Origin of the sequence: Pseudomonas mucoides, assembly GCF_015461845.1 — a bacterium.
GTDB lineage: Bacteria > Pseudomonadota > Gammaproteobacteria > Pseudomonadales > Pseudomonadaceae > Aquipseudomonas > Aquipseudomonas mucoides.
The window spans coordinates 1,428,229-1,484,861 of record NZ_JACOPW010000001.1 but is presented as its reverse complement, the minus strand read 5'-3'; the positions used below and the strand labels follow the sequence as shown (position 1 = coordinate 1,484,861).

At 58.2% G+C, this 56,633-nt stretch carries 50 protein-coding genes, 2 tRNA genes, 1 pseudogene and 1 riboswitch (1 of these 54 running past the window's edge); of the genes and pseudogenes, 27 read left to right on the top strand and 26 right to left on the bottom strand.

What is annotated here, in order from left to right:
- Positions 1–105: 105 nt before the first annotated feature.
- From H8F22_RS06990 to H8F22_RS06935, 12 genes are all read right to left on the bottom strand, one after another.
- A tRNA-Gly gene (locus H8F22_RS06990) sits at positions 106–179 on the bottom strand.
- Positions 180–360: 181 nt separating this feature from the next.
- Positions 361–1,245, bottom strand: coding sequence for an alpha/beta fold hydrolase (locus tag H8F22_RS06985; RefSeq protein WP_027925565.1), 885 nt, complete (start codon positions 1,243–1,245; stop codon positions 361–363).
- Positions 1,246–1,556: 311 nt separating this feature from the next.
- Complete coding sequence (locus tag H8F22_RS06980; RefSeq protein ID WP_027925564.1) at positions 1,557–2,249, bottom strand: pseudouridine synthase; 693 nt, start codon at positions 2,247–2,249, stop codon at positions 1,557–1,559.
- 57 nt (positions 2,250–2,306) lie between these two features.
- Entirely contained in the window at positions 2,307–2,501 is a 195-nt protein-coding gene (locus H8F22_RS06975) for a cysteine-rich CWC family protein (protein WP_027925563.1), read from the bottom strand.
- A gap of 3 nt (positions 2,502–2,504) precedes the next feature.
- The gene (locus tag H8F22_RS06970; protein WP_027925562.1) at positions 2,505–3,992 is read right to left on the bottom strand and encodes a sensor domain-containing diguanylate cyclase; all 1,488 of its coding nucleotides are present in this window, start codon (positions 3,990–3,992) and stop codon (positions 2,505–2,507) included.
- Positions 3,993–4,181: 189 nt separating this feature from the next.
- Complete coding sequence (atzF, locus tag H8F22_RS06965; RefSeq protein WP_194939877.1) at positions 4,182–5,960, bottom strand: allophanate hydrolase; 1,779 nt, start codon at positions 5,958–5,960, stop codon at positions 4,182–4,184.
- A 25-nt stretch (positions 5,961–5,985) separates the two neighbouring features.
- Positions 5,986–9,615 (bottom strand): urea carboxylase, encoded by a 3,630-nt coding sequence (uca, locus tag H8F22_RS06960; RefSeq protein WP_194939876.1) that lies wholly within the window; start codon positions 9,613–9,615, stop codon positions 5,986–5,988.
- Positions 9,616–9,918: 303 nt separating this feature from the next.
- Positions 9,919–10,560 carry an urea amidolyase associated protein UAAP2 gene (locus tag H8F22_RS06955; protein ID WP_027925559.1) on the bottom strand — a complete coding sequence of 214 codons (642 nt, stop codon included), beginning with the start codon at positions 10,558–10,560 and terminating at the stop codon, positions 9,919–9,921.
- An 11-nt stretch (positions 10,561–10,571) separates the two neighbouring features.
- Positions 10,572–11,297, bottom strand: a complete 726-nt coding sequence (locus tag H8F22_RS06950) for an urea amidolyase associated protein UAAP1 (protein ID WP_027925558.1) — start codon at positions 11,295–11,297, stop codon at positions 10,572–10,574.
- Between the two features lie 12 nt (positions 11,298–11,309).
- Positions 11,310–12,098, bottom strand: a complete 789-nt coding sequence (locus H8F22_RS06945; protein ID WP_027925557.1) for an ABC transporter ATP-binding protein — start codon at positions 12,096–12,098, stop codon at positions 11,310–11,312.
- Positions 12,095–12,910: an ABC transporter permease gene (locus H8F22_RS06940; protein WP_027925556.1), complete on the bottom strand. Its 816-nt coding sequence runs from the start codon at positions 12,908–12,910 to the stop codon at positions 12,095–12,097. Before H8F22_RS06940 ends, H8F22_RS06945 begins: the two co-directional genes overlap by 4 nt.
- A gap of 16 nt (positions 12,911–12,926) precedes the next feature.
- Positions 12,927–13,994 (bottom strand): putative urea ABC transporter substrate-binding protein, encoded by a 1,068-nt coding sequence (locus H8F22_RS06935; RefSeq protein ID WP_027925555.1) that lies wholly within the window; start codon positions 13,992–13,994, stop codon positions 12,927–12,929.
- A 61-nt stretch (positions 13,995–14,055) separates the two neighbouring features.
- Positions 14,056–14,156, bottom strand: a riboswitch (guanidine-I (ykkC/yxkD leader).
- A gap of 283 nt (positions 14,157–14,439) precedes the next feature.
- Here H8F22_RS06935 and H8F22_RS06930 point away from each other — a divergent pair.
- The 5 genes from H8F22_RS06930 (at position 14,440) to H8F22_RS32950 (ending at position 23,234) form a co-directional block, all read left to right on the top strand.
- Positions 14,440–14,673 (top strand): hypothetical protein, encoded by a 234-nt coding sequence (locus tag H8F22_RS06930; protein ID WP_059181471.1) that lies wholly within the window; start codon positions 14,440–14,442, stop codon positions 14,671–14,673.
- 167 nt (positions 14,674–14,840) lie between these two features.
- A complete protein-coding gene (locus H8F22_RS06925) occupies positions 14,841–15,293 on the top strand; it encodes a hypothetical protein (protein WP_081744009.1) in 453 nt (150 codons plus the stop codon).
- 253 nt (positions 15,294–15,546) lie between these two features.
- The gene (locus H8F22_RS06920; protein ID WP_194939875.1) at positions 15,547–16,752 is read left to right on the top strand and encodes a glycosyltransferase family 4 protein; all 1,206 of its coding nucleotides are present in this window, start codon (positions 15,547–15,549) and stop codon (positions 16,750–16,752) included.
- A gap of 30 nt (positions 16,753–16,782) precedes the next feature.
- Positions 16,783–17,640, top strand: coding sequence for a hypothetical protein (locus tag H8F22_RS06915; protein ID WP_027925551.1), 858 nt, complete (start codon positions 16,783–16,785; stop codon positions 17,638–17,640).
- Between the two features lie 2 nt (positions 17,641–17,642).
- On the top strand, positions 17,643–23,234 hold the full coding sequence (locus tag H8F22_RS32950; protein WP_194939874.1) for a calcium-binding protein: 5,592 nt from the start codon (positions 17,643–17,645) through the stop codon (positions 23,232–23,234).
- Between the two features lie 123 nt (positions 23,235–23,357).
- Here H8F22_RS32950 and H8F22_RS06905 read toward each other — a convergent pair whose 3' ends face one another.
- Positions 23,358–24,470: an enoyl-CoA hydratase/isomerase family protein gene (locus H8F22_RS06905; protein WP_027925549.1), complete on the bottom strand. Its 1,113-nt coding sequence runs from the start codon at positions 24,468–24,470 to the stop codon at positions 23,358–23,360.
- Positions 24,471–24,602: 132 nt separating this feature from the next.
- On the opposite strand from H8F22_RS06905, the gene ung reads away from it, so the two are divergent.
- Entirely contained in the window at positions 24,603–25,295 is a 693-nt protein-coding gene (gene ung, locus H8F22_RS06900) for a uracil-DNA glycosylase (protein WP_027925548.1), read from the top strand.
- A 94-nt stretch (positions 25,296–25,389) separates the two neighbouring features.
- Here ung and H8F22_RS06895 read toward each other — a convergent pair whose 3' ends face one another.
- From H8F22_RS06895 to H8F22_RS06880, 4 genes are read right to left on the bottom strand one after another with little or no spacing between them, the layout of a single operon-like run.
- Entirely contained in the window at positions 25,390–26,430 is a 1,041-nt protein-coding gene (locus H8F22_RS06895; RefSeq protein ID WP_027925547.1) for an AbrB family transcriptional regulator, read from the bottom strand.
- Positions 26,423–27,937 (bottom strand): tripartite tricarboxylate transporter permease, encoded by a 1,515-nt coding sequence (locus tag H8F22_RS06890; protein ID WP_027925546.1) that lies wholly within the window; start codon positions 27,935–27,937, stop codon positions 26,423–26,425. The genes H8F22_RS06895 and H8F22_RS06890 overlap by 8 nt, the downstream gene beginning before the upstream one ends.
- A 1-nt stretch (position 27,938) precedes the next feature.
- Complete coding sequence (locus H8F22_RS06885) at positions 27,939–28,397, bottom strand: tripartite tricarboxylate transporter TctB family protein (protein ID WP_027925545.1); 459 nt, start codon at positions 28,395–28,397, stop codon at positions 27,939–27,941.
- A 58-nt stretch (positions 28,398–28,455) separates the two neighbouring features.
- Positions 28,456–29,433 (bottom strand): Bug family tripartite tricarboxylate transporter substrate binding protein, encoded by a 978-nt coding sequence (locus H8F22_RS06880; protein WP_027925544.1) that lies wholly within the window; start codon positions 29,431–29,433, stop codon positions 28,456–28,458.
- A 394-nt stretch (positions 29,434–29,827) separates the two neighbouring features.
- Between H8F22_RS06880 and H8F22_RS06875 the strand changes: the two genes are divergently transcribed.
- Complete coding sequence (locus H8F22_RS06875; protein ID WP_007944085.1) at positions 29,828–30,499, top strand: response regulator; 672 nt, start codon at positions 29,828–29,830, stop codon at positions 30,497–30,499.
- Entirely contained in the window at positions 30,492–31,880 is a 1,389-nt protein-coding gene (locus H8F22_RS06870) for a sensor histidine kinase (protein ID WP_027925543.1), read from the top strand. The genes H8F22_RS06875 and H8F22_RS06870 overlap by 8 nt, the downstream gene beginning before the upstream one ends.
- Before the next feature lie 115 nt (positions 31,881–31,995).
- On the opposite strand, the gene H8F22_RS06865 is transcribed toward H8F22_RS06870, so the two are convergent.
- Entirely contained in the window at positions 31,996–32,817 is an 822-nt protein-coding gene (locus tag H8F22_RS06865) for an HDOD domain-containing protein (RefSeq protein ID WP_027925542.1), read from the bottom strand.
- 34 nt (positions 32,818–32,851) lie between these two features.
- The gene (gene ygfZ / locus H8F22_RS06860; protein WP_027925541.1) at positions 32,852–33,793 is read right to left on the bottom strand and encodes a CAF17-like 4Fe-4S cluster assembly/insertion protein YgfZ; all 942 of its coding nucleotides are present in this window, start codon (positions 33,791–33,793) and stop codon (positions 32,852–32,854) included.
- A gap of 149 nt (positions 33,794–33,942) precedes the next feature.
- On the opposite strand from ygfZ, the gene H8F22_RS06855 reads away from it, so the two are divergent.
- Together H8F22_RS06855 and H8F22_RS06850 are read left to right on the top strand one after the other, a co-directional pair.
- The gene (locus H8F22_RS06855) at positions 33,943–34,197 is read left to right on the top strand and encodes an FAD assembly factor SdhE (protein ID WP_007944081.1); all 255 of its coding nucleotides are present in this window, start codon (positions 33,943–33,945) and stop codon (positions 34,195–34,197) included.
- On the top strand, positions 34,181–34,633 hold the full coding sequence (locus H8F22_RS06850; protein ID WP_059181470.1) for a protein YgfX: 453 nt from the start codon (positions 34,181–34,183) through the stop codon (positions 34,631–34,633). Before H8F22_RS06855 ends, H8F22_RS06850 begins: the two co-directional genes overlap by 17 nt.
- On the opposite strand, the gene nadB is transcribed toward H8F22_RS06850, so the two are convergent.
- Positions 34,602–36,218, bottom strand: coding sequence for an L-aspartate oxidase (gene nadB, locus H8F22_RS06845; protein ID WP_059181469.1), 1,617 nt, complete (start codon positions 36,216–36,218; stop codon positions 34,602–34,604). The genes H8F22_RS06850 and nadB overlap by 32 nt on opposite strands.
- A gap of 556 nt (positions 36,219–36,774) precedes the next feature.
- Between nadB and rpoE the strand changes: the two genes are divergently transcribed.
- The 4 genes from rpoE (at position 36,775) to H8F22_RS06825 (ending at position 40,546) form a co-directional block, all read left to right on the top strand.
- Entirely contained in the window at positions 36,775–37,356 is a 582-nt protein-coding gene (rpoE, locus tag H8F22_RS06840) for an RNA polymerase sigma factor RpoE (protein ID WP_007944079.1), read from the top strand.
- A 30-nt stretch (positions 37,357–37,386) separates the two neighbouring features.
- Positions 37,387–37,974, top strand: a complete 588-nt coding sequence (locus H8F22_RS06835) for a sigma-E factor negative regulatory protein (protein ID WP_027925537.1) — start codon at positions 37,387–37,389, stop codon at positions 37,972–37,974.
- Positions 37,975–37,982: 8 nt separating this feature from the next.
- Entirely contained in the window at positions 37,983–38,939 is a 957-nt protein-coding gene (locus H8F22_RS06830) for a MucB/RseB C-terminal domain-containing protein (protein ID WP_027925536.1), read from the top strand.
- A gap of 182 nt (positions 38,940–39,121) precedes the next feature.
- Entirely contained in the window at positions 39,122–40,546 is a 1,425-nt protein-coding gene (locus H8F22_RS06825) for a DegQ family serine endoprotease (RefSeq protein WP_194939873.1), read from the top strand.
- Between the two features lie 73 nt (positions 40,547–40,619).
- On the opposite strand, the gene H8F22_RS06820 is transcribed toward H8F22_RS06825, so the two are convergent.
- Positions 40,620–42,053 carry a M48 family metalloprotease gene (locus tag H8F22_RS06820; RefSeq protein WP_027925534.1) on the bottom strand — a complete coding sequence of 478 codons (1,434 nt, stop codon included), beginning with the start codon at positions 42,051–42,053 and terminating at the stop codon, positions 40,620–40,622.
- A gap of 98 nt (positions 42,054–42,151) precedes the next feature.
- On the opposite strand from H8F22_RS06820, the gene H8F22_RS06815 reads away from it, so the two are divergent.
- Both H8F22_RS06815 and H8F22_RS06810 read left to right on the top strand, forming a co-directional pair.
- Positions 42,152–42,391, top strand: coding sequence for a sulfurtransferase TusA family protein (locus H8F22_RS06815; protein WP_027925533.1), 240 nt, complete (start codon positions 42,152–42,154; stop codon positions 42,389–42,391).
- 31 nt (positions 42,392–42,422) lie between these two features.
- Positions 42,423–43,493 carry an AI-2E family transporter gene (locus H8F22_RS06810; protein WP_027925532.1) on the top strand — a complete coding sequence of 357 codons (1,071 nt, stop codon included), beginning with the start codon at positions 42,423–42,425 and terminating at the stop codon, positions 43,491–43,493.
- Between the two features lie 114 nt (positions 43,494–43,607).
- Here the strand turns inward: H8F22_RS06810 and H8F22_RS06805 are convergent, their stop codons facing one another.
- Positions 43,608–44,081: a peroxiredoxin gene (locus H8F22_RS06805; RefSeq protein ID WP_027925531.1), complete on the bottom strand. Its 474-nt coding sequence runs from the start codon at positions 44,079–44,081 to the stop codon at positions 43,608–43,610.
- A gap of 10 nt (positions 44,082–44,091) precedes the next feature.
- On the bottom strand, positions 44,092–44,652 hold the full coding sequence (locus tag H8F22_RS06800) for a glycine cleavage system protein R (protein WP_027925530.1): 561 nt from the start codon (positions 44,650–44,652) through the stop codon (positions 44,092–44,094).
- A 325-nt stretch (positions 44,653–44,977) separates the two neighbouring features.
- Here H8F22_RS06800 and dapA point away from each other — a divergent pair, with 325 nt between their 5' ends.
- From dapA to H8F22_RS06775, 5 genes are all read left to right on the top strand, one after another.
- Complete coding sequence (gene dapA, locus H8F22_RS06795; RefSeq protein WP_027925529.1) at positions 44,978–45,856, top strand: 4-hydroxy-tetrahydrodipicolinate synthase; 879 nt, start codon at positions 44,978–44,980, stop codon at positions 45,854–45,856.
- Positions 45,857–45,873: 17 nt separating this feature from the next.
- The gene (gene bamC / locus H8F22_RS06790; protein WP_027925528.1) at positions 45,874–46,989 is read left to right on the top strand and encodes an outer membrane protein assembly factor BamC; all 1,116 of its coding nucleotides are present in this window, start codon (positions 45,874–45,876) and stop codon (positions 46,987–46,989) included.
- 4 nt (positions 46,990–46,993) lie between these two features.
- The gene (locus H8F22_RS06785) at positions 46,994–47,752 is read left to right on the top strand and encodes an MBL fold metallo-hydrolase (protein WP_027925527.1); all 759 of its coding nucleotides are present in this window, start codon (positions 46,994–46,996) and stop codon (positions 47,750–47,752) included.
- Between the two features lie 28 nt (positions 47,753–47,780).
- Positions 47,781–48,494, top strand: coding sequence for a phosphoribosylaminoimidazolesuccinocarboxamide synthase (gene purC, locus H8F22_RS06780; RefSeq protein WP_194939872.1), 714 nt, complete (start codon positions 47,781–47,783; stop codon positions 48,492–48,494).
- Between the two features lie 84 nt (positions 48,495–48,578).
- Positions 48,579–48,668 (top strand) — tRNA-Ser (locus H8F22_RS06775).
- A 140-nt stretch (positions 48,669–48,808) separates the two neighbouring features.
- On the opposite strand, the gene H8F22_RS06770 is transcribed toward H8F22_RS06775, so the two are convergent.
- Positions 48,809–49,099 (bottom strand): DUF3077 domain-containing protein, encoded by a 291-nt coding sequence (locus H8F22_RS06770; protein WP_194939871.1) that lies wholly within the window; start codon positions 49,097–49,099, stop codon positions 48,809–48,811.
- A gap of 605 nt (positions 49,100–49,704) precedes the next feature.
- On the opposite strand from H8F22_RS06770, the pseudogene H8F22_RS06765 reads away from it, so the two are divergent.
- Both H8F22_RS06765 and H8F22_RS06760 read left to right on the top strand, forming a co-directional pair.
- Positions 49,705–49,887, top strand: a pseudogene (locus H8F22_RS06765) (toxin-antitoxin system HicB family antitoxin); the annotation flags it as partial.
- Between the two features lie 171 nt (positions 49,888–50,058).
- Positions 50,059–50,391, top strand: coding sequence for a hypothetical protein (locus H8F22_RS06760; protein WP_027925904.1), 333 nt, complete (start codon positions 50,059–50,061; stop codon positions 50,389–50,391).
- Positions 50,392–50,420: 29 nt separating this feature from the next.
- Here H8F22_RS06760 and H8F22_RS06755 read toward each other — a convergent pair whose 3' ends face one another.
- Positions 50,421–51,026 carry a cupin domain-containing protein gene (locus tag H8F22_RS06755; RefSeq protein WP_050590239.1) on the bottom strand — a complete coding sequence of 202 codons (606 nt, stop codon included), beginning with the start codon at positions 51,024–51,026 and terminating at the stop codon, positions 50,421–50,423.
- 65 nt (positions 51,027–51,091) lie between these two features.
- The gene (locus tag H8F22_RS06750; protein WP_194939870.1) at positions 51,092–53,053 is read right to left on the bottom strand and encodes an oxidoreductase; all 1,962 of its coding nucleotides are present in this window, start codon (positions 53,051–53,053) and stop codon (positions 51,092–51,094) included.
- 217 nt (positions 53,054–53,270) lie between these two features.
- On the opposite strand from H8F22_RS06750, the gene H8F22_RS06745 reads away from it, so the two are divergent.
- From H8F22_RS06745 to H8F22_RS06730, 4 genes are all read left to right on the top strand, one after another.
- Complete coding sequence (locus tag H8F22_RS06745; RefSeq protein WP_194939869.1) at positions 53,271–54,320, top strand: ABC transporter substrate-binding protein; 1,050 nt, start codon at positions 53,271–53,273, stop codon at positions 54,318–54,320.
- Between the two features lie 76 nt (positions 54,321–54,396).
- Positions 54,397–55,179 (top strand): class II aldolase/adducin family protein, encoded by a 783-nt coding sequence (locus H8F22_RS06740; protein ID WP_194939868.1) that lies wholly within the window; start codon positions 54,397–54,399, stop codon positions 55,177–55,179.
- 251 nt (positions 55,180–55,430) lie between these two features.
- Entirely contained in the window at positions 55,431–56,078 is a 648-nt protein-coding gene (locus H8F22_RS06735) for a TetR family transcriptional regulator C-terminal domain-containing protein (protein WP_027925899.1), read from the top strand.
- 92 nt (positions 56,079–56,170) lie between these two features.
- Positions 56,171–56,633: the 5' portion of a response regulator gene (locus H8F22_RS06730; protein WP_194939867.1), read on the top strand. 254 nt of this gene lie beyond the right edge of the window; 463 of the gene's 717 nt are visible here — the first part of the coding sequence; its start codon is at positions 56,171–56,173; its stop codon lies off the right edge, out of view.

Here is a 56,633-nt window from a genome sequence, read left to right as displayed (position 1 = left end):
CAAGTCAGCAGCTTCGCCAGGGCATCCTAAAGTCAAAACGGCCCCCAAAACGGCCCCCAACTGATTGCAGTCATGTACATGCACCGCTGGAAGCCTTGAAAACATTGGAGCGGGTGAAGGGAATCGAACCCTCGTTATCAGCTTGGGAAGCTGGAGTAATGCCATTATACGACACCCGCTCAGAGCGGCTGACTTTGTACCAGATGTGCGCGTGGAAATGAAGTTTTTCTTTGCGCTGGACTGCTTTAGCGCAGAGGCAACACGGCACACACCACAAAACGGTCTATCGCGGGCAAGCCTCGCGCCTACAGAAATACGTTCAACGACTGTAGGGCGATGCTTGCTCGCGAGGACGCTGTTTCAGATTGCCAGTGCATGGTGATCCTGGACGTAGTGGTAACGCGTTCGGCTGGCGTGTGGTTCAGGTTTCAGGAATCCCAGCAGTGCATTGCGGCTGTCTCGGCAGGCGGCTTTGTGTTCCATGTCGAGAAAGTGGCCGGTGGCTTCCAGGGTCGTGAAGGTGGCGTGTTGCACATGGTTGGCGAACAAGCGCGCGCCATCGGCGGCGGTGTATTCGTCCCATTCGCCGTTCATGAACAGCACCGGTACGTTGATTTTCTCCGCCGCCTTCAGGAAGCACTGGCGGTCACTGTGCAGCAGGTCGCTGATGTGGAAGTGCATCTGCCCGTATTCATGGTCGGCCAGGCTGCTGACGTGTCGGTAGTTGAAGCGCTTGAACAGAGTCGGCAAGTGTTTACCGATGGTGCTGTTCACCAGGTTGCCGACCCGGTCGCCGTCGCGGCTGCCGAGGTAGTCGACGCCGCGCTCGAGGTAGTCGAGCATGTGCGCGTTGATCTCCGGGGAGAACGAGCTGATCACGGCTTTTTCGATCCGGCGTGGCTGGTGCGCAAGGGCGACCAGGGTCGCGGCGCCGCCCCAGGAAAACGACAGCACGTGTTCGGCGCCGAAATGGTCGATCAGTTCCAGAAGGATCTGCCCTTCGACTTCCTTGGTCAGCAATTTCTCATGCAGGTTATGGGCCTTCGACTTGCCCGCGTAGGGCTGGTCGTAGCAGACCACGTTGAACTGCGGATGAAGGTTTTTCACGGTTTGTGCAAACGACGCAGTCGTGGCCATCGAGCCGTTGACCAAGATAATGGTCTTCTCTGCGGCGTCTGCGCGATAGAACTCCGTGTAAACCCGATACTGACCCTGTATATCCAGCACAGCGATTTCTGGCCTCATGTCATAAGACTCCTGGCAAGCGGGTATGCGCGCAAATGAGATTGCACGAGCTTTGTGACAGGTAGGCATACGCCTGGAATTTGGAGGCCCATGTCGATCCGTACAGCAGGTCGACGGGTATTATTATTGGCGGGCAGTCTGCCGGTCTGAGGCGGAACCTGAGGGTTCTCTAACCGACAAAAAGTTTCTTAGAAGTATGTTGTGACTCGTCAGTCACATTTCGGCTGACGACCTGATTCAAGCAGGGGTGACGTCTTCGCGCAAGTGTCATTGGTAAATTGTTCGACAACTTCTGCTGAGCGGTCGCCTGCTTAGATCAATTGAATCTCTTCGGTGCGCAATGCGCGGTACTCGCCCGGTTTTAGCGCGTTATCGAGCGCCAGCGGGCCCATGCGCTCGCGGTGCAGGCGCAGGACCTTGTTGTCGAAATGACCGAACATGCGCTTCACCTGGTGGTACCGGCCTTCGACAATGCTCAGCCGCGCCGATTTCGGCCCCAGCAGTTCCAGCCCGGCGGGCTGGGTGGTCAGGTCTTCGAAGGCGAAGTACAGCCCTTCAGTGAACTTCAACGCATATTCCGGGCCGATGTCCTGCTCGGTCTCGACGTAGTAGACCTTGGGCAGTTTGGTCTGCGGTTGGGTCAGGCGTCGCGACCAGCTGCCGTCATTGGTGATCAGCATCAGACCGGTGGTGTTGAAGTCGAGGCGGCCGGCGATGTGTAAATCGTCCTTGTCCGGTTCGTGGATCAGGTCCAGGACCGTCGCGTGCTCGGGGTCGCGGGTGGCGCTGACGCAGCCGGGTGGCTTGTGCAGCATGAAGTAGCGCGCAGGTTTGCCGGCTTGCAGGACCTCGTCATCGACTTCGACGCGGCTGAACTCGAGCACCTCGGCATGTGGGTCGCTGACGATACTGCCGTCGATCCGCACGCGCTTTTCCACCAGCAACAGACGCACCTGCTTACGGTTGAAGCGCGGCAGGTTACTGAGGAAACGGTCAACGCGCATGGCAAGGGTTCGGTGGGAAAAGGGCCGCGTATCTTACGTGATCGGCCGGGCGCTTGCTTACAGCTGCGCCTCGACCTGCGCGCAGCGTGGGCACAGGCAGGATTTATCGCGCAGTTCCGGCGGCAGCGCTTCGAGCACGGCCGGGTCGATGCTGACGCCATAGCACCAACAGGCGCGATCAGCGGTTTTCGGATCGGCCAGGGTGCAGTCGTTGGACGCACCGCAGGCCGGGCAGAAGTCAGGCTTGTTCATGGATTATTCATAGCTGGAGTGAGACTTTTCCACGCAGGTGCGATTACGGCCGGATTGCTTGGCCCGGTACATCGCATGATCGGCGCGAGAGAGCAGGGTGTGCAAGGTGTCATCCGGCTGCAAGGTGGTCAAGCCGATACTGACGGTCAGCTGCAAGGCCCGATCGTTGTAGGCATAACGCTGTGTTTCCACATGCTGGCGAATTTTCTCGGCGACTTTCAGACCGGTCTCACCGTCGGTGTCCTTGAGCAAGACGATGAATTCTTCACCGCCCCAGCGGCAGACGATGTCAGCGTGCCGCAGGCAACTCTGCAGATCCCGGGCGAAGCCGATCAGCACCTGATCGCCGGCCAGATGGCCGTAGGTGTCGTTTAATGCCTTGAAGTGGTCCAGGTCCAGCAGCAATGCGGTCAGCGGTTTTGGCTCGCGCTGGGCTTCGTGCATGGCTTGCGCGGCCAGCAGGTCGAAGCCGCGACGGTTCGGTAATTCGGTCAGGCTGTCGAGCGTCGCCTGGGCCTGGATCTTGTTCTGATAACGCTTGATCACCCGGTTCAGCAGGGCTAGCACAATCAGCGTGACGAGCAGGCAAATCAGCAGGTTGAGGTACAGCGACTGACGGATTTCACTGAGGGCACCGTCTTCGCGCTTGTCGACAAACAGATACCAGTTCAGCTCCGGAATGAACCGCACGTTGAGGAAATGTCCCTGGCCCTGCACGGAATATTCGTAGCTGCCGCTGTGGGGTTTGGGCAGTTGGCTGACCAGGGTTTTCATGCTGTCGAGCTCAGCGAGACTCTGCCCGATTTTTGCGCCTTGCGGGCCGCCCTCGGCGCCGGTGAGCACCAGGCGCCCGAAGTTGTCGACGAAATACACGCTGCGCTGATAGCGCTGCTGATACTTGTCGATCAGCTTGATCACTGCATCGACGGTCAGGCCGACACCCGCCGCGCCGATGAAACGGTCGTCGTAGTCGTAGACCTTGTAGTTGATGAAGAAGGTCAGGTTGTCCTTGTTGGCCATGTCCGGGTCGACATTGATTTCGTAAGGCTCGGCCATGTCGCGCACACGGAAGTACCAGGTGTCCCGGGGCTCGCTGGCCTTGATCTGTTTGAGCACGCCTTTGGCGTGGTAGTAGGTCAGGGTGCTGTTGGAGACGAAAAACGCGGTGTAGGCGCCGTAATGGGTCATGACCTCGTTGAGGTAGCGGGTCATTTTTTCCGGCTCGTGCTCGCCGTTGACCACCCAGTCGCGCATGAAGGTGTCGCGGGACATCATCGAGGAAATCAGGATGGGCCTGACCAGGTCTTTCTGGATTTCCGAGTAGACCGTGTCCGATGTCAGTGGCAGTTCGGTGTTGACGATGTTGTCGCGAATCGACGCTCGCGAGGCGTAGTAACTGAGGAAGGACGTGGCGAGGAAGCCTGCGCCCAGCAGCGCAATCAGTGTGAGGACCAACGAACGTTGCGAATACAGCGGCGAGCGAAGCGGCATGACGATTCCGTTGGCAGAGACCCGATGGCAGGCATTCTAATGGCACTGCCGGGAAATAACTGCTCTATGTGCGCAGAACACGGTCCTTGTTGGCGTGAGCCTGCTCGCGATGGCGGTGTGTCAGTCGACATCTATGTCGGATGTTATGACGCTATCGCGAGCAGGCTCACTCCCACAAGGGGACGGTGTTTAGGTCAGGGATTGCAGGTAAGCGCGCCATCCACCGAGGTGGCTGATATCCACTGCGCCTTCCAATCCATACGCCTCGCAGATAAACCCGCTCTCCCAACGCCCATCCGCCAGTTGCACTTTGCCCAGCCCCAGCGGCGCCGGAATCCCGGTCAGGAACGAGCCCAACTCGCTGCTCGGCAATTCCCAAACCTCCACCGCAATCGCCACACCGCCATCCTTCACCCGCACCATCCCCGGACGAAACGGTGGGCCGCCGGCCAAGGCATACAGTTGATAGTCCGGCGAACTGAACGTCGTCTCGACCAACCGCGCCCCACGGCGCTTCAATTGCCAATTCAGCGCCAAGCCGTCCAGGTGCGCGCCACACACCACCAACCGCGCCCGATCGTTACGCGCCGCCGTCGTTGGCGCCGCCGTGGTCAGACCTTGCTGGCGCTGGAAAGCATCCGCCACGCTCAGCAAATACTGATCGGTAAACGCCCGGCCAAACAGTGTCACGCCCCACGGCAGGCCATTGCCCATAAAGCTGCTAGGCACCGCGACGGCGGCGTAGTCGAGCAGGTTCATGAAGTTGGTGTAGTAACCCAGTTCCGAATTGCGCAGCACCGGTTCGGCGTCCAGCTGCGCCCGTGTCACCGGGCGGCCGATGGTCGGCGTGAGCACGCAGTCGAGTTCTTCCAGCGCCTTGTCGCACAACGCTTTCAACGCTTGCAGCCGATACTGCGCGCGGAAAGTTTGTACGCCGGTCACCGCTGGCGCCTTGGCCAGCACCGCACGAATCACTGGCAGCACCGCTTGCGGATTGTGCTCCATCAACTCCCCGGCGACGCTGTAGCGTTCAGCCACCCACGGCCCTTCGTAGAGCAAACGGGCCGCTTCGAGAAACGGCGACATATCCAGTTCGACGGCTTCACCGCCCAACGCCTTGAGCCGGTCGATGGCATCCCCAAACAACAGCGGGCCTTCGGGGCAACCGAAAAATTCCAGGTCCTGCGCGCGCGGCACGCCGAAGCGGAACGGGCGCGGTGTACCGAATGCTGCGCCGTCATTCCACTGCGGATTGCGGCGGCTGTATTCATCACGCGGGTCGAGGTGGGCGGTGAGCGCGAGTAACTGGCTGGCCTCGCGAGCGGTCGCGGTGAAGGTCGTCACGCAATCGAGCGTGCGACAGGCCGGCACCACACCCGCCGTGGAGATCAAGCCTTTGGTGGCTTTCAATCCCACCAGATTGTTCAACCCCGCCGGCACACGCCCCGATCCCGCCGTGTCGGTGCCCAACGAAAAGCTCGCCACGCCGAGCGCTACCGCCAACGAAGACCCGGCGCTGGAGCCGCCTGACGGATACTCCGGCAACACGCTGTTCGGGCATGCCCCATACGGTGAGCGGCTGCCGTTGAGGCCGGTGGCGAATTGATCAAGGTTGGTCTTGCCCAACGGGATCGCCCCCAGCGCCAGCAACTGCTCGACGATGGTCGCCGATTGCTCTGGCACGTAGGCAAAGTCAGGACACGCGGCGGTGGTCGGAATACCGGCCAGGTCTATGTTGTCCTTGATCGCGAACGGCACGCCGTACAACGGCAGGCTGTCGATGTCGCGGCCGTCGAGGGCGGCGAGGTACGGTTCCAGTTCTTCGACACTGAGCAAGTGGATGAACAGGTGATAGTCCGGGTTCAGCGCGGCGGCTTTGTCGCGCAGACCCGACAGCAATTGACGGGGCGTGATGTTGCCAAGGCGATAAGTGCTACGCAGGGCGTCGAGTTGCAGATTGATGTTCATGGCGTTAATCCTTTTCGAAATGGGTTCAGTCGAGTTCCAGCACCACGACGCGCTGTCCGGCGCGTACGGCGGAACCGGGCTGCACACGAATCTCACGCACCACACCAGCCGTCGGCGCGAGCAGCGGAATTTCCATCTTCATCGACTCCAGAATCACCAGCACGTCGCCGGCTTCCACGCGGCTGCCGGTCTCCACCTGAACCTGCCAGAGGTTGCCGGCGATGTGGCTGTCGACGCTCATTTCACCGTTGGCGAGCGCGGCCTCTTCGGTCGCCTCCGGGACCAGTTCTTCGCTGTCGAAATGCGCTTGGCCGCTGGCGATCCAGCGTTCGCGTTCAGCGTTAAAAGCGACTTGTTGCTGATCGCGAAACGCAGCGATGGTCTCGGCTTCTTTCGCCAGGAATGCCTGATAGTCCGCCAGGTTCAACTGGCTGTGCTCAATGTTCAGCTCGAAACGCCCGAGCGGGAAGTCCTTGCGGATGCGCAGCAGTTCATCGGCGCTCACCGGGTAGAAACGGATCTGGTCGAAGAAGCGCAGCAGCCACGGTTTGCCATCGAACGCGGCGACTTCGCGATAGCGGTTCCACATCTGCAAGGTGCGCCCGACAAACTGATAACCGCCGGGACCTTCCATGCCGTAGACGCACATGTAGGCGCCACCGATGCCCACCGAGTTTTCCGCGGTCCAGGTGCGGGCCGGGTTGTATTTGGTGGTCACCAGACGATGACGCGGGTCCAGTGGTGTGGCGACGGGTGCGCCGAGGTAGACGTCGCCCAGGCCCATCACCAGGTAGCTGGCGTCGAACACCGTGCGCTGCACTTCGTCGAGGTTGGGCAGGTCGTTGATGCGACGGATGAACTCCAGATTGCTCGGGCACCACGGCGCGTCCTTGCGCACGGTGGTCATGTATTTCTCGATGGCCAACTGGCAGGCCGGGTCGTCCCAGGACAGCGGTAAATGCACGATGCGCGAGGGCACTTGCAGGTCTTTGGCGGCGCACACGGCGTCCCATTCACCGGCGACGATGCCGAGCAGGTCGGCCAGCGGCAGTTGCTCGGGTTGGTAGTGCACTTGCAGCGAACGGATGCCTGGGGTGAGGTCGATCACGCCATGCAGGTGTTTGCTTTCCAGGGCTTGCATGAGGGCGTGGGCGCGGAAGCGCAAAACAAGATCAAGCTCCGGCGCGCCGATTTCGAGCAGCAGGTGAGTATCCCCGGAAAGGCGTGCAACCAGCCGCGTATCCCCCTGACCGATATCCAATACAACAGGCGACATAATTCCCTGTGGGAGCTGGCTTGCCTGCGATGAAGTCGATGCGGTGTCTGGCCTGGCCCCATCGCAGGCAAGCCAGCTCCCACAGGGGGAGTTCCATTTCAATGCGAGAGTGCGGGCGGTCTGGATATCGACCGGGATGAATTGCACTTTGTCCCCGGCCTTCAATTGACCCAGCTGCCAAAGGTCCGCCTCGATCACCGTCACCGGGCACACAAACCCACCCAGACTCGGGCCGTCCGGCCCCAGAATGACCGGCATATCCCCGGTAAAATCCACCGCCCCGATGGCATACGGATTGTCATGAATGTTCGACGGATGCAGCCCCGCTTCACCGCCGTCGGCCCGCACCCATTCCGGCTTCGGCCCGATCAGGCGCACGCCGGTCCGGCTGGAGTTGAAATGCACTTCCCACTGGGTCGAGAAGAATGTGCCGATATAGTTTTCAGTGAAGTATTCCGGCGCGCCATGCGGGCCGTAGATCACGCGAATTTGTCGTACGGCAGACATCTCAGCGACTTCAGCCAGTTCGGCACCCGCGCTGCGGTCGAGCAAAGCAGGCACATGCAACACATCCCCCGCCCGCAACGCACGACCGCCATGCCCGCCAAACTGACCGAGGGTGAAGGTGCTTTTGCTCCCCAGATAATCCGGCACCTGCAAGCCACCGCGTACGCACAGATAGCTGCGCGCGCCCGCACCGGCCATCGTGCCGAGGCCCAACGTGGCGCCGGCCGGAATCAACAGCGTCGTATTCATCGCGACGGATTCACCGTTCAGCGTCAGTGGAATCACCGCGCCAGTCACCGCCACCACCGCATCACAATTGAAGCGCAGCAACGGTCCGCTCATGGTGATTTCCAGCGCGGCGGCACCTACTTCGTTGCCCAGCAAAAGATTGCCCAGACGCAACGCGCGACTGTCCATCGGACCCGACGGTGGTACACCCACCGCCCAATAACCGAGGCGCCCCGGATAGTCCTGAACGCTGGTTTGCGTGCCGGCGCTGAGCACTTCAAAGGTGTTGGCCTGATACACCAGGCCTTCCAGGCAACGCGTCCACGGCTGGCCGCTGGCGAAAGGCACATCCAGCAAAATCTGCCGCAGATAATCGCGGTTGGTTTCCACGCCATAGAGCAGGCTGTCGCCCAACGCCTGATGCAGATCGGCGCGTGCTTCTTCGCGGGTCGGCGCCCAACTGATGACCTTGGCGATCATCGGGTCGAAGTATGGCGGAATCTCGCAACCGGCCTCGACCCAGGTGTCGATGCGCAGTTGGATGCCGTTGGCGGCCGGGAAATTCACGGCGGTGAGCAAGCCCGGGCTTGGCTGGAAATCACGCCCCGGATCTTCGGCATACAGTCGTGCCTGAATCGCATGCCCTTCGGCTTTCAACCCTTGGCTCAACTCACGCAGCGGCGGCAAATCACCCGCCGCGAGTTCGACCATCCAGCGCACCAGATCGACGCCCCAGACTTGTTCGGTAACGCCGTGTTCCACCTGCAAACGGGTGTTCACTTCAAGGAAGTAGAAGCGCTGGTCTTCGCTGTCGAAGACAAATTCCACGGTGCCGGCGCTGCGGTAGTTCACCGCTTTCGCCAGTTTGATGGCCGCTGCGCACAGGTCGTCGGCCATGCCTTCCGGAAGGTTAGGCGCCGGGGTTTCTTCGAGGACTTTCTGGTTGCGCCGTTGTACCGAGCAGTCGCGCACGCCGAGGGCAATCACCTCGCCGCGACCATCGCCGAACACCTGGACTTCCAGGTGCCGCGCGCGCTGGATGTACTTCTCGATGAACACGCCGGCATCGCTGAAGTTGTTCTGGCCGAGGCGTTTCACCGCCTCGAAGGATTCGCTCAGTTCAGCCGCGCTGCGGCACACACGCATGCCGATACCGCCACCGCCGGCAGTGCTCTTGAGCATCACCGGGTAGCCGACCTGTTCGCCGGCGATCAGGGCGGCGTCGAGGCTGTCGAGCAGTTCGGTGCCTTCGAGCATTGGCACGCCGTGTTGCTTGGCCAGGGCGCGGGCGGTGTGCTTGAGGCCGAACACGCGCAGCTGTTCAGGCGTCGGGCCGATGAAGGCGATGTTGGCAGCTTCGCAGGCTTCGGCGAACGCGGCGTTTTCCGAAAGGAAACCGTAGCCGGGGTGAATCGCCGTGGCGCCGGTGGCTTTGGCGATGGCGAGGATTTTGTCGACCGCCAGATAGGTGCCGGCCGCCGCGCCTTCACCGAGGCTGTGGGCTTCATTGGCTTGCAGGATGTGCAGGCTGGCGGCATCGGCTTCGGAGTACACGGCGACGCCTTTGACCTGCAAATCACGCAGGGTGCGCAGGATGCGGCAGGCAATGGCGCCACGGTTGGCAATCAGGACTTTTTCGAACATGGCATAACCCCCGGAGGCGATTGCGCATCAGCCTCGACCTGGGATGCGGGCCGTCCCGCAGTTTTTCGATAGGCGCCAGGGTCGTCCCCGACGGCAGAATCACTTCTCTTGCGAACAACGCCGAACCTGTGGGAGCGGGCTTGCCCGCGATTGGGCCGGCACATTCAACATTGATGTGGCAGACGTACCGTCATCGCGGGCAAGCCCGCTCCCACAGGGTTTAGTGGTGGTTTTACTTTTTGAGGCACTGGCCGGAGCGGGCCTGGCACAGGGTGAACAACCATTTACGCAACCGCGCGATTTTCAGTTCCATACCAGTAACTCCGCAGGTGTCGGGTTGTAGGCGTTGCACGGGTTATTCAATTGCGGGCAATTGGAGATCAGCACGATCACGTCCATCTCGGCCCGCAGATCGACGTATTTGCCCGGCGCCGAAATGCCGTCTGCAAAGGTCAAGCCGCCGTCCGCCGTGACTGGCACGTTCATGAAGAAGTTGATGTTCGGCCCGATGTCTCCCTTGCCCAGTCGCCCGTCGTGGACGCAGGCGCGCAGGTAGTTGTCGCGACAGCTGTGCATGTAGCGTTTTTCCAGGGCGTAGCGCACGGTGTTGCTCTCTTGTGCGCAGGCGCCGCCGAGGGTGTCGTGACGGCCGCAGGTGTCGGCGACGATGGTCAGCATCGGTTTGCCGAGGTTCGAATACAGGACGCTGCCGGTGCTCAGGTAGACGCTGTTTTGCCGACGCAGCGTGCGTTGCACGTCGTAGCGTTCTTTCGGATTGGCCACGCTGTAGAACAGCGTATCGACGGCTTGATTGCCTTCCAGGTCGAGGATGCGCAAGGTCTGGCCGGCCTTGACTTCCATCAGCCACGGTTCGCCGGCCGGGATGGTTGCGCGGTAGATCGCAGTGTCAGGTTGTTTGTGAGCGGTAGCGATAGCAAGTGACATGGCAGCGATCCTCAGGCGAACAAACGGTCGGTGTTGATGAAGCCGCGCTCGTTTTCCGGGCGCGAAGTGCGGCAGTGTTCGGCGACGCTGGCGTCGGCGTTCATCCAGCTGAGCTTCAGCGGTTTTGGCGCGTAGTCGGGCGAGGGGTCCATCGGGTGTTGCAGTGCGGTGAGCACCACCAGTGTGTCCATCGGCGCGTACAACTCGATGTAATCGCCAGCCCGGGAATTGCCTTCGACGAAGTGGAAGCGCCCGGCTTCGTCGACGTCGACGCGGCTGAACAGGTTGAGGGTCATCAACAAGTCCGACAGGCCCAACCCCCACTTGCCGAGCTCGACCAGCAGGTTGTCGGTGCCGTTGCGGAAGAAGCCGTTGCGCAGTTCCTGATAGCGGCCGGCGCCGTATTTTTCCGCGACTTCTTCAGCGCAGAGCACACCGCCGAGGCTGTCGCTCCAGCCGCAGGTGTCGGCGGTGATCGCGGCCAGTACGCGGCCCATGTCCGAGTACAGGCAATGGCCACGGGTGAGCTTGGCGGTGTGTTGGCATTTGAGGCTGTCGGGCAGGTTCAGGCGTTCGGTTTTTTCGTTGGCATTGAGCAGCGTCAGGCTGACGTTGGCACCGCCGCGCAGGTCGGTCAGGCGCAGCAGTTGGCCGCGCTTCAACACGAACGAACGATGGCCGCCACCGGGCAGTAATTCTTCGGCGAAGGGGGTGAACAGTTGGGTCGAATCAGTCATGTGCAGATTCCTCTAAGCGATACGAAGCGTGCCTGCCATGGGCATCGGCAGGGCGTCGACGGCGGCACGGGTGGTGCGGCGGTCGCTGTTCAAAGGGATGTCGTAGGTGATGCGCGCGCCATAGGCACCGGGGGCGTGCGGGTCGATGCGAACCTTGTCGAACACCAGCAGACGCGTGCCGAGGCTGAAACCTTCGGACAGGTCGTGAGTGACCATGAACACCGTCAGTTGGGTCTCGCGCCACAGCTCCAGCAGCAAGGCGTGCATGTCTTTGCGGATACCCGGATCGAGCGCGCCGAAGGGTTCGTCGAGCAGCAACACCCGAGGTTTCATGATCAGCGCTTGGGCGATGGCCAGCCGTTGCTGCATGCCGCCGGACAGCTGCGCCGGGTATTTGTCCAGCGAGTGGCCGAGGCCGACTTTGTGCAGCAACACCGAAGCCTGTTCGCGCGCATCACGCTTGGCGCTGCCGAACAGGCGTCCGATCAAGGGCGAGCGCGGCAATTCGAGACCGAGGGCGACGTTGTCCAGCACGGTCAAATGCGGAAACACCGAGTAGCGCTGGAACACCACGCCACGGCTCGAATCCGGTTCGCCTGCCAGGGTTTGGCCATCGAGCAGGATCTCGCCGCGACTGGCGCGTTCCTGGCCAAGCAGCAAGCGCAGGAAGGTCGATTTGCCGCAACCGGAAGCGCCGACCAGTGTGCAGAACTCACCCTCGTTGACGTTCAGGTTCAGGCCTTCGAGCACCACCTGATCGCCGTATTGTTGCCAGACGTTTTTTACCGTGATGAAGCTCATGCGCGTGCTCCTTCATACCAAGGGAAAGCACGTTGGGTCAGGCGCTTCAGGCCCCAGTCCATCAGCCAGGCGAGGAGGGTGATCCACACCACGTACGGCAGGATCACGTCCATGGCCAGGTAACGGCGCACCAGGAAGATCCGGTAGCCGAGGCCGTCGGTCGAGGCGATGGCTTCGGCGGCAATCAGGAACAACCATGCCGAGCCGAGCATCAGCCGCAACGAGATCAGCAGACGCGGCAACAGCTGCGGCAGCACCACGCGCAGCATCAGGGTCCAGGTCGAGGCGCCGAGGGTCTGGGCCTTGATCAGCAACTCGACCGGAATTTCCCGTGCGCGCTGTTCCAGATCACGGGCCAGGGCCGGGGTGATGCCGATCACGATCAGCATCACTTTTGACAATTCCCCAAGGCCGAACACGATGAACAGAATCGGCAGGATTGCCAGCGGCGGCACCATCGACAAAACTGTCAACAACGGTGACAGCGGCGCGCCGAACAGCGGCAACGTCCCGGCCGCCATGCCCAGGCACAACCCTGCCAATGCGCTGATACCGAGGCCGATGGCCAAGCGGCGCAGGCTTGAGGCGCTGTCCTGCCAGAGCAGGTATTCGCCGGTACGGGAGTCGGCGACGAAGGCCAGGCGCTTTACCGCGTCGGTCATCTGCACGGCGCTCGGCAGCAGCTTGTCGTTGGGGTTATCCATCAGCCGCTCGGCCGAGCCCATGAAGTAGGCGAACAGCACCAGGGCGAACGGCAGGATCACCAACAGCAGGCGACTCGGGCGATCCGGGTGGCGATTGATCAGGCGCATGGCCAGCTCCTCGTGATTACAGCTGGGCGTCAGCAGCCATCTGCACGTAAGTCGGGTCGAAGCGCAGCTTGAGGTTGGACTTGTCACCGCTGGTCACACCGTTGGCGAATGCCATGCCGACCGCGCTGGTGTCCTTGGCGCCTTCGCCGAGCAAGCCGTGCTGGAACGAGAACTCGGCGACTTTGCGCATGGTTTCCGGCAGTTGCTTGCTGGTGGAGAAGTCCAGCGCCTCTTTAGGCGTGGCGAACAATTTGGTGGTGTCCAGTTGCGCCTGGAAACCCGGCAGGTCGGTGCCGGAGGCCTTGGCCATGTGTTCAAGCGCGGCTTTGCTGGCGGCGTTTTTCGCGTTCATCAACTCGACCACTTCGAACCAGGCGCCGGTCAGCGCTTTGCCCAAGGCCGGGTTGTCTTTGAGAGTGGCGCTGTTGACCACCATCATGTCCATGATCTCGCCGGGGATCTGGCTGGAGTTGAACACTTCGGTGACGTCAGGCTTGGCCTTGATGTCCGAGAGCATCGGGTTCCAGGTAGTGACGGCGTTGACCTGCTCGGTGTTGAAGGCGGCCGAGATGTCGGCGTCGGAGGTGTTGACCACTTTCAGGTCCTTCTCGGTGAGGTCGACCGAATCCAGCGCGCGGGCCAGCAAGTAGTGGGAAACCGAGAGCTCCACGAGGTTGACGTCCATGCCCTTGAGGTCGGTGATTTTCTTGCCATCACCCTTGAGCACAATACCGTCGTTGCCGTTGGAGAAGTCGCTGACGATCAGCGCGGTGCTGTCGACGCCGCCAGCGGCCGGAATGGTCAGCGCGTCCATGTTGGTCATGGTGCAACCGTCGAACTGGCCGGCGGTGTATTGATTGATCGATTCGACGTAGTCGTTGAGCTGCACCACGTCAATCTTGATGCCGTACTTCTTCGCCCATTTGTCGACGATGCCTTGGCTGCCGGCGTATTCCCATGGCATCCAGCCGGCATAAATCGTCCAGCAAACGCTGAAGTGGTCTTTCTGGGCGGCCTGGGACGAGAAACTCACGAAGACTGCGAACGCAGCGGCGAGCAGGGCGGGTAAACGAAGCTGGGACATGGTGGTTCTCCAGTTGATCAGGGGCGGGCAGGAGTCAACGCGGCACCGCGAACGGTGGCTTGTCTCCCGGGCTTTTGTCCCGCCGTGTAACCTCAACTGGAGGTCGCCAACTCTCGGACCAGCCACTCGCACAAGCGAGCCGGAACCCTAGTCAGCCATTGCAAATTGTGGTGCCGCGAACCTGTGATGAACTCCTGCACACAGTTGCTAAAGCGAGAGGCGTGCCAAGTCGACGCGAGCGCTCTAACGCGGGGGATGATGCGCGGATGGGCGCCGGAAGGGCAGGCGCGTTGCCTTTTGATGGTGCGCGGCTGCACCGCAATGGGACGGGTGGGCCGCTGATCTGAAGGTGTTCGTGGTGCAGCACTCGACGCTGGTTTTCCAGTCAAACGCTATGTCAGCCGACCGTTGCCGGCTGCTGTCCCGGGTCTTTTCGGAGGCCGTCATGCTGCGTCGAATGGTGTTCTGTGCGTTGCTGGGTGTGGGGTTGTCTGGCTGCTACTACTACGCAGGCTACGACGACGTGTACACCGCACCTTATTACTACCCCGGTTATTACTCGCCCTATTACTACGGTGGCTATTACAGCCCACGGTATTACGGGGGCTATCGCTACCGTTATTACGGTGGTCACGGGCCGCGTTATTACGGCGGTGGATATCACCGCTGGCACCATTAATCAGCGTGTGAATAGATGAAAAACCTTTCATCGGCCAGATGTTTCAATGTGTTTCAAGAACGCACCAGATTTCGAAATCGATGTCTGATCTTTCGACAGTCACCGAATAATTGACTGTCGCTCGCCAGCGTCGCTGGTGTGGCTCACTCGCGGTCCAGGAGGCCGCCATGAACTGTCGAAAACAGCTCAGCCGAATTCTTCTGATTGCTCTGTCCGGATTGTCCCTGGGTGCTTGCGTGCCCTATTCCGATGGAGGAGACAGCTACTACGGTTCCGAGGTCTATACCTCGCCAGCGCCCACCTATTACGCCGGTGGCAGTTCCTACTATTCCGGTGGCGGGGGTTATTACTCACCACCGCCCCGGTACTACTCACCGCCCGCGCGGTATTACCAGCCAACGCCGCGCTATTACTATCAGCCAAGGGTGTATCAACCGGCCCCGCGTTATTACCAGTCCCGAGGCGATTACCGGGGCCATCAGAACCAAGGGTGGGACGGGCATAACCGAGGCGGCTGGAATAATGACTACCGGGGGGGTGGCGGACGCAACAACAACCACGGTGGACGCGGTGACCACAATGGTCATGGCGATCACGATGGCCGGGGTGGCCACCGGTAGGCATCACAAGACACTTTTTCGAGAAAGCGGCGCGTCAAGCGCCGTTTTTTTTTCCTCAGAAAAAGCTCGTAGGGAGAAAAAAATGAGGGCACTGCCTGATCAATTCGAAATTCACTCGCTTTGCTCCATCTCCTCGGACGTTCTCGGAACCCTCCTACATTTTTATTTCTGAACGTTTGTTAGCGTTTGTGCATTCGTATTGATGTTCGAAAAAATTCAATTAAATCGGGGTGCACATGAAAGAACCTGAATCATGAATTTACTGATTATTCATCAAAACTTTCCAGGTCAATTTCGACACGTTGCGTCGGCGGCGTTGAATCGAGCAGGCGTTAGGGTTACTGCCATTGGACGAACTACTTCTCCAGGCTTGCCAGGAATAAAATTATTCAGATATCGGCCGGTAAGAAAAGTATCAGGTTGTACGCACCCGTTTTTACATAAATATGAAGACGCAATAGTTGATGGGCAACAAGTACGTCGAATATTACTTGGTCTTAAACAAGACGGTTATTGCCCTGGCGTGATACTTGCTCATCCGGGATGGGGTGAAACGCTGTTCATCAAGGATGTGTATCCCGACGTCCCTCTTATTCATTTGTGTGAGTATTATTATCATCCGAAAGGTACGGATGTCGATTTTGATCCGGAATTTCCGTCTACCCCAGATACTTCTTCAAGCCTTCGTCCGCTTAATTCGATGCATTTGTTGAATCTTGAGCAATGTGATATTGGAATTGCGCCAACCCACTGGCAACGGAGTCTGTTTCCTCGAGCGTACCATTCTAAAATTCACGTAATTCATGAGGGAGTACCTCTGCAAGTAACCGAGTATGTGCCGGTTTCCTCTGTGCAGTTAAATAGCGGGTATGTGCTGGAGACCGGGCAGCCAATCGTTACCTATGTCGCCAGAAATCTTGAGCCTTATCGTGGCTTTCATAGTTTTATGAGATCTATTCCTTATATTCAGGCCGAGTGCCCGGATGCCCAAATTGTAATCGTGGGAGGTGATGAAGTCAGCTATGGGCGTTTGCCGAAAGGGTTTGAGAGTTGGCGTAGTAAATTGGTCGCTGAGTTGGATCTGGATCTTTCCAGAATACATTTTACGGGACGGTTACCTTATAAAGCTTATAGGGCCATTTTGGAGGTTTCAAAAGCGCATGTTTATTTGACTTATCCCTTTGTTTTGTCTTGGTCATTGTTGGAGGCGATGGCGTCTGGGTGTGTTGTCATAGGTTCAAATACCGCTCCAGTTGAAGAGGTTGTCGTTGATGGCGTCAATGGGATGTTAGTCGATTTTTTTGACGCTGAGGCGATAGCTGGAGAAGTATGCAGGGTTTTGCAAAACGCTGATGATTTCAGTTTTATGAGAGAAAATGCGAAATCGACAGCGAGCAGATTTGATCTGAAATACGGAGTGCAAGGCTATTTCGATATTTTTGATCGGGTAATTCAATAGGCTGATTTATCATTTTAAATGGAGTTTGAAATGTATAAGGTGATTCGCAAGGATGCATATTGGTGGTGTAAAACCATAATCAAGTACGGTTTGGTTGTGGTTCTTTGTTCTTGGTTGGTGAGTTGTTATGTTGAATCGGAGCGCATGGCGGAGGAGCAAGATCGTAGCCGAGAGATATCAAAGAAATGCAATCAAAAACTAGCGGGTATGGAGCATGTTCCAATATTGGGAGGAAGCCTTCTTGATATAGCTAAAATACCGGGGTTCCATTTCGGTTCTGCCACAAGGAATGGCCAGTGCATTGCAACGCTCCTGGAAGGAGACTTCTGGTGGACTGGCACTGAACTTCGCCCCACTTATCAGGACCTCGGGAACGAGCCGTTATCCCATTGGAGGTATTTTAGTTTGGCTGCCAGGTTGTACACAAGGACAGAGTCCACCGAGCCAATTAACATGGGACGTCAGACCAAGGAATGGCCAGAAGAGCTTATTGTGAAGCTCAAGAATTATCCCGGTCTGGAACTCTGGCTCAATGCTCCCCCTCCTAGTGTTGAAAATGAATTCGCGGTAAGCGGTTTTATAATGCGCGATTGGCGCCGAAGTGATGGAACTCCACGAGTGATTGCATGTGATGGTTTGGGTTCTCCATCTAGCGAAGTTTTGGAAAGTGGGTTCAGCAGAGAGGTTTTGTTAACGTTTAATAAATCACAACTGGAAAACCTGGATTTTGGTCAGTTAAATACCCGTTGCACAGTGGGGTTGCATAATTTCGATTTTGCAGGTGGAGACGCTCGTGTTCATCTAGGGACGCGGTCGCTGCGTGTTGCTCCTGCAGCGCTTAAATTTATTAGTGAATATCTTTCGAGTGCCATAATTACAGGGAAGTAATGATGAGTTATGTTTTTAATGCTGAAGAGAAAGAAAAAATTATTGATGCTGTCAGTGTATGCACCGGAATGAAGTTCGATCTGCATGATAAAGAGTATAAGGCAGTTGCGGTGGTGAGTACGAACTGTGAGCCCTTTTATCAAACATTGTCAGATATGATTGGTGAAAAGCTTTCTGGTTTTGTGGTTTTTGATGAGAGTGTCAAGAAGGTTTTCAAGAGTGCTAAGTTGTGGCTTGATGTGGCGATCGATGCGAACGGAGGGAACGGTGCTTATTCAGCGTTGATCCGTGCTTACACAGTGCGGCAAGGACAGTTGCGACTGAATAAAATGTTTAGTGAAGAATTGATGCAGGAGTCATCGAACCAGGTGGCCGTCAACTTCATGAATACTTTGCTGTACGGATCAATTGAATTCAACTTGGCACCGTGGACCGTGCCTGCAATTGACCAAATCGCTTCCATCGATGCAAGCGCCATCGGTAAAATACTGTTTCCTCAGGAAGGAGCGGAAAAAGACACCGCTGCAAGTCGCAACGCTGGATGGTCTGGCACAATTGGCTTTAGTCTGTTGGGCGGGGAATATCCCTATGAAACGTGGCGATTGATTTCGGCAGGTGATCCCGACTCGGAAATAAAAGGAAGACACGAACTGGCGAGAGTTAATAGGCTGGATGATTTTAAGAATATCTTGTTCGCCATCGATTCCTACAATGTAGCGCTTGAAGCAGTGGCCAAAAATTTTGGTTGGAATGCATTTGAGAGCCTGTTTTCAGTTGTGCCTGAGCAGATAAATATTGCGCGCAGCAGTCGAAGTTATAATCCGTTCATCCAGTCTATTATCAAAGGTACACCTATTTCATCCGCGGTGGATTTGATATTAAGGTATGGGGTGAATGCCTTCCTTGATATGTTCAAACTAACCTATGATGGTGTTTCTTCAGCGTCACTCACTACAGATGCAACATTTGCCGCAAACGCCCATGCGTTTTTCTCGTCTTTATCACCGAGCCAATCTCAAAATATTGTTGCCAGGGCAATTAGAGAATATGGCAGCGCTTCTGATTGGGGAACACTAGCGGCCCAGGAGTCGCCTGCCGGGATGGCGCTACGGAATTCCCTGAAATACTTGAGTGAAATAGTCATTGAAAGAATTGACGGTTTTTCAGGGAGGGGACTAGAACTCTACGACTCTAAAACCGGCGAAGGCTTTATCACCGAACGATGGCTGGTTGATCGCGCGGATATGTTAGGTCGCTTGATAGCCAGGACCAACGGATCATTCGGAGAAAACACGATTCAGGCCCATTCCTACTCGGATCTTCAATCAGGTAAACAAGTGTCTATGACTACCGGGGTTTCAAATCCTCTGGTGATGTTTGGTGATGATGGAAGTCGTTCGCTCAGCGGCGGCCCCAATAGCGACCATCTCTATGGTGGCTTGGGTAATGACACGATCATCGGCCTCGAAGGAAATGATTACATTGAAGGTGGTCAGGGGCGTGATTGGTTAAAAGGCGGAGATGGCAGAGACGTGCTACGCGGTATGTCTGGGGATGATGTATTAGTCGGCGGTCAAGGTAACGATATTCTGATTGGAGGCGTTGGCAGTGATCGATACGAGTTTTCGAGTGGTGATGGCGTCGATCAGATTTCCGACTTTGACGTTGATGGCCAGATACTTATAAATGGTTTACCTATTCCTGCCCTTAAGCGTAGTGGTCCTCTGAGCAATACTTGGGTTACGGAAGATGGGGCTATCGCTTTAACTGTCATCGAAGAGCTTTCTGAAAAAACGCTCCATATCAAATACGGCCGGAATGATCTGGTTTTTATTAAACACTTCACGCCTGGCATGTTGGGCATCCTTCTCCCGGATTACCAAAGCCAGGACTTTTCAGGGCCTGGTCTAACCGTCGTGGGCGACTGGAAAGCAAAAGACACCGACCCCACTGTTCCCGGTGATCAGCTCGCTCATGATGAATTGGGCAACGTTATCGTGCGTAAGGTGAAGCAGAGAAATAAGGCAGATGTGCTTCACGGATCGACGAACGACGACGTCCTAATCGGGCTTGGTGGCTCCGATCAGCTATTTGGTAAAGCCGGAAATGACCGGTTGTTTGCAGATCAGCCGTTAACAATCGAACAAGCGATGGCTGCTGGAGCTGGTCCCGGAAAGGCAAGTCGTGGCGATTGGCTTGATGGGGGGCAGGGTGAGGATCTACTCGTGGGCACTGAGTCCCGAGACGTGCTGCTCGGTGGCGACGGTCCAGATACGCTCATGGGAGGAGCTGGCGATGACAATTTATCCGGTGATGATGTGACCGGGATGCTGGAAAAAACCTGGAATTTCAAAAGGATTGATGTCCCCATTGGTGAAGGTGTCGTTAGCAAGCGTAACGTCTTTGCCCGTGCCTCTCTCAGCGCTCCTGCGGGAGGTGGCAATGACGTTCTTTTTGGTCAGGGAGGCAGTGACTTTATCAACGGCGGCTGGGGCGATGATTTACTCGATGGTGGAACTGAAAATGATGTTTTGAGTGGCGATGGGGGGAATGACACTCTTCATGGTGGCAACGATAACGACATTTTGTTGGGTGACAACCTGGATTGGGGAGGCGGTCTGCAAAGTCGGCACCACGGCAACGATTTGTTGGAGGGGGGCGATGGTAATGATTCCCTGGCCGGTAATGGTGGTAGCGATGTGTTGTACGGCGGTCTCGGTAACGATGAGCTGACCGGCGATGACTTTGTTTTGCAGGGTGTTGAGGGTAACGCAGCAAATTACTTCGGTAATGATTTTCTGGATGGTGGTGCAGGTGACGACACTCTACAAGGTGGCGGTGCTGATGATTCTCTTTATGGCGGCGCCGGCAACGATGTTTTATCCGGGGATTACTCCGATCACCCGGCTCGATACCAAGGTAATGATTTTCTAGATGGCGGTACTGGTGATGACACGCTTCGAGGCATGGGGGGCTCCGACACGCTGATAGGGGGCGAAGGGAATGACGCCTTGGATGGAGACGAGCACAGCCAGCCAGCCGGACTAACCAATAATGACTACATTCGAGGTGACGCTGGAAACGATACGCTCTGGGGAGGCTTAGGCGCCGACACGCTTCACGGTGGTGCCGATGATGACTTCTTGCTGGGTGATTATGAGCAAACACCCGAAACAGAGCACGGAGCGGACTATCTTGATGGCGGTTCAGGAAATGACACCCTAATAGGCGGTGGCGGAAACGACACTTTGTATGGTGGTGCAGGTGCAGATTACCTTCGCGGTGGTTCCGGTAATAACGTATATAAAGGAGGCCGCGGCAACGACTATTTGGATGGGGAAGACGGCGATGATACCTATCATTTTGGCATTAGTGATGGGCTCGATGTTATTGCTGATGCAGGCGGAAACAACGTCATAAAGTTCGACCCTGGATTTACTGTGGGTAATTTAAAAGCTGACATCATTGTTGTAGATGTTGGTCCGGTATTACGAATTTTTAACGGGCTGGGTGATGCTGTTCTGATTCGTGGTTACGATAAATGGCAATATTCATCGTTCAGTTTTAGTGACGGTTCTGTTTTAAGTTTTCAGGACGTTATGAAAATAGTCCATGGCCCGACAGATGTTTCGTCCTTGGCGGAAACGTTTGTGGTGCAAGGTGTAGACGACAGCGTCATTGGGGCTCCAAATAATACTCATATTAAGTCGCAATTAGGAGATAAAGAAAAAACCAATGGGGCGGAGGATGCCAATAATGCTGTGGTTGATATTCCACGAGTTGAAGCTGAAGCTAGTAAATTGTGGAGCGAAGAGTTTCTGGTGAATATGAAAAAGCGCCGCTCGGCATTCATACTAGCATCGGGTTTTGTGCTGAATTCTCAGGGTGCCTGGAGCAAAAATCATATCGTTGATGACGACTACAGCTACCACGAAAAAACTAACATAATTGTTGAACGCTTCCAGGCAGGATCATTGTCAGAGACCCCGGAGCGAATGAGTCTGGTTTCTGGGAGGGCGGTAATTAGCGAAAGAACTTCAAGTGCAACGTCCCATGCTGAGTCCAGACTCCCTGTAGTAGGCGGTATGAAATACAAGCCAAAACAAGAGCCACAGTATTACCCCTCCGGCTCAAGCCATGGTGGTTTTTCTTTAAGTGCTGGGGAAGTTATTGTCGAGCATAAAAGCGCGACTGGTTTCATTCAAGGTTGGTATGTGTATCCACCTGGAAGCTTCGAAGGTAGTGAGTTGAGTTATAAGAAATTCATTTGGGATGTGACGACTGAATCTATCACTCACCAAATTGTTCAAGGCGATGATGAGGGTGGCAGGGTAAATCTCGAAGCCGGTAATATTTTTCATGGTGGAACAGGTGACGACTTGGTGGTTACTTATGAGGCTCCCAATATTTTTTATCGAGAGTATGAGGATAGGATGTCCGGTGCGTTTTTGTCAGGCGGGGCAGGAAACGATACGCTGCTCGGATCAGAGGGCCAAGATTATTTGATCAGTGGCTCAGGGCATGATTGGCTTTACGGAGGAAATGGTCCAGATACTTATATAATAGCCGCGCATAGTGGAGCGACTACTATTGTTGCGGATATTTTAAGCCCTGTTTTTCTTCGTCCAGAAGTGGGCGTTGCCGAGTGGAAAGCTGAGTTCGGATTAGACGATACGGACACCATTAGATTTCCTGAAGGGGTAACGCTTGAGCAGTTGCAGTTAAGCTGGGGTGCTGTGTTAGTTGAGGCGGTTAATATTGAGTTGGCGCCAAACCCCAAACCCGACACCTATCGCAATCCACCCCGTGGACAGATGCTGTATTCGACACTTGATATCTCTTGGAGTAAAGATCAACAAGTTCGCATTGTATTGCCGAATGCTAGTGATCTCGGCGGTTCTGGCATTGAAGTTGTGAAGTTCGCAGATGGGTCAGACATCAGTCTGGAACGCCTTATAAGTAATGGTGAATTGGGTCCCGCGCCTGATACTTATCGCCACGGTGTTTTTATCGATAATGCGCCGGAGTTTGTCTCCCTTAGGGATGATAAAAAACTCCCCCTTGTTGGCGGTCAAGGTAATGATACTTTGAGCGGTAATGGAGATATGCGGGGCATGCAGGGGGATGACGTGATCTCGGGTGGTGCAGAGGACGATATCCTGTGGGGAGGGCCTGGTAACGACACTTTAAACGGCGGCGCGGGTAATGATATTTACAAGTATGAGGGGCTTGGAAGAGATTTAATTGTTAATGCGTCTGGCGGTATGGATGGAATCGATTTTACAGACTTTGGTGCATCCATTCATCAGTTGAAATTTCATCGCGATAATAACGATCTCGTCGTAGTGGTGAATTATGGTGTGGCTCCGAAGATACGAGTGGCCAATCATTTTTTAGGCGGTGACTCCGCGATAAGTTTTGTAAGAACTCAAGGAATGGATAGAACCACTCAGGACTACACCGCTGATCAATTGGTTGGGCTTCTACATCCTCTACCCCCGCTAAGGGATATGGACGATATATTTCTACGTGGTGAGGAGGGGGTTTTGGAGGCGACCAAGGAAATAGCTGAATTTTATGGGCTTAAAATTTAGCTACAGCCCCGAAAAAAAACAGGCAGTGATTATTAGCTAGATCGTACCAAGCGACTTGATCTTGAATTAAAGCCGCCCGCGATAGCCTCCTTTAATATGGCTATCGCGGACAACGCCAGCATTTTAGTATTCGGATAAATCCGCCAGCGGATGCCGACCTTCCCAAGCCTTCTGAAAGTGCGCATCCACCACCGCACCCGGCACATTATTGATGTCTGGCCAATGCCAATGCGGTTTCTGGTCCTTATCAATCAACCGTGCCCGCACACCCTCGCTGAATTCCGGATGACGGCAGCAGTTGAGGCTCAGGGTGTATTCCATCTGGAAAACCTGAGCCAGAGACATATGCCGGGCCCGGATGATTTGCTCCCAGACCAAGTGCGCGGTCAGCGGCGAGCCTTCGCTCAGGGTTTTTGCGGCACGGCTGAGTAACGGATCGGCGCTGTCGCGTTGCAGGCTGATGGCTTTCCAGGCGCAACTCACATCACTGACATCCAGCAGTTCATCGATGTGCTGGCGCCGTGGCAACCACTGGGCTTCGGGCATTTGTGCAACCGCTTCCTGCTGCAAGGCCTTGAGCAAACTGTTGAGTTGCATCGGCGTTTGCTCCTGCCAGTTCAGCTGCAGCAACCCTTGGATCAATTCCTCTTGCTGTTCATCCAGCAGGAAGCGGTCGGCGAGGTCCAGGTCGATGGCATCGCGTCCGTTCATATGGGCGCCGGTCAGGCCCAGAAACAGGCCGAGTTTGCCGGGCAGTCGCGAGAGGAACCAACTGGCGCCAACGTCCGGGTACAGGCCAATGCTGATCTCGGGCATCGCCAGCCGACTGCTCGGCGTGACAATCCGGATGCTCGCGCCTTGCAACAACCCCATCCCGCCTCCGAGCACATAACCATGGCCCCAGCAGATCAACGGTTTCGGGTAGGTGTGCAGTTTGAAGTCCAGGCGATATTCCGCCGCAAAGAAGTGCGCGGCCAGGGGCGGCACCTCTCCGGGATGCGCACGACAGGCTTCCACCAGGCTGCGCACTTCACCGCCCGCACAGAAGGCCTTGGCGCCGTTGCCGCGCAGTAACACGCAGACGATTTGCGGGTCCTTGGCCCAGGTGTCCATTCGATCGCTCAGGGCGTTGATCATCGGCAAGGACAGGGCGTTGAGGGACTTTTCGGCATCGAGGCTGGCGATGCCGATGCGCGCGCCGTCGGTGCCGGTGAGTTCTTCGAAGTGCAGATTCATCGTGACCTCGATCGGGAATTTGAGCGTTCAGTATGATCGCTGTTGAGGAAAGTGCCGGATGTGCGTCAGATCAATTGACAAGCGTGATGGGCTTTCCTAGGGTTCGCCCCATTGTTTTTGCCGGATGTAACCATGACTGCTGACGACCGTATCAAACTCGAACCGAGCTGGAAGGAGGCACTGCGTGCCGAATTCGACCAGCCCTATATGGCGCAGTTGCGTGAATTCCTGCAACAGGAGCGTGCGGCAGGCAAGGAGATCTATCCTCCGGGCCCGATGATCTTCAACGCACTCAACTCCACGCCGCTGGACAAGGTCAAGGTCGTCATCCTCGGTCAGGATCCCTACCACGGCCCGGGCCAGGCCCATGGTCTTTGCTTCTCGGTGCAACCGGGCGTCCCGGCACCGCCGTCGTTGGTGAACATCTATAAAGAGTTGAAGCGCGACCTGAACATCGATATTCCCAGCCATGGCTACTTGCAGAGCTGGGCCGACCAGGGCGTGCTGATGCTTAACACCACCATGACGGTCGAGCGCGCCAATGCCAATGCGCACAAGGATAAGGGCTGGCAGTTTTTCACCGACCGGATCATCGAGGTTGTCAGCGAGCAGCAGCCGCATCTGGTGTTCATGCTGTGGGGCGCGCATGCCCAGAGCAAGCAGAAGCTGATCGACGCGACCAAGCACCTGGTGCTGACGTCGGTGCATCCGTCGCCGTTGTCCGCGTATCGCGGATTCCTGGGCTGTGGGCACTTCAGCCGGACCAACAAGTTTCTTGAGCAGAATGGCGAGACGCCGATTGAGTGGCGGTTGCCGCCACTCTAAAAGCATCGCGAGCAAGCTCGCTCCCACAGGGTTTTTGTGAACGCTGAAGATCCAGTGTGGGAGCGAGCTTGCTCGCGATGGCGGCACCTCGGTCTCAAGAGGACTCGGGCATCCGGTTCCAATACTTGAACAACGGCTCCGCCAGAAACAGCACAAACAACAACCGCATCACCTGCATCGCCGTCACCAGCGGCACCGACAATTGCAGCGTCTCTGCCGTCAGGCTCATCTCCGCAATCCCGCCGGGCATCATGCCCAAAGTCAGCGAACGCAGATCCAGATGGGTCAACGCACTCAACCCCAGCGCCGCCGCCGTGGCGATCAACATGGTCAACACCGTGCCTATCAAGGTACGTCCCATGAACGAAGGCGCCCGCCGGAAAAACTGTCGGTTGAAGTGACAGCCCAGGCCGCTGCCGATCAGCCATTGGCCAATCTGACTGCCGCCGTGGGGCAAACCGATGTGCAAATCCCAACCGATGCTCACCGCTGCACTCACCAGCAACGGCCCGAACAGCCACGGATTGGGTTGACGAAGACGCTCCCAGAGCCACGCCGCCAAGGCGCCTGCCGGGAACAAAAGGGCCAGCCACCACCCATTGACGGCTGTCGGATGAGCAACCGGCGCACCGTCCCCCAACAGATACTTGAACGCCGCCGGCACACACAGCACCACCACCAGCACGCGCAGACTTTGTCCGGCCGCGACACGGCTGAGTACTGCGCCATTGCGCGCGCCGAGGTTGACCATTTCCCCGGAACCGCCGGGCATGCTGGAAAAGAAGGCAGTGGCGCGATCCTCGCCGGTACGGCGCATCAACCAGACGCCGACCACGGCCGACAGGCTGGTGACCAGCGCACCGAAGAAGATCAAACCGAAATGACTCAGCACCTGCTCCATCACCACCGGGGTGAAGTGCAAACCGATGCCGATTCCTACAATCCACTGGCCGCACTTGCGGCCGCCAGGGATTTCCGCCAATTGCCACGGCGTCAGGCAGCGCACGAGGATGATCGCCAGCAACGAGCCGACCATCCACGGCAGCGGCCAGCCGACCTGACTGGCAAGGAAACCGCCCAGCGCGCCGACCAGCGGCGTACCCCACCAGGCGTTGAACGGTGTTCGATCAGACATCGGCGATCGTGCGTTGGGCAGCCGAACGTTTACGCCAGATACGCACGATCGGCATCAACAGCATGATCGCGGTCAGTACCCAGACACCGAACGTGATCGGGCTCGACCAGAGGATTTCCAGCGCACCGTTGGAGATCGACAGCGCCCGACGCAGGTTCTGCTCCATCAATCCGCCAAGGATGAAACCCAGCAGGACGGGCGACAACGGGAAGTCCAGCTTGCGCAGGAGGTAGCCGAAGATGCCGATGCCGATCATCAGGAACAGGTCGAACGTGGTGGCGTGTACCGCGTAGACGCCGATCCCGGTGATGATCGCGATCACCGGCACCAGTGCCCAGTTCGGCACGGCGAGGATGCGGGTGAAGATGCGGATCATCGGGATGTTGAGGATCACCAGCATGATGTTGGCGACGAACAACGAAGCGATCAGGCCCCAGACGATGTCGGGTTGCTGTTGGAACAGCAGGGGCCCCGGTGTGATGTTGTACAGCGACAGGGCGCCGATCATCACCGCCGTGGTGCCCGAACCCGGAACACCGAGGGTCAGCATCGGCACCAGTGCGCCGCATGCTGCGCCACCGATGGCGGTTTCCGGTGCCGCCAGGCCACGCATGTCGCCCTGGCCGAAGGTGCCTTTGGCGCCGGCAATACGTTTTTCGGTCATGTAGGCCACGGCGCTGGCGAGGGTCGCACCGGCACCCGGCAACACGCCCATGATGAAGCCCAGCACACCGCAACGAATGTTCACCACGAACACCGCCGAGGCTTCCTTGAAGTTGAACATCATGCGGCCGGTGGCTTTCACCGCTTCCTGACCGTGGTGGGTTTTTTCCAGCAGCAGGAGAATTTCACTGATGGAGAACAGCCCCAGCACCAGCACGACAAATTGAATACCGTCGGTCAGGTGGATGTTGTCCCCGGTGAAGCGGTACACACCGCTGTTGGCATCGATGCCGACGGTCGACAAAAACAGGCCGATCAACGCGGCAATAAACGTCTTCAACGGTCGGTCACCGGCCATGCCGCCAAGGCAGACAATGGCGAATACCATCAGCACGAAATACTCCGCCGGGCCAAAGGCAATCGCCCATTTCGCCAGTAGCGGGGCGAACAGCACCATGCCACAGGTGGCAATGAACGCACCGATGAACGAACTCCATGCCGACAACGACAGCGCGACACCGGCCAGGCCTTTACGGGCCATCGGGTAACCGTCGAGGGTGGTCATGACGGTGGACGCTTCACCGGGAATGTTCAGCAGGATCGAGCTGATTCGCCCGCCGTATTCGCACCCCAGGTACACCGCCGCCAGCAGGATCAATGCCGATTCCGGCGGCAGGCCCAGGGCAAACGCGATCGGAATCAACAGCGCCACGCCGTTGATCGGGCCCAGACCCGGCAACAGGCCGACCACGGTGCCAATCAGGGTGCCGCACAAAGCGGTCACCAGGTTGTACGGGCTCAGCGCGACGCCGAACCCCTGACCCAAATAGCCAAGCGTATCCATATCAGTTCTCCAGAACGTCGAGCACGCCCAAGGGCAGCGGGACATCCATCAACTTGTCGAACAGCAGGTAAAGGCCGACGGCCATTAGCGTGATGATCACAATGCTGGGCACCCAGCGACCGCCGTACAGGCGCGCCATCGGAATGCCGATCAGGATGCTGGCGACGATGAAACCAAGGGGTTCGAAGGTGCCGGCAAACACCAGCAACAGCGCCACGCAAATGCCGATTTTGTTCAGGGTCTCGCGGTCCATCGGGGGTTCGTCAGCGTCGTGCTTGATCGGTGCGGGACGAAATACCATGTACAGCAGCGCAAGGCCCATCAGCCCGAGCATCAGCAGCGGAAAGGCTCGCGGCCCCACTGGTTCGTAGGAAAAAGCCGCTTGATACGGCCACGCCATCAGCGCCAGGCCAACACAGGCCAGCAACAGCACCGAAGCAAAAATGCGTTGTAAGAGCATGGGAAACTCCTGTGCCGCAGCCCCGCGAAACGGGGCCGCGGCCGCTAGACAGAGGCGATCACTGGATCAGGCCGAACTCTTTGGCCAGCACTTTGTAGTCCGCAACCTGCTTCTTCACGTAGGTGTCCAGCTCCGGGCCGGTCATGGCGAACGGGAACAGTTCACGCTGATCGCGCAGCTTGGCGAAGTCTTCGGACGCCAGCAGCTTGTCGAAAGCGTCTTTCCACCAGGCGTAGTCTTCGTCGCTGACCTTTGGCCCGAGGTAGAAGCCGCGAACCACCGGCCAGACGATGTCGTAGCCTTGCTCTTTGGCGGTCGGGATGTCTTTCATTTCCGGCTCGTCCAGGCGCTTCTCGGCGAACACGGCCAGCAAGCGCATGTCGCCGCTCAGGATGTGTGGCATGGAGTCGGAGATGTCGGTGCTGCCGACCTGAATGTGGCCGCCGAGCAGGGCGGTGGCGATTTCACCGCCGCCTTCGAGGGCGACGTAACGCAGGTCACGCGGGTTGATCCCGGCGGCCTTGGCGATCAATGCGGTTTGCATCCAGTCCTGGCTGCCGACGGTGCCGCCGGAACCGATCACCACTTTGCTCGGGTCTTCTTTCAGTGCCTTGACCAGATCGTCGAGGGTTTTATAAGGCGAGTCGCTTTTCACCGCGATGGCGCCATAACTGGTACCGACGGCAGCCAGCCAACGCACGTTGGTTTCATCGAAACGCCCGAACTTGCCTTGGGCCAGGTTCAGCAAAGAGCCGCTGGACCACGCCACCAGCGTGCCGGCATCGGCGGGGCGCTGAGCGACCACCGCGTTGTAGGCCACAGCGCCGACACCGCCGGGCATGTAGGTCACGCGCATCGGTTTGGTCAGCAGTTTTTCGTTGACCAGCGCGCTCTGCGCCAGTTTGCAGGTGAGGTCGAAACCGCCGCCCGGTGAGGCCGGGGCGATGCATTCCGGACGTTTGGGTTCGGCCATCAATTGACCGGCGAACAGCATGCAGCTGGCGGCGAGGGCGAAACGGCGCAGTGATCGATTCATTATTGTCTCCACGGGAGTTTTTGTTTTTGGGGATGTTTCAGGTGCGGCGGTTTCGCGTCGTGCAGCCGACAACGGCGCTGGCAAGCATCAACGACGGGATTCTGAAGAAAAGGTGGGGCGGGCAAGCCTGAAGCTGTGTGGACAGCATGGTGCAGTACCTCGTTTTATTGTTCTTATTGGCGAAAACGCGTCATGGCGTTTTTCGGGAGCTACATTTCAAAGCACGACTGGAAGGCCGGCAGTCGAAACCCTCCGTGGTGCGACTCTAACGGCCCAACCTTTCACTAACCTTTCAGCAGGCTTTCACGGCTTTCGGGCTTCACAGCAGCGGATGCGGCTGTAAACTCCGCGCCAAAGAATGGCGTCGACCATCCCCTGAATGAGGTAAAGATCCATGCGCGTTCTGCTCGTCGAAGACCATTTGCAGTTGGCCGAAAGTGTCGCCCAGGCGCTCAAGAGCACCGGGCTGACCGTGGATGTGCTGCACGATGGCGTCGCCGCAGACCTGGCCTTGAGCAGCGAGGAATACGCCATGGCCATTCTCGACGTCGGCCTGCCGCGCATGGACGGTTTTGAAGTGCTCGCGCGCTTGCGCTCTCGGGGGAAGAACCTGCCGGTGCTGATGCTGACCGCGCGCAGCGACGTCAAGGATCGGGTGCATGGCCTGAACCTTGGCGCTGACGATTACCTCGCCAAACCCTTTGAACTGACCGAACTCGAAGCCCGGGTCAAAGCCTTGTTGCGCCGCAGTGTGCTGGGCGGTGAGCGTCAACAGCGCTGTGGCGTGCTGGCCTATGATCTGGACACCCGGCGCTTCACCCTCGGTGAAGAATTGCTGACCCTGACTTCGCGCGAACAGGCGGTTCTCGAGGCGTTGATCGCCCGGCCCGGTCGGGTGATGAGCAAAGAGCAACTGGCCTCCCAGGTGTTCGGCCTGGACGAAGAAGCCAGCCCTGACGCCATCGAAATCTACGTGCATCGCTTGCGCAAAAAACTCGACGGCCAACCGGTCGCGATCGTGACGTTCCGTGGCCTTGGCTACTTGCTGGAAAGCCGCGATGCATAAGCCCAGCAGCCTGCGCTGGCGGTTGCTGTGGAACCTCGCGCTGTTGCTGGTGGTGTTAATGCTGGCCAGCGGTTTGAGCGCGTACTGGAATGGTCGCGAAGCGGCCGACACGGCGTATGACCGCACCTTGCTGGCGTCGGCGCGAACCATTGCGGCGGGTGTCACCCAGCGTGACGGCACGCTCAGTGCTGACGTGCCTTACGTGGCGCTGGATACGTTTGCCTACGACAGTGAGGGGCGAATTTTTTACCTGGTCAATGACATCCACCAAAACTTGATTTCCGGTTACGAAAACCTTCCTGCGCCACCGCCCGGAACGCCGCGCACCGATGACTACCCGGCGCTGGCACGGTTTTACAACGCCACCTATCGCGGGCAGAACGTGCGGGTGGTCAGCCTGCTCAAGCCGGTCAGTGAGCCGAACATGAATGGCATGGCGGAAATTCGCGTGGCCGAAACCGATGAAGCACGGGTCAGCATGGCGCGCAGTCTGGCGGCGGATACGCTACTGCGGCTGGGCATGCTGGCGATTGGCGCGCTGTTGCTGGTGTGGTTCGCGGTGAGTGCGGCGTTGCGTCCGCTGGAGCGCTTGCGCACGGCGGTGGAAGAACGCCAGTCGGATGATCTGCGGCCATTGCCGTTGGTGGAAGTGCAGCACGAATTGTGGCCGCTGGTACGCGCGCTCAATCACTTTACCGAGCGGTTGCGCGGACAGTTCGAGCGCCAGGCGCAGTTCATCGCCGATGCTGCCCATGAACTGCGTACGCCGCTGGCAGCGCTCAAGGCGCGGCTGGAACTTGGCCTGCGGGCGAGTGAACCGGAAACCTGGCGCAGTACCCTGGAAACGGCGGCCCAGGGCACGGACAGATTGACGCATCTGGCCAATCAATTGCTGTCGTTGGCACGTGTCGAAAACGGTGCACGGGCCATTGCCGAGGGCGGCGCGCAGTTGCTGGATTTGAGTCAGTTAGCCCGGGAGTTGGGCATGGCCATGGCGCCGTTGGCCCATGCGCGCGGCGTGGCCCTGGCACTCGAAGCGGACGAGCCGGTGTGGCTGCGCGGTGAGCCGACGTTGCTGAACGAATTGCTGAGTAACCTGGTGGATAACGCATTGGCTCATACGCCGTCGGGCGGCAATGTGATTCTGCGGGTCACGGCACCGGCGGTGCTGGAGGTCGAGGATGACGGGCCGGGGATTCCGGTGGATGAGCGGGATCGGGTGTTTGAGCGCTTTTATCGGCGTAATCAACAGGTCGCCGGGTCTGGGTTGGGGCTTGCGATTGTGGGGGAGATCTGCCGCGCGCATCTGGCGCAGATCAGTCTGCATGATGGCGAGACGAAGGGGTTGAAGGTTCGAGTGAGTTTTATTGCCGGGGAGTGAGGGTGCTTGGTATGGCCTCATCGCGAGCAGGCTCACTTCTACAGGGGATTTTCAGTTCAGCGCAGATCCAGCGTAGGAGTGAGCCTGCTCGCGATGGGGGGCGACGCGGTCTCGACTAGTAAAACATCGACCGCGATTCTTCCAGATCCTTGATCACCGCGTCGTTTTCCAGATCAATCCCAAGCTTCTTGAATGAAGGCACGCTGGTCAGGTCGAAACGGGCCAACGGGTGGTCGCTGTCCTTGTGGCAATACAGGCTGGCCACTTGCACCAGATCCACATAATCAATCCGCTCGGATTCACGCTTGAAGTCCAGGTATTGTCCCGGAACCATCACCAGTTTCTCCGGAAACTCCCAAACCCTGAGCAGTTTGTCGCCGATCAGGGGGTGAATGTGGTCGATCACATGGTTGAGGCTGACCGGGTCGGACAGCAGCTCATAGTGATCTTCGGCGTAGGTCAGAATCGGCAACACGCCAATCTGATGCACCAGACCGCCGAGGGCGGCCTGGTCGGGCTTGAGTTGCGTGTAGCTGCGGCACAGCGCATAGCTGACCCCGGCGATCTCCAGGCTTTTGCGCCAGACATCGTGCATCTTCTGCTGCACCACCTCGGAGCGGGCGTGGAAAATCTGTTCCATCACCAGACCGATCGCCAGATTGCTGCTGTAGTTGACGCCCAGTCGCGTGATCGCCGTGTGCAGGTCGTTAACTTCTTGAGTCGCGCGCAGCAGTGGGCTGTTGACCACTTTGATCAGGCGCGCCGACAACGCCGTATCACGGCCGATCACTTTGCTCAGGGTGCTGACACTGATTTCCGGGTCTTCGGCGGCCTTGCGAATCTGCATGGCCACTTCCGGTAACGTTGGCAGAACCAGGTCATCGTTATCGATGGCCTCAACCAAATCCTGTTGGACCTTTTCCGCCAGATCGCTCATTTCGTTTCTCTAGGTGTTGCCACAAATGCTGCGGTTAACGCTGGATCTCGCGATCGCGGTCCAGTGAGTAAGGCAGGTCGAGCAAGTTCAGGGCGGGTCCTTCCAGGGTGCCGAGATGAATGTCGCCACCCTCGGCAGCTTCGGCTTGCAGCACGGCAAGGAGTTCAATGTTTTGTTCCGCGTTGGCCGCCAGCACCACTTCGCCGATGGAACTGCCATGGCTCGGGGAAAACAGCGGCGTGCCGGGGGCGGGCAATTCGCTGGCGTCCAGGGTCAGACGGTACAAGCGGCGCTTGAGTTTGCCCAGGTACTGCATGCGCGCGACGATTTCCTGACCGGTGTAGCAGCCTTTCTTGAAGCTCACACCACCGACGGCTTGCAGGTTGAGCATCTGCGGAATGAATAATTCTCGTGTTTGCGGCATGACCTGACCGATCCCTGCGCGGATCTGGCCCAGCAGCCATTGATTCAAAGTGCCTTCGGCCAGCAGGGCGGACAGCTTGCCCTTGATGGCGACGGCCTGATCGGCGGCGACCCACAGTTCCGCGCGATCCGGCGAGACGCGGATGGCGATCAGGCCTTCGAGACGCACGACACTGTCGGTGTCTGCCGGCAACGCCAGGCCAAGGCTGCTCAGCGCGGCATCGCCATGATCAAGGCCGAAGCGGACCCAGGCGGCGCTTTCGTCGGTCAATTTGGATTTGGAGAACACGGCGTACTTCTTCAGGTCCGCCAGTTGCGGTTCCAGCAGTTCGGTGGCCATGGCCATCACTACGCCGTCACCTTCCAGCAGGATGCGGAAACTCGACTGCATCCGGCCTTTTTGCGTACAGCGCGCGCCCAGGCTGGCTTGGGTTTCACTGAGGTAATTGAGGTTGCAGGTCAATTGGCCTTGCAGGAATTTGCCGGCATCCGCGCCGCGGACCGCGAGAACGCCTTCGTGAGACAGGGTGCAGAAAAAAGCAGAATCGGCCATGGGTCATCGCAGGGTAAAGAGTCTGGGGGACATCATAAGGGGGCGCCCGTGAAATGGGTAGTTCACAAAAGGTCGGCAGTGCCCGACCAAAGCCGACTGTTCGACGAGGCGCGGGGCTGTATACTTGCCGCCTATTTGAGGAGCGCTCCATGGTCGAAGATGTTGAACTGAATCGCCTCTACTGGCACAGCCGCCGCGGCATGCTTGAGCTGGACGTATTGCTGGTGCCGTTTGTCAAAGAAGTCTACCCGCACCTCAACGATGTCGACCGCGATTGCTACCGCAAGCTGCTCGAGTGCGAAGATCAGGACATGTTCGGCTGGTTCATGGAACGCGCCGAATCGGAAGATCCGGAGCTTCAGCGCATGGTTCGCATGATCCTGGACCGTGTCCAGCCCAAGTAATGCGTTCGAATGCCGCTGGCATGCCTCACGGCAGTTGCTGGCGGCGTATCTTCTGGCCCAGCTGTTCGCGCTGGGCTCGTTGTTTCTTTTGTCTATACCGGTCTGGGCCAGTGTGCTCGGCGCTTTCTGCTGTCTGGCGCATGGCGTTTGGGTATTACCCCGTCAGATTCTGCTGACACATCCGCAGGCATATCGCGGCTTGCGTCGCGATGCCGAAGGCTGGCAGTTGTGGAATCAGGCGCGGGGTTGGCAGCCGGTGCAGTTGCGACCGGACAGCCTGGCGCTGCCGTTGATCGTGGTGCTGCGGTTTCGCCTGCGCGGCGAACAACGTATCCGGTCGATCTGCGTACCCCGCGACTCGCAGGCGGCGGATGTGCACCGACGTCTGCGGGTTCGATTGACGTTCAGTCGACGTAGGTGGGCGGCACCAGAATAGTGTCCAAGGCAACCGGTAGCATATTCGGATAGTCGAGGGTGTAATGCAGGCCCCGGCTTTCCTTGCGTTCCATGGCGGACTGGATCATCAGTTCTGCCACCTGGGCCAGGTTGCGCAATTCGATCAAATCGCGGCTGACCTTATAGTTGCTGTAGAACTCGTCGATCTCGTCCAGCAGCAGCCGCACGCGGTGTTGCGCTCGTTGCAGGCGTTTGTTGGTGCGCACGATGCCGACGTAGTCCCACATGAATCGGCGCAGTTCATCCCAGTTGTGCGCAATGATCACGTCTTCGTCGGAATCGGTGACCTGGCTCGCATCCCAGATAGGCAGGGCGGCGGGGATCGATACGTGCGGCAACTGTTCAAGAATGTCCGCCGCCGCCGAACGGGCGTAAACGAAACACTCCAGCAGCGAGTTACTGGCCATGCGGTTGGCGCCGTGCAGACCGGTGAAACTGGTTTCGCCAATGGCATACAGCCCCGGCACGTCGGTGCGGCCGTTCTGATCGACCATCACGCCGCCGCAGGTGTAGTGCGCCGCCGGAACCACCGGGATCGGCTGCTTGGTGATGTCGATGGAAAACTCGAGGCAGCGTTCGTACACCGTCGGAAAGTGCGTCTTGATGAACGCTTCGGGTTTGTGGCTGATGTCCAGATAGACGCAGTCGATACCCAGGCGCTTCATTTCATGGTCGATGGCCCGGGCAACGATGTCCCGTGGCGCCAATTCTGCGCGCGGGTCGAAGCGCTGCATGAAACGCTCGCCGTTAGGCAGTTTGAGGTGCGCACCTTCGCCACGCAGGGCTTCGGTGATCAGGAAGCTTTTTGCCTGCGGGTGGTAAAGGCAAGTGGGGTGAAACTGGTTGAACTCCAGGTTCGCCACCCGGCAACCGGAACGCCAGGCCATGGCGATGCCATCTCCGCAGGCGCCGTCGGGGTTGCTGGTATAGAGGTAGACTTTGGCTGCGCCACCGGACGCGAGGATGACGAAACGTGCGCCGTAGGTGTCGACTTCGCCGGTCCCGCGGTTGAGTACGTAGGCGCCGAGGCAGCGGTCGCCTTCCAGTCCGAGGCGTTTTTCGGTGATCAGGTCCACCGCGACGCGCTGTTCCAGCAATTCGATGTTCGGCCGTTGTCTGGCCTGGGCCAGCAACGTTTTGAATATCGCAGCGCCGGTGGCATCGGCGGCATGAATGATGCGCCGATGGCTATGGCCGCCTTCGCGGGTCAGGTGAAACTCGAACCCGCCGTCTTCGGTTCCGGATTGTTCATCGCGGGTAAACGGCACGCCTTGGTCGATCAGCCATTGAATCGCTTCTTTACTGTGCTCGACGGTAAAGCGCACGGCGTCTTCATGGCACAGGCCACCGCCGGCATTGAGGGTGTCGTCGACATGGGACTCAACGGTGTCGGAGTCATCCAGTACGGCAGCGACGCCACCCTGGGCCCAGAATGTCGAGCCGTTGGCGAGGTCGCCTTTGCTCAGCACCGCGATGCGCAAGTGACCGGGCAGGGTCAGCGCAAGACTCAAACCGGCAGCGCCGCTGCCAATCACCAGAACATCGTGTTGAAACTGTTGGCTCATTTCAGGATTCCGCTCAAAGCGACCCGGGTCGGGGTTGGCGCAAGACTGCTGGAACGGCGAGTCAAGTCGGCCACACAGCCCACTAGTATATAGAGGGGGGGAGCGGCACAATACCCGAGCGCATATGGCATTGTGAAACTACTGTGACGGGAAATACTCGACGCTTCGTCGGATGGTTTTTTGACCGGTTCGACGACAAGGCGACTGTATCGTGGATTTAACAGTATTTTTCTACTCACGGTCTCACAATGTCGGTGCCGTCCGGTTTTAAATAATGGAACTTTTGCCAAAGGCCAAAGATCAATAGACGGTTGCCTGATTCAAGGGACAGTGTCGGCTTCAGGGCAGGATCTGCAGTTTGATCCTTGCTGGCGAATCCGACGACAAGATTATTCGCGCAGCCGGTAACCCGCGCTGCGCTTTTCGTGCGTGCCAAATCAGAGCCCGCAGGAAACTTGCTTGGAGGGGGAGAACTTTTGCGGAAAGCCCGAGTCTATGTTTGCAAGTCTGGTCGTTTAGTTATGCAAGCTTCCTCCGAGCTTATCGAGGAGTGTTCATGCTAACCCAGGAAGAGGATCAGCAGCTGGTCGAGCGCGTTCAACGTGGCGACAAGCGAGCTTTCGATCTGCTAGTGCTGAAATACCAGCACAAAATTCTCGGGTTGATCGTGCGTTTCGTGCACGACACCCATGAAGCCCAGGATGTGGCGCAGGAAGCCTTTATCAAGGCATACCGAGCCCTAGGGAATTTTCGCGGAGACAGCGCGTTTTATACGTGGCTTTACCGCATCGCCATTAACACGGCGAAAAACTATCTGGTTTCGCGCGGCCGTCGGCCGCCGGATAGCGATGTCAGTTCCGAGGATGCAGAGTTCTACGATGGCGATCATGGCCTCAAGGATCTCGAGTCGCCAGAACGAGCGTTGCTGCGGGATGAGATCGAAGGCACCGTCCATCGGACCATCCAGCAACTGCCAGAAGATTTACGTACGGCTTTAACTTTACGTGAATTCGATGGTCTGAGTTACGAGGACATTGCAGCCGTCATGCAATGTCCGGTGGGTACCGTGCGCTCCCGGATTTTCCGCGCTCGGGAGGCCATCGATAAAGCCCTGCAGCCGTTGTTGCAGGAAAACTGAGACAGCGGCGACAGCCAAGAGAGGAACGCCATGAGTCGTGAAGCCCTGCAGGAATCGCTGTCCGCAGTGATGGATAACGAAGCGGACGAACTGGAATTGCGTCGGGTATTAAATGCCTTTGACGATGTTGAAACCCGTGAAACCTGGGCTCGTTACCAAATCGCTCGGGCAGTCATGCACAAGGACTTGCTGCTTCCACGTCTGGATATCGCTGCGGCAGTGTCTGCTGCGTTGGCCGACGAAGCCGTACCGGCAAAAGCCTCCCGTGGTCCATGGCGCAGCCTGGGTCGCCTGGCAGTAGCCGCTTCGGTCACACTGGCTGTACTGGCCGGCGTTCGTTTGTACAACCAGGACGAGATCGCTGGTGTCGAACTGGCTCAGCAATCCAATCAACCGGGTCTGGCCGTTCCTCAGGTCAAGGGTCCAGCTGTATTGGCAGGCTACAATGAGAGTTCGGATGCCACTGGCCCTATGGCCAACGGTGTATTGCAAGGTCAGCCAGGCTGGCACGATCAGCGTCTGCCAAGCTACTTGCGCCAACATGCTCAACAAGCTGCATTGAAAGGCACTGAAAGTGCTCTGCCTTATGCTCGTGCAGCAAGCCTGGAAAACCGCTAAGGAGGATCATGCGCGCCATACCTCTACTTTCGCTTCTGCTCGCAGGCTGGTTTGTCGTACCAGCCCACGCTGATGAAGCCCAGGACTGGTTGACCCGTCTGGGCCAGGCCGAGCAACAGCAAAGCTTTCACGGTACTTTCGTTTACGAGCGTAACGGTAGTTTTTCTACCCATAACATCTGGCATCGCGTCCAGGATGGCAAAGTCCGAGAGCGTTTACTCCAGCTCGACGGCTCCGCACAGGAAGTCGTGCGCATTGATGGGCATACTCAATGCGTCAGCGGCACCCTGATAGCAGGATTGGGGGATTCACCCAATACCGCTGCTCGTGCACTGGATCCACAAAAGTTAAAGAATTGGTATGACCTTGCCGTCATCGGCAAGTCGCGTGTGGCTGGGCGTGCGGCAGTGATTATTTCGCTGACACCACGTGATCAGCATCGATACGGTTTTGAGCTCCATCTGGACAAAGAAACCGGTCTGCCACTCAAGTCATTGTTGCTCAATGACAAAGGGCAGTTGCTGGAGCGATTCCAGTTCACACAACTGGATACCGCTGACGTGCCGTCTGACAAAGACTTGCAGGCGGGTGATGATTGCAAGGCTGTCACCCTCGACAGTGACAAGGCTTCCGCCATTAAGGTCGCTCAGGTGTGGCATTCGGACTGGCTACCACCCGGTTTTGAGTTGACCAGCAGCAGTGCTCGCAAAGATCCGGAGACCAAAACACAGGTCAACAGTCTGATGTATGACGATGGCCTGGCGCGTTTCTCGGTTTTCCTTGAACCGTTGAATGGCGCAACCGTGACGGACACTCGCACACAATTGGGCCCCACCGTTGCTGTATCCCGCCGTCTGACCACGCCTCAGGGCGAAGTGATGGTGACCGTGGTCGGAGAGATCCCGATAGGCACCGCAGAACGGATTGCGCTGTCCATGCGCACCGATGCCACCGCAACCAAGTAGTGGGTCATTACCGAAATGTTTGGTGAGCATTTCAATTTGCAAAAAAACCTGAATTTTTCTATAGGTCAGAGCCTCACGGCTCTGGCCTTGTTTTGTTGTTCCCGGAACAAAAATACCGGCGTATTGTTCCCGGTGTTCCTTGCTCCATATCGCTTAACCATGCTCGTCGTAACGGGAGCCGTATGTCGATACCACGCTTGAAGTCTTACCTTTCCATTGTTGCCACCGTGCTGGTACTCGGTCAGGCGGTCACTGCGCAAGCGGTCGAACTGCCTGATTTCACCCAGTTGGTCGAGCAGGCCTCGCCTGCCGTGGTGAACATCAGTACCACCCAGAAACTGCCGGACCGCAAAGTGTCCGGGCAAATGCCGGACCTTGAAGACCTGCCGCCACAGCTGCGCCAGTTCTTCGAGAGGGGCATGCCTCAACCGCGTTCGCCTCGTGGTGATCGCCAGCGTGAAGCCCAGTCCTTGGGTTCTGGCTTCATCATTTCGCCTGATGGCTACATCCTGACCAACAACCATGTGATTGCCGATGCGGATGAAATCCTCGTGCGTCTTGCTGATCGCAGTGAGCTGAAAGCCAAGCTGGTCGGCACTGATCCACGTTCCGACGTGGCGCTGCTGAAGATTGAAGGCAAGGGCCTGCCAGTGCTTAAACTCGGCAAATCCCAGGACCTGAAAGCCGGTCAGTGGGTGGTTGCCATCGGTTCGCCGTTCGGTTTCGACCACACCGTGACCCAAGGCATCGTCAGCGCCATCGGGCGTAGCCTGCCAAACGAAAACTATGTGCCGTTCATCCAGACCGACGTGCCGATCAACCCGGGTAACTCGGGTGGCCCGCTGTTCAACCTTAATGGCGAAGTGGTCGGGATCAACTCGCAGATCTACACCCGCTCCGGGGGCTTCATGGGCGTATCGTTCGCGATCCCTATCGATGTTGCCATGGATGTTTCCAATCAGCTCAAAGACGGTGGCAAAGTCAGCCGTGGCTGGTTGGGTGTGGTGATTCAGGAAGTGAACAAGGACCTGGCCGAGTCGTTTGGTCTTGAGAAACCGGCCGGTGCGCTGGTCGCTCAGATCCAGGACGATGGCCCGGCAGCCAAGGGTGGCCTGCAAGTGGGCGACGTGATCCTGAGCATGAACGGTCAGCCGATCGTCATGTCGGCCGATTTGCCACATCTGGTAGGCGCACTGAAAGCGGGCGCCAAGGCCAATCTTGAAGTGATTCGCGAAGGCAAACGCAAGAACGTCGAACTGACGGTCGGCGCGATTCCTGACGAAGGCAAAGAACTGGATTCGATGCCTAAGTCGGGCGTTGAAATCAGCAGCAATCGTTTGGGTGTCGCCGTCGCCGAACTGTCTGATGAGCAGAAGAAAACCTACGACCTCAAAGGTGGTGTGGTGATCAAGGAAGTTCAGGACGGTCCTGCCTCGCTGATTGGCTTGCAACCAGGTGACATCATCACTCACCTGAACAACCAGGCCATCAGCTCCAGCAAGGAGTTCACCGAGATTGCCAAGGCGCTGCCGAAGAACCGATCGGTATCGATGCGGGTTCTGCGTCAAGGTCGTGCCAGCTTCATCACCTTCAAACTGGCTGAATAAGCCGGTTGTTGGCTGAATAAAAAAACGCCTCGAAAGAGGCGTTTTTTTGTGCCCGGAATTTGCAGCCAGGCCGTCAGCCCATCATGTCCTTGATCATGCGCTCCTGCTCCATCAACTCACGCTGACGTGCATCGATACGCGAAGACAACGGGAAGTTGCTGCCAGCCTTACGCTTGGCGAAGTCCAGTTGCTGAATGGCCTGACGATAGTCGCCGACCAATGCAAAGTACTCCGCGCGAGCTTGATGCAGGCCGATGATGTTGCCGGAAAGGCCGCGAGTCTCGGCCACCTGATACCACACGTCAGGATCGTCCGGGCGTGACTTGAGCAGGCCTTCCAATGCCTTTTCAGCATCGGCGGTGCGGTTCTGTTTCAGCAGCAGATCGACACGCACCTGATTCAGCGGATAGTTGCCGGGGTATTGCGTGAGCAACCGGTCGACGCGTGATTGAGCATCCGGCAGGCGATTGTTGGTGATGTCCAGATCGACTTCCGCCAGGTTATAGATGATCTCGTTCGGCGCCTTGGCCAGCAGAGGCTTGAGGTTCTCCCGAGCTTCATTCAACTGACCCCCCTTGATCTGGGCGATGGCCAGGCCATAGCGCGCGACATCGTTTTTCGGGTTTTCTTCAAGCAGGGCACGGAAGCGCTTGGCGCCCAGGCCAGGGGTTTCTTCGTAGAACAACTGGACGCGCGCGCGAATCAGCTGATAACGCAGGGTGTCCTCGATGCCGCCCTGCGGAGCCTGTTCGGCGCGGTTGCGGGTGTCGGCGATCCGCGATTCGGTGACCGGGTGAGTCAGCAGGAATTCCGGTGGCTTGGCGTCGAAGCGGTACTGGCGCCCCAAGCGCTCGAACATGGTCGGCATCGAGCGCGGGTCGTAACCGGCTTTTTCCAGATTGACGATGCCGATGCGGTCGGCTTCCTGTTCGTTCTGACGCGAGAAGCGTCGCTGTTCCTGGATCGCCGCCGCTTGCGTACTCGCAATGGCCGCGATCCCGGCATCGCCGGCACCGGCCGCCGCAATCACGATCCCGGCCAGCAGGGCGGCCATCATCGGCACTTGCATGCGTTGCTGGGCTTCAATGCCACGGGCAAAGTGGCGTTGCGACAAGTGAGCCAATTCGTGAGCCAGTACCGAGGCGTATTCACCCTCGGTCTGCGCATTGAGGAACAAGCCGCCGTTGACCCCGACAATCCCGCCCGGCGCCGCAAAGGCGTTGAGCTGCGGGCTGTTGATCAGGATGAACTCCAGGCGCCGGTCATTGACCTGGCTGGTCTCCACCAGTCGGTAAACGCTGGATTCGACGTAATCCTTGAGCTGCGGATCGTTGAGCTGCGCCACCTGGCTGCGCAACAGCGCCAGCCACGCACGGCCCAACTGGTGTTCCTGTTGTGGCGAGACGATGGCAGAACTGGCGTCGCCGAGTGACGGCAGGTCGTCGGCAAAGCCCGGTGAGGCAAGCAGGCAAGCGAGCGTCAGCAGGGTAGGGCGCAAAAAAGTCATGCACAAAGCCTTAGTCGACAAAGACCTTACTGTAGCCGGACACTGGGCTTGGGACCAGATATTCTAGGCAACTCAACCACCTGACTCGGAGTGAAACAATGACCGACGCTGTAGAGCATGACGTCGAACTGGACGCCAGCGGCCTGAATTGTCCGTTGCCCTTGCTCAAGGCCAAGCTGGAGCTCAATCGCCTGGCCAGCGGCGCGGTGCTCAAGGTAATCGCCACGGATGCGGGTTCGCAGCGTGACTTCCGCACCTTTGCCCGATTGGCCGGTCATACGCTGCTTCGCGAAGAAGATGAGGCGGGTGTTTACCGCTACTGGTTAAAAAAAGCCTGAAACCTGCTGCGTTCGTTTTTAAGGAATATTGATGTTCAAGGTGTTACGCGACTGGATTCAGCGCTACTTTTCCGATGAAGAAGCCGTGGTGCTGGCGGTGCTGCTGGTGCTGGCATTCACCGCCGTGCTCACCTTGGGCGGCATGCTCGCGCCGGTACTGGCCGGGATGGTGCTGGCGTACCTCATGCATGGCCTGGTGGCCACCCTCGAACGTTTGCGCATGCCCGGTGGCGTGGCGGTGGGGCTGGTGTTCACACTGTTCATGGGGGCGCTGCTGGTCTTCATGATTGTCCTGGTGCCGCTGCTGTGGCATCAGCTGATTACGCTGTTCAACGAGTTGCCCGGCATGCTCGCCAAGTGGCAGTCGCTGTTATTGCTGCTGCCCGAGCGCTATCCGCATCTGGTGTCCGATGAGCAGGTATTGCAGGCCATCGAAGTGGCACGGGGCGAGATCGGCAAATTCGGCCAGTGGGCGCTGACGTTCTCGTTGTCGAGTCTGCCGTTGCTGGTGAACATCATGATCTACCTCGTTCTGGTGCCGATCCTGGTGTTCTTCTTCCTCAAGGACCGGGAGATGATCGGCCAGTGGGTGCGCGGTTATCTGCCCCGTGAACGGGCGTTGATCACCCGCGTCGCTCATGAAATGAATCGGCAGATTGCCAATTACATTCGCGGCAAGGTCATCGAGATCTTCATCTGCGGCGGTGTGACCTACATCGGTTTTGTCGTGCTGGGGCTTAACTACGCCGCGCTGCTGGCCTTGCTGGTGGGCGTGTCGGTGGTGGTGCCTTACGTCGGCGCTGTGGTAGTGACCGTGCCGGTCATGCTGATTGCTCTGTTCCAGTGGGGCTGGAGCGATCAGTTCATCTATTTGATGGCGGTCTACGGGATCATTCAGACGCTGGACGGCAACGTGCTGGTGCCATTGCTGTTCTCGGAGGCGGTCAACCTGCACCCGGTCGCGATCATTTGCGCGGTGCTGTTGTTTGGCGGGTTGTGGGGATTCTGGGGGGTGTTTTTTGCGATTCCGCTGGCGACGCTGTTCAAGGCCGTGCTGGATGCGTGGCCGCGCAAGGAGCCAGAAGTCGCGCCGCTGCTTTAGTACTACAGTGAGGCTGATGGCCTCCATCCCGAGCAAGCTCAGTCCCACAGGAATATCACGATACCTGTGGGGCCGAGCTTGCTCGCGATAGCGTCGTAACAGGCGCCAAAAAAATCAGGCCTTATTCAAAGCCTGAGCCGCCGCCAACACCGCATCCACATGCCCCGGCACCTTCACACCGCGCCATTCCTGACGCAGTACACCGTTCTTGTCGATCAGGAACGTGCTGCGATCGACGCCCATGTATTCCTTGCCATACAGCTTCTTCAGCTTGATCACATCAAACAGCTGGCAAAGCGCTTCTTCCTTGTCGCTGATCAGCTCGAAGGTGAACGCCTGCTTGGCCTTGAAGTTTTCGTGGGACTTGAGGCTGTCACGCGACACGCCGAACACTTCGGTGTTGGCCGCTTTAAACGCCTCAAGCTGATCGCGAAAGCCCTGACCTTGAGTGGTGCAACCCGGCGTGCTGTCCTTGGGATAGAAGTAGATCACCACTTGCTTGCCTTTAAGGCCCGCGAGGCTGACGGTCTGTCCATTGGTGGCGGGTGCTTCGAAGTCGGCAACCGGTTGGTCGATGGCAACGGCCATGAAAGCTTCCTTACATTGGGTTTTGTGGGCGCCACGGTTCGATCAGCGCGTCCAGGTTCAGCGCGTCGGCGAAATCCAGGAACTGATCGCGCAGCCAGCTGATCTGCACGCCAGCCGGCAAGGTCACGGTAAACGTGGCGTTGAGCATGGTGCCGCCGGTTTGTGGCGCCTGATAGGTGTCACAGGTCAGGTTTTCCAACTCGACGTTGTGGTCCATGAAGAACTGGCACAGCTCATTGATGATGTCAGACCGGTAGGCCGAACTGACATAAGCCACGTAAGGCAGCGCCTGAGGACGGTTCTCCAGGGCCGCGCTGCGCACCACATTGACGGTGAACGCATGCTTTTTGGAGAGGCTCGGCAAGCTGCCTTCCAGACGCGCCAGGGCGTCCCAGCTACCGGAAATCTCGAGGATCAACGCACTGCACTCGCCATGACGGGTCAGGCGGGAAGTGACCACGGCGCAGCGATTTTCATGGCTGGCGCGGCACAGGACGTTAGTCAGCTCCATGGGGTTGGCGCCGAGGGCACTGATGACAAGGAATTGTTCGCGAACTGTGGGGGTGGACATGCAGCATTCCTAAAGCGATGAGCGGTCGGTACGACTAAGGGCTTTTTTCGGGGACAAGCCTGCGGATGCGAATTCAGAAAACCCGAGTCACAAGTTGCAACGTGCTCCAGTGAGGCCGGAGCGAGGGGTGGCAACGCTGGATCGGGGCTTGTGATGCCGTAAATGGAGGCTTGAACCTGGCGTACGAGCTTATCAGTACCGATCAAAGTCTGAAGGGTAGCGAAAAGCAACGCCAAGGGGAATGGCGGCAGCGCAGTACTTTGCTTGTGCAAGCATCTTGGCGCCAGTACCATTACCGCTCTCTTTTTCCGGCAGGAGCGGTTTCATGATTGCGGGCAGTATGGTGGCACTGGTCACACCCATGGATGCACAAGGGCGTCTTGACTGGGACAGCCTCAGCAAACTCGTGGACTTCCACCTTGAAAACGGCACCCATGCCATTGTCGCGGTCGGTACTACCGGCGAGTCGGCAACCCTCGACGTAGACGAGCACATCGCGGTCATCAAGGCCGTGGTCAAGCAGGTCAATGGTCGTATTCCGGTGATCGCCGGCACCGGCGCCAATTCGACCCGTGAAGCCGTCGAACTGACCCGCAACGCCAAAGCGGCCGGCGCCGATGCCTGCCTGCTGGTCGTTCCGTACTACAACAAGCCGACTCAGGAAGGCTTGTACCAGCATTTCAAGCACATCGCTGAATCGGTCGACATTCCACAGATCCTCTACAACGTTCCTGGCCGCACCTCCTGCGACATGCAGGCCGAGACCGTGATTCGCCTGTCCACCGTGCCGAACATCATCGGTATCAAGGAAGCCACTGGCGACCTGAAACGTGCCAAGGCAATCCTTGATGGCGTGAGCAAGGACTTCATCGTGCTGTCCGGCGATGATCCGACCGCTGTCGAGCTGATCCTGATGGGCGGCAAGGGCAATATCTCTGTCACCGCCAACGTCGCCCCGCGCGAAATGGCCGACCTGTGCGAGGCCGCGCTCAAGGGCGACGCCGAGACTGCGCGGGCCATCAACGAAAAATTGATGCCGCTGCACAAGGACCTGTTCATCGAAGCCAACCCGATTCCGGTGAAGTGGGCTTTGGTCGAAATGGGCCTGATGCATGAAGGCATTCGCCTGCCGCTGACCTGGCTGAGCACACCTTGTCATGAAACGCTTCGCTCGGCCCTGCGCCAGTGCGGCGTCCTGGTTTAATTGAGGAAGTACAACGCATGAAGCGAATGGCCGGACTTTCCGCACTTGCCTTGATTATCTCCAGCACCAGTGGCTGTGGATGGGTCTGGGGCCCGGAAGGTTATTTCCGTGACCGTGGTAGCGACTACCTGGAAGCGCAACAGACAGCACCCATGCAATTGCCACCGGATGTCACCACCGCCAAACGTCTGGATCCGCTGCTGCCGATCCCGCGTAACGTGGCCGATGACACCGCCAAGGGCGAATACATCGTTCCTCGTCCGCAGCCGTTGTCGGCGTCGGCCGATGCCAGTGCCTACTCCCTGCAGAAAGTCGGCGATTCGCGTTCGATCCTGGCGCAGAACCCTCCGGCCGAAGTCTGGCCAGTGGCTGTGCAGTTCTTCCAGGACAACGGTTTCCGTCTGGATGAACAAAAGCCGCAAACCGGCGAATTCACCACGACCTGGCAGCATTCCGACGAACTGTCCGCAGCGATGGCTAAACGCCTGAGCGCAGCCGGCGTCAGCACCGACAGCCAGACCCGCGTGCGAGTGCGGATCGAGCCGGGCGTGCAGCGCAACACCAGTGAAGTCTATGTGGTCAGCGCCGAGCGTCCTGCCGGCAGCACCGCCGATGTGGACTTCACCAACCGTTCGGTCAACACCGGCCTGGATGCAGCACTGGTCGACGACATGCTCGCGAGCATGAGCCGCATTTCGGAGAAGGGCGGTTCGGTCTCCATGCTGGCTTCGCGTGATTTCGATACGCCAAGTCGTATCAGCATGAGCGAAGACGGCAGCGGCAACCTGGTTCTGAACGTCGGCAACGACCTCGACCGTGCCTGGTCGAGCGTCGGTCGTGCGCTGGAACAGGGCGAATGGCGCGTTGAAGACATCAACCGCAGCCTGGGCCTGTACTACATCAACCTGTCCGAAAAAGCCGAGAAGAAAGACGAGAAGCCTGGCTTCTTCAGCAACCTGTTCGGCAGCGCGCCGAGCAAGGAAGAAGTTGAAGCCCGTGCCGAGCGTTATCAGGTTCGCCTGAGCAAGGTCGGTGAAAACGTCCAGGTAACCGTCGAGAAAAACATCAACACCGTGGCGCCGGCAGACGTGGCGCGTAAAGTGTTGAGTGAGATTCAGGACAAACTGGGCTGATCACATGCGTTTTGCCGTTCTCGGCAGCGGTAGCCAAGGGAACGGCACGCTGGTAGCCAGCGATGACACGTATGTGCTGGTGGATTGTGGTTTCTCCCTGCGAGAAACCGAAAAACGCCTGCTGCGCCTGGGTGTGAACCCTGCGCAGTTGAGCGCGATACTCGTGACCCACGAACATGCCGACCACGTGCATGGCGTGGGTTTGCTGTCTCGGCGCTACAATCTGCCTGTCTACCTCAGTCGCGGGACCCTGCGCGGGATGCGCAAACCGATTGAACCGGCTGGCCTTCTGGCCGGCGGCGAGCAACTGCAGATCGGCGCTCTGAGCATCGGCGTCATTGCCGTGGCCCACGATGCGCAGGAGCCGACGCAATACGTCTTCAGCGACGGTGAGCGGCGCTTCGGCCTGCTGACTGACCTGGGCTCGTATTGCGACACGGTGCTGGACGGCTATCGGGACCTCGATGCGTTGATGATCGAGTCCAACCATTGCCGTGACATGCTGGCTCGCGGTCACTACCCCTACTTTCTCAAGCAGCGGGTGGGCGGTGAACTGGGACATCTGAACAACCACCAGGCGGCATTCCTGGTGTCTGAGTTGGGCTGGCAAGGCCTGCAACACCTGGTCCTGGCCCATCTGAGCAGCAAGAACAACCTGCCGCAGCTGGCCCGGCAATGTTTTGTCGACACCCTCGGGTGCGACCCCGACTGGCTGCAACTGGCCGATCAAGATTCAGGGCTCGACTGGCGACACATCGCCTAGCCCATCTACTTAGCAAGCGGAGCCCATCATGGAAAAACGTGAAGAACTCTACCGCGGCAAAGCCAAATCGGTTTACAAGACCGATGACGCTAACCGCTTGATCCTGCTGTTTCGCAACGACACCTCGGCGTTCGACGGCAAGCGCATCGAGCAGCTCGACCGCAAAGGCATGGTGAACAACAAGTTCAACGCTTTCATCATGCAGAAACTCGAAGCCGCCGGCGTGCCGACCCAATTCGACAAACTGCTGGGCGACAACGAATGCCTGGTGAAGAAGCTCGACATGATCCCGGTCGAGTGCGTCGTGCGTAACTACGCCGCCGGCAGCCTGGTCAAGCGCCTGGGCGTCGAAGAGGGCATGAAGCTCAACCCTTACACCTTCGAACTGTTCCTGAAGGACGACGCCAAGGGCGACCCGTTCATCAACGAATCCCACGTCGTGGCCTTCGGTTGGGGCACCGCCGAGCAACTGGTTCGCATGAAAGAACTGTCGCTCAAGGTCAACGAAGTCCTGAGCAAACTGTTCGACGACGCCGGCCTGCTGCTGGTCGACTTCAAACTCGAATTCGGCGTATTCCACGACGGCTCCATCGTCCTGGGCGACGAATTCAGCCCGGACGGCTGCCGCCTGTGGGACAAGGCCACCGGCAAGAAAATGGACAAGGACCGCTTCCGTCAGGGTCTCGGTGGCGTCATCGAAGCCTACGAAGAAGTCGCCAATCGTCTGGGCGTACCGCTTTAATCGACGCAAGCATCTGATAGCACAGAATTATTTTGCTTAGGGGGGTTCGCTTCCTGCGAAAGTGTTGTTATGATGCGCGCCGTTGGAGAGATGCCAGAGTGGCCGAATGGGACGGATTCGAAATCCGTTGTACCTTCACCGGTACCTAGGGTTCGAATCCCTATCTCTCCGCCATTACATAGAAAAAGCCCCGTAGCTGAAAAGTTACGGGGCTTTTTCGTTTCTGACGATTCGCTCAGGGAATTTTTAGCTTCGCTTTCAACCAGAGTTGGAAGCCCCTGATATCTCGGGCGAATACTCAGAGTGGCGGGGCACTAACTTGCTGTCTTTTCACTCTTCCGAACAGGCCGTGGCGAAACAGCCTTCACCACATCATCGATTAGCGCTTTTCCCATCGAAGTCAAATAGTGCGCAGCCCAAGCATGACGGTCGGTGTCTTTTGCATAAGCTGCGTCCTCTGTGAGTGCCTTGGCCAGGAACAGGAAGTCCGAGGCCTGTACCAATGCAACACTGATGGGCACACCCGCGCTGACGTGGAACATTGCATTGTCTGAGCAATAGATAGGGGTGAAGCCGATCGTTTTTGTTTCTGCAGGTTCGGTCATTTTCCACCTCCAGTGAAGGGGCGGTTTTGGAGGAGATCGAGCGAAGGAGCTTTACGCAACATGGAGTCGCGCAGAGAGAAAAGACCAAATTTGTACGGATTTACAATGTGCATTTGTCCAACTCCTTGACATAAAGAGCTGCCACTTCGTTTCCAAGCGAATGGGTGGCAGCTGCGCGCAGGTTGGAAACCGGGAGTCAAGGAGACCGGCACGCCCGAGGGCGTCCCACGCACAGCCGCCATAACACAGCATTGCAGGCAAAAAACGGCTGCAATAGTCATGGGGTTGCTGTTGCGTGACTCAACGGGTTTCCAAGCCCGATCGCTGAATGTTCAGCGACGTCTGGAGAGTATCCCGTCGAATATATGGCCACAAGGCGGCAACCTGCTCAAAAGCACAGCAAGCATACCCCCTTACGCAACTCTCGGATTTTGCCTACAACCTCGTCGAGAGTCACCCAGATATTCTGGTAACCGTGAAACACAAAACCTGAACGCCAAACATTCAGCGACTGCTCGAAACGCCGGGCACCAGACGTTCAAAGAAGCAAGACCCAACGTAGTTCGTGATGTGAGGGCTTTTCTTGGACAAGCAGGAGTCACCCCATGAACGAAATGAACTACCAAGGCTATACCGCCCGCATTGAATACAGCGAAGAAGACAGCCTGTTTGTCGGCCACATCACGTGCATCAAGGATATCGTTGGCTTTCATGGCGAGTCAGTACGGGAGCTTCGAGAAGCATTTGAAGTGGCCGTCACTGATTATCTGGATACGCGTGCCAATCTCTCGACCCGCCTAGCACGCGGTACCGAATGACGACCGTGATAGTCCACCAATCCGGTATCACTACCGCCAAGCGATAACCGCGAAGCACCATTCCAAATTCAGGAAACAAGGCAAATCCACGTCATTAGCTATCATGCAATACACAACAAATATCCGGATGACGGAGGACGCATGAACAAATGGCAACGGCTTTGGTTGTCTGTGAAGCTGATAACAGCCGTAGCGGCCTGCGTAGCCGCCGGTGTTCAGGCTTTCTTTTACATGATGGACAGCACTGACGCCTCCCGAATACACCCGCTGAGTATTCTGGTCGCCGGGCTGATCTTCGGCTTCATCACCTTCGGACTTCTTTCATTCATTGAAGAAGGTATACGGCGACTGTTAGCCCCATTGTTCACCGCCAAACCTCAACCTCAAGCGAACGCTGATACCGATTCAGAGCTGGTAGCGCAGCCGCCGCTCATCCTGTCTGCTGATGATTCAACTCAACAGAAGAGCCTGTGAGCTGACATTCGGCGGCCAATGCCAAACCCTCAAAACGTAGGCGGCGTCACCACCCAAATCACCACCGCATCCACTTCCCCGGGGTTCCCATACCGATGCGGTTCCTGGCTGGAAAAACTAAAGCTATCCCCTTCACCCAGCGAAAAGTGCCGTTCCCCGACCCACAACTCAAAACTGCCCGACAGCACATACCCCGCCTCTTCACCTTCATGGCTGTAACTTTGCTGACTGTAAGCCCCCGGCGGAAACCGTGAGTGCAGCATCTCCAGTTGCCGATTCGGCTGCGGCGTCAGTAGGTGATCCACAATGCCGTCTTCGTAATGCACGCTCATCCGGGTGTTTTTGCGCACGACAATGCCGTCATCTTCCGGCGCCGTTTGCGTTTCGCTGGCGAAGAACCATTGAATGGTCACGCCCAGGCTCCGGGCGATGTTGAACAGGGCCGGGATGGAAGGGTAGGCGAGGTTGCGTTCGAGCTGGCTGATGTAGCCCGCTGTCAATTCGCTCATCTGCGCCAGTTCGGCCAGGGTCATGCCCCGGCGTTTGCGCAAGCCTCGAATCCGAGTGCCGAGAAAATGCGGTTCCGCCGAAGGCGTGGCGGCGTCCTGTATGGGCGCGCCGGTGGCAGGCTGCATCTTGCTGCTGTTGCTCATGGCGTGCTCCAAACCGGGGTTCGCAAAACCCCGGAGTATAAACAGCCTTAAAGCTCCCAGGCGACTTTCAAACCCTCGTAGATGGCTTCTTCGGCGGTGCGCGGGGCGAGGCAGTCGCCGATGCGGCGAAACTCCACCAGGCCTTGCAGTTCTGCGCCGAGGGTATCGACGGGTTGATGGCCCTGGCAGAGCACCAGGGTGTCGATGTTTTCGAAGATCATCGGCTCGCCGCTGGCGGTGTGTTGCAGGTAGACGGTGTTGTCGTCGCAGCCATAGAGGCGGGCGTAGGGGGTGATCGGGATGCCGAGCTTGTGCAGTTCGCCGGCCAGTTGATCACGCACGTACAGCGGCAGGTTTTCCCCGCAATGGGTGCCGTTGACCGCCAGTTGCACTTGATGCCCGGCGCGGACCAGGCGTTCGGCGATGCCGGGGCCGATCCAGTCGCAGCGCCAGTCGACCACCATCACCGAACGACCGATTTGTACCTCGTCGCGCAGCACTTGCCAGGCGTCGACCACCTGTAAGTCACCGCCGCGCTCGAACGCCGGCCAATACGGTTCGGCACCGGTGGCGACGATTACCATGTCCGGCCGTTCGCGCTCCACCAGCGCCCGGTCGACGCGGGTGTTGCGCACCACGCGCACGCCGGCCAGTTCCATTTCCCGTTGCAGGTTGGTGCTGGCGCCGCCGAATTCAGCGCGTTTTGGTAACAGTTGCGCGAGCAAAACCTGGCCGCCGAGTTGCGAGTTGGCTTCGTACAGAGTTACGTCGTGTCCGCGCTGGGCGGCGACGGCAGCAGCCTTCATGCCGGCGGGACCACCGCCCGCGATCATGATGCGTTTACGTTGCTTCGCCGGTTGCCGTTTGCCGAAGATCAATTCGCGCCCGGTTTCCGGGTGCTGGATGCAGGAGATCGGCAAGCCTTTGTGGAAGTGACCGATACAGGCCTGATTGCAGGCGATGCAGGCGCGCACATCTTCGACGTGGCCGGTGTCGGTCTTGTTGGGCATTTGCGGGTCGCAGATCAGCGCGCGGGTCATGCCGCAGACATCGGCCTGACCGCGCGACAGAATCAACTCGGCTTCCTGCGGCTGGTTGATGCGCCCGGTGACGAACAGCGGAATCGACAGGCCGGCCTTGAACGTTCCGGCCTCCTTGGCCAGGTACGCCGCTTCGATCGCCATCGGCGGCACGATGTGCACCGCGCCGCCCAAGGAAGCCGAGGTGCCGGCAACAATGTGCACGTAATCCAGCAGCGGTTGCAGCGATTGCACGGCCGATAAGGATTCGTCTTCGGTCAGCCCTTCGGGATCACGTTCGTCGGCGGAGATGCGCAGGCCGATGATGAAATGCTCGTCGGTGTTGGCGCGCACGGCGGCGATCACTTCGCGCAGAAAACGCAGGCGCTGGTCGAGCTCACCGTTGTAGCCATCGGTGCGACGGTTGACCCGTGGATTGATGAATTGCGCCGGCAGGTAACCGTGGCTGGCGACCACTTCGACGCCGTCGATGCCCGCCTGATACAAGCGTCGGGCCGCCGCCCCGTAACCGGCGACGATCTCGTCGATCATCGTCTGATCCAGCGCCCGCGGCATCACCCGGAAGCGTTCGTTGGGCACCGCCGATGGCGAGTACGCGACGGCCAGCAGGCCATCGCTGGACTCCATGATTTCGCGCCCCGGGTGGAAGATCTGCGACAGCACCACGGTGCCGTGTGCGTGGCAGCTCTCGGCAATCTTTCGATAACCCTCGATGCACGCGTCATCGGTCGCCATCAGCACGTGCGAGGTGTACCGCGCGCTGTCATGCACCCCGGCCACTTGCAGCACGATCAGCCCGACACCGCCTTCGGCTCGCGCGGTGTGATAGGCGATCAGTTGCTCGTTGACCAGGTTGTCGGTGGGCATCGACGTGTCGTGACCGCTGGACATGATGCGATTTTTCAGGCGTTTGCCCCGCAGCTGCAAGGGTTCGAACAGGTGTGCAAAAGCGGCGGAAGAGGACGGCATGGTGCGGGTACTCCGGGCAGGCTGAAGCCGAAAGGCCGGGTTTTCGGCGTTGTTATTATTTGCCTATAAAAATTTACCTTAAGTAAAAAATCAACTTGTTTTTTTACTGTCGCTCGCAGTAGATTCATTTGGCGCCCGCACCTGGGGCGAACCTCACAACAATAAAAAAGGGTCACGGCGGCGTTGAGTCGCGTGGCACCTGCAAGAGGAACCACTGATGAAATCGAACACGCTCAAGCACGGTTTTTATCCCTTGATGCTGTCCCTGGCCATGGGCTTGGGCAGCGCTCAGGCAGCACCGGACATGGTGGTGGTAGGTTACGGCGGTGCCGGCCAGAAAGCCCAGGATGTGGCGTTTTTCCAGCCGTTCAGCGTCGCGGATCACAGCAAGCTGATCCAGAGTGAATACAACGGCGAGATGGCCCGGATCAAAGTGATGGTCGATACCGGCAATGCTGATTGGGACGTGGTGCAGATCGAAGGCCCGGACTTGATGCGCGGCTGCGATGAAGGCATGTACGAGAAACTCGACTGGAGCAAACTCGGCCGCGTCGATCAACTGATACCCGATGCGGCACAGGCGTGCGGTTCGGCGGCGCTGGTGTGGAGCGTGGCGATTGCCTACGACACGCAGAAGCTGGCGCAGGCCCCGACGTCGTGGGCAGATTTCTGGGACGTGCAGAAAATCCCCGGCAAGCGTGGCCTGCGTAAACGCGCGGTGTACAACCTGGAATTCGCCTTGCTGGCCGACGGGGTGAAGGTCGAGGACGTGTATTCCGTGTTGAACACCCCGCAAGGTGTCGACCGCGCCTTCGCCAAACTCACCCAGCTCAAGCCTTACATTCAGTGGTGGGAAGCCGGCGCGCAACCGGCGCAATGGCTGACGGCCGGGGATGTGGTGATGACCTCGACCTACAGCGGACGTGTGGCCGCGGCCGCGCAAAACGGCAGTCACCTCGGGCTGGTCTGGCCGGGCAGTCTGTATGGCATGGATTATTGGGCGATCATCAAGGGCTCGAAACATGTCGATCAGGCCAAACGCTTTATCGCCTTCGCCAATCAGCCAGATGCGCAGGTCAAGTATGTCGAGCAAATCCCTTACGGCCCGACCAATACCGAAGCCGCCGCCAAACTGGACAGCAAACTCGCGCAATGGGTGCCCACCGCGCCACAAAACCTGAAGGGTGCGCTGTCGATGGACGTGGCGTTCTGGGTGGATCATGGCGAAGAACTTGAAGAGCGCTTCAACGCCTGGGCCAGCAAGTAATCGCAAGCGGCTGGACGTGGCAGCGCGTCCAGCCTTACTGTTTCGCGCAGTCGATCAGCCTGGAGACTTAACAACAATGAACGAGATCGCCACGTTTTCTCAGCGCAGTGCCACCGAGCAACGCCTGCGTGAGGAGTTGGCTGCCTGCTACCGATTGATCGCGCACTTTCGCATGACCGATCTGATCTTTACCCACATCTCGGTGCGCATACCGGGGCCTGAGCATCACTTCCTGATCAATCCGTATGGGTTGATGTTCGATGAAATCACCGCGTCCAATCTGGTGAAGATTGGCCTGGATGGCCATGCCGTGGAGGCGTCGCCGTACCCGGTGAATCCGGCGGGGTTTGTGATTCACAGCGCGATTCACGGGGCTCGTGAAGACGCGCAGTGCGTGCTGCACACCCATACCAAATCCGGATGTGCGGTCGCGGCGTTGAAGTGCGGGTTGTTGCCGGTGAACCAGATCTCGATGGAGTTCTATGGCCGGGTTGCGTACCACGATTATGAAGGGGTGGCGCTGGACATGGGTGAGCAGGAACGTCTGGTGCGGGACCTTGGTGATAAGCCGGTGTTGATGCTGCGCAACCATGGTTTGTTGACTGTGGGGGAGACCGTCAGCCAGGCGTTTTTACGCATGTATTATCTGGAGAAAGCTTGCGAAATTCAGCTTGCCGCGCAGGCAGCGGGTGAGTTGGTGTTGCCGTCGGCGGAGGTTTGCGAACACACCGAGCGCCAGTTCAATGACCCTGGCCGGCCGCTGGAAGAAGGCGAGTTGAGTGACCCGGATGCCATGCAATTGGCTTGGGCTGCGATGCTGCGATTGCTTGATCGGGTGGCGCCGGGTTATCGGGATTGACCGATGTTCCTCTATTGATCGGGCTGGCCCCTTCGCGAGCAGGCTCGCTCCCACAGGGTTTTGTGTCGGGCACAAATAATCGGGTGCAACTCAGATCAAATGTGGGAGCGTGGCTTGCCCGCGATGGGCGCGACACGGTCTCAGAACCCTGCAACCGACTAGAGACTTTCCACCCTCTTGCTGTACAGTCGTTCAGCGCGCGGATTAACCCACCGCGTCCCTAACGATTGATCCCACGGAGAGTGTCGCGCATGAGTCAGGAAGCCCGTTTTTCCCGCATGGAGCCGGAGTTGCGCAAGGCCAATCTGATCGAGGCGACGCTGGTGTGCCTCAAGCGCCACGGTTTCCAGGGCGCCTCGATCCGCAAGATTTCCGCCGAGGCCGGTGTTTCGGTCGGGCTGATCAGCCATCACTATTCTGGCAAGGATGAACTGGTGGCCGAGGCCTACCGCGCGATCACCGGCCGCGTCATGAGCCTGCTGCGCGAGGCCATGGCCCATGCGGCACCCAACGCCCGCGAACGACTGTCGGCATTCTTCCGCGGTTCGTTTTCCGCCGAATTGCTCGATCCGCAATTGATCGACGCCTGGCTGGCATTCTGGGGCGCGGTGCGTACCGCCGAGTCGATCAACCTCGCACACGAACATTCCTACGGCGAGTACCGCGGCATCCTGCGCAAGGTCCTGACCGATCTGGCACAGGAAGAAAACTGGGAAAATTTTGACGCCGATCTCGCCGCCATCAGCCTCAGCGCCTTGCTCGACGGTTTGTGGCTGGAGTCGGGCCTCAACCCCGGCACGTTCACGCCGGAGCAGGGCATCCAGATTTGCGAAGCCTGGGTCGACGGATTGCAAGCGGGCGGTCGCCAACGGTTTTGCGTCCAGACGACGGGCTGTTGATCAGTCGTTCAGCAGTCGATACTCTCTGGCGCCACAGCAACAAAACACTCTAATAAGAAACACGCCTTCGGGCACACGCGGGACACCATGCGATGACTCCTCGGGTATTGATCGTCGACGACGATCCGTTGATTCGCGAACTGCTGCAGGCCTACTTGTCCCAGGAAGGTTACGAGGTGCATTGCGCCGCCACGGCGGAGCTGGCCGACACGTTCCTGGCGAGCCAGACGGTCGATCTGGTGATGCTCGATATCCGCCTGCCGGGCAAGGACGGCCTGACGCTGACCCGGGAGCTGCGGGTGCGTTCGGAAGTCGGGATCATTCTGATCACCGGGCGCAACGACGAAATCGACCGCATCGTCGGCCTTGAATGCGGCGCCGATGACTACGTGATCAAACCGCTCAACCCTCGCGAACTGGTGTCCCGGGCGAAAAACCTGATACGCCGGGTGCGTCACGCGCAAACGCCGCAACCGGTGGCAGCCGTCGCCAAACCGGTCAAACAGTTCGCCGACTGGGCGCTGGACACCGACCGCCGACGACTGATCGACCCGA

What these genes read in the sequence shown, in the direction of transcription:
- H8F22_RS06805 (WP_027925531.1), bottom strand. Translation starts at nt 44,081, where the DNA reads ATGGCCGTTGCCATCGACCAACCGGTTGCCGACTTCGAAGCACCCGCC.
- H8F22_RS06815 (WP_027925533.1), top strand. Translation starts at nt 42,152, where the DNA reads ATGACCGACGCTGTAGAGCATGACGTCGAACTGGACGCCAGCGGCCTG.
- H8F22_RS06915 (WP_027925551.1), top strand. Translation starts at nt 16,783, where the DNA reads ATGTATAAGGTGATTCGCAAGGATGCATATTGGTGGTGTAAAACCATA.
- H8F22_RS06830 (WP_027925536.1), top strand. Translation starts at nt 37,983, where the DNA reads ATGCGCGCCATACCTCTACTTTCGCTTCTGCTCGCAGGCTGGTTTGTC.
- H8F22_RS06920 (WP_194939875.1), top strand. Translation starts at nt 15,547, where the DNA reads ATGAATTTACTGATTATTCATCAAAACTTTCCAGGTCAATTTCGACAC.
- H8F22_RS06865 (WP_027925542.1), bottom strand. Translation starts at nt 32,817, where the DNA reads ATGAGCGATCTGGCGGAAAAGGTCCAACAGGATTTGGTTGAGGCCATC.
- H8F22_RS06890 (WP_027925546.1), bottom strand. Translation starts at nt 27,937, where the DNA reads ATGGATACGCTTGGCTATTTGGGTCAGGGGTTCGGCGTCGCGCTGAGC.
- H8F22_RS06905 (WP_027925549.1), bottom strand. Translation starts at nt 24,470, where the DNA reads ATGAATCTGCACTTCGAAGAACTCACCGGCACCGACGGCGCGCGCATC.
- H8F22_RS06940 (WP_027925556.1), bottom strand. Translation starts at nt 12,910, where the DNA reads ATGCGCCTGATCAATCGCCACCCGGATCGCCCGAGTCGCCTGCTGTTG.
- H8F22_RS06985 (WP_027925565.1), bottom strand. Translation starts at nt 1,245, where the DNA reads ATGAGGCCAGAAATCGCTGTGCTGGATATACAGGGTCAGTATCGGGTT.
- uca (WP_194939876.1), bottom strand. Translation starts at nt 9,615, where the DNA reads ATGTTCGAAAAAGTCCTGATTGCCAACCGTGGCGCCATTGCCTGCCGC.
- H8F22_RS06885 (WP_027925545.1), bottom strand. Translation starts at nt 28,397, where the DNA reads ATGCTCTTACAACGCATTTTTGCTTCGGTGCTGTTGCTGGCCTGTGTT.
- H8F22_RS06800 (WP_027925530.1), bottom strand. Translation starts at nt 44,652, where the DNA reads ATGTCCACCCCCACAGTTCGCGAACAATTCCTTGTCATCAGTGCCCTC.
- H8F22_RS06760 (WP_027925904.1), top strand. Translation starts at nt 50,059, where the DNA reads ATGAACAAATGGCAACGGCTTTGGTTGTCTGTGAAGCTGATAACAGCC.
- ung (WP_027925548.1), top strand. Translation starts at nt 24,603, where the DNA reads ATGACTGCTGACGACCGTATCAAACTCGAACCGAGCTGGAAGGAGGCA.
- H8F22_RS06745 (WP_194939869.1), top strand. Translation starts at nt 53,271, where the DNA reads ATGAAATCGAACACGCTCAAGCACGGTTTTTATCCCTTGATGCTGTCC.
- H8F22_RS06880 (WP_027925544.1), bottom strand. Translation starts at nt 29,433, where the DNA reads ATGAATCGATCACTGCGCCGTTTCGCCCTCGCCGCCAGCTGCATGCTG.
- H8F22_RS06950 (WP_027925558.1), bottom strand. Translation starts at nt 11,297, where the DNA reads ATGACTGATTCGACCCAACTGTTCACCCCCTTCGCCGAAGAATTACTG.
- H8F22_RS06750 (WP_194939870.1), bottom strand. Translation starts at nt 53,053, where the DNA reads ATGCCGTCCTCTTCCGCCGCTTTTGCACACCTGTTCGAACCCTTGCAG.
- H8F22_RS06895 (WP_027925547.1), bottom strand. Translation starts at nt 26,430, where the DNA reads ATGTCTGATCGAACACCGTTCAACGCCTGGTGGGGTACGCCGCTGGTC.
- H8F22_RS06820 (WP_027925534.1), bottom strand. Translation starts at nt 42,053, where the DNA reads ATGACTTTTTTGCGCCCTACCCTGCTGACGCTCGCTTGCCTGCTTGCC.
- H8F22_RS06970 (WP_027925562.1), bottom strand. Translation starts at nt 3,992, where the DNA reads ATGCCGCTTCGCTCGCCGCTGTATTCGCAACGTTCGTTGGTCCTCACA.
- atzF (WP_194939877.1), bottom strand. Translation starts at nt 5,960, where the DNA reads ATGAACATCAATCTGCAACTCGACGCCCTGCGTAGCACTTATCGCCTT.
- H8F22_RS06770 (WP_194939871.1), bottom strand. Translation starts at nt 49,099, where the DNA reads ATGACCGAACCTGCAGAAACAAAAACGATCGGCTTCACCCCTATCTAT.
- H8F22_RS06855 (WP_007944081.1), top strand. Translation starts at nt 33,943, where the DNA reads ATGGTCGAAGATGTTGAACTGAATCGCCTCTACTGGCACAGCCGCCGC.
- purC (WP_194939872.1), top strand. Translation starts at nt 47,781, where the DNA reads ATGGAAAAACGTGAAGAACTCTACCGCGGCAAAGCCAAATCGGTTTAC.
- H8F22_RS06975 (WP_027925563.1), bottom strand. Translation starts at nt 2,501, where the DNA reads ATGAACAAGCCTGACTTCTGCCCGGCCTGCGGTGCGTCCAACGACTGC.
- dapA (WP_027925529.1), top strand. Translation starts at nt 44,978, where the DNA reads ATGATTGCGGGCAGTATGGTGGCACTGGTCACACCCATGGATGCACAA.
- H8F22_RS06835 (WP_027925537.1), top strand. Translation starts at nt 37,387, where the DNA reads ATGAGTCGTGAAGCCCTGCAGGAATCGCTGTCCGCAGTGATGGATAAC.
- H8F22_RS06945 (WP_027925557.1), bottom strand. Translation starts at nt 12,098, where the DNA reads ATGAGCTTCATCACGGTAAAAAACGTCTGGCAACAATACGGCGATCAG.
- rpoE (WP_007944079.1), top strand. Translation starts at nt 36,775, where the DNA reads ATGCTAACCCAGGAAGAGGATCAGCAGCTGGTCGAGCGCGTTCAACGT.
- H8F22_RS32950 (WP_194939874.1), top strand. Translation starts at nt 17,643, where the DNA reads ATGAGTTATGTTTTTAATGCTGAAGAGAAAGAAAAAATTATTGATGCT.
- H8F22_RS06740 (WP_194939868.1), top strand. Translation starts at nt 54,397, where the DNA reads ATGAACGAGATCGCCACGTTTTCTCAGCGCAGTGCCACCGAGCAACGC.
- ygfZ (WP_027925541.1), bottom strand. Translation starts at nt 33,793, where the DNA reads ATGGCCGATTCTGCTTTTTTCTGCACCCTGTCTCACGAAGGCGTTCTC.
- H8F22_RS06955 (WP_027925559.1), bottom strand. Translation starts at nt 10,560, where the DNA reads ATGTCACTTGCTATCGCTACCGCTCACAAACAACCTGACACTGCGATC.
- H8F22_RS06870 (WP_027925543.1), top strand. Translation starts at nt 30,492, where the DNA reads ATGCATAAGCCCAGCAGCCTGCGCTGGCGGTTGCTGTGGAACCTCGCG.
- H8F22_RS06825 (WP_194939873.1), top strand. Translation starts at nt 39,122, where the DNA reads ATGTCGATACCACGCTTGAAGTCTTACCTTTCCATTGTTGCCACCGTG.
- H8F22_RS06785 (WP_027925527.1), top strand. Translation starts at nt 46,994, where the DNA reads ATGCGTTTTGCCGTTCTCGGCAGCGGTAGCCAAGGGAACGGCACGCTG.
- H8F22_RS06810 (WP_027925532.1), top strand. Translation starts at nt 42,423, where the DNA reads ATGTTCAAGGTGTTACGCGACTGGATTCAGCGCTACTTTTCCGATGAA.
- H8F22_RS06735 (WP_027925899.1), top strand. Translation starts at nt 55,431, where the DNA reads ATGAGTCAGGAAGCCCGTTTTTCCCGCATGGAGCCGGAGTTGCGCAAG.
- bamC (WP_027925528.1), top strand. Translation starts at nt 45,874, where the DNA reads ATGAAGCGAATGGCCGGACTTTCCGCACTTGCCTTGATTATCTCCAGC.
- H8F22_RS06980 (WP_027925564.1), bottom strand. Translation starts at nt 2,249, where the DNA reads ATGCGCGTTGACCGTTTCCTCAGTAACCTGCCGCGCTTCAACCGTAAG.
- H8F22_RS06925 (WP_081744009.1), top strand. Translation starts at nt 14,841, where the DNA reads ATGAACTGTCGAAAACAGCTCAGCCGAATTCTTCTGATTGCTCTGTCC.
- H8F22_RS06930 (WP_059181471.1), top strand. Translation starts at nt 14,440, where the DNA reads ATGCTGCGTCGAATGGTGTTCTGTGCGTTGCTGGGTGTGGGGTTGTCT.
- H8F22_RS06755 (WP_050590239.1), bottom strand. Translation starts at nt 51,026, where the DNA reads ATGCAGCCTGCCACCGGCGCGCCCATACAGGACGCCGCCACGCCTTCG.
- H8F22_RS06935 (WP_027925555.1), bottom strand. Translation starts at nt 13,994, where the DNA reads ATGTCCCAGCTTCGTTTACCCGCCCTGCTCGCCGCTGCGTTCGCAGTC.
- H8F22_RS06875 (WP_007944085.1), top strand. Translation starts at nt 29,828, where the DNA reads ATGCGCGTTCTGCTCGTCGAAGACCATTTGCAGTTGGCCGAAAGTGTC.
- nadB (WP_059181469.1), bottom strand. Translation starts at nt 36,218, where the DNA reads ATGAGCCAACAGTTTCAACACGATGTTCTGGTGATTGGCAGCGGCGCT.